53 protein-coding genes, 1 tRNA gene and 1 pseudogene (1 of these 55 running past the window's edge) are annotated in these 57,671 nt (G+C 34.9%); 35 read left to right on the plus strand and 20 right to left on the minus strand.

Annotated elements, in window-relative coordinates; translation table 11 throughout:
- Positions 1–582: 582 nt before the first annotated feature.
- The 3 genes from J3U24_RS02280 to J3U24_RS02290 form a co-directional block, all read right to left on the minus strand.
- Positions 583–1,941 carry a hypothetical protein gene (locus tag J3U24_RS02280; protein ID WP_267346967.1) on the minus strand — a complete coding sequence of 453 codons (1,359 nt, stop codon included), beginning with the start codon at positions 1,939–1,941 and terminating at the stop codon, positions 583–585.
- A gap of 904 nt (positions 1,942–2,845) precedes the next feature.
- Positions 2,846–3,919, minus strand: coding sequence for a lytic murein transglycosylase B (gene mltB, locus J3U24_RS02285; RefSeq protein WP_267336805.1), 1,074 nt, complete (start codon positions 3,917–3,919; stop codon positions 2,846–2,848).
- 54 nt (positions 3,920–3,973) lie between these two features.
- Complete coding sequence (locus tag J3U24_RS02290) at positions 3,974–4,975, minus strand: 2-hydroxyacid dehydrogenase (protein ID WP_065562123.1); 1,002 nt, start codon at positions 4,973–4,975, stop codon at positions 3,974–3,976.
- 236 nt (positions 4,976–5,211) lie between these two features.
- Here J3U24_RS02290 and J3U24_RS02295 point away from each other — a divergent pair, with 236 nt between their 5' ends.
- The 14 genes from J3U24_RS02295 (at position 5,212) to J3U24_RS02360 (ending at position 19,241) form a co-directional block, all read left to right on the plus strand.
- Complete coding sequence (locus J3U24_RS02295) at positions 5,212–6,477, plus strand: AmpG family muropeptide MFS transporter (protein WP_220224995.1); 1,266 nt, start codon at positions 5,212–5,214, stop codon at positions 6,475–6,477.
- Between the two features lie 8 nt (positions 6,478–6,485).
- On the plus strand, positions 6,486–7,139 hold the full coding sequence (locus J3U24_RS02300; protein ID WP_065734349.1) for an NAD(P)H-dependent oxidoreductase: 654 nt from the start codon (positions 6,486–6,488) through the stop codon (positions 7,137–7,139).
- Positions 7,140–7,662: 523 nt separating this feature from the next.
- Complete coding sequence (gene trxB / locus J3U24_RS02305; RefSeq protein WP_267336804.1) at positions 7,663–8,616, plus strand: thioredoxin-disulfide reductase; 954 nt, start codon at positions 7,663–7,665, stop codon at positions 8,614–8,616.
- On the plus strand, positions 8,613–10,346 hold the full coding sequence (gene cydD / locus J3U24_RS02310) for a heme ABC transporter permease/ATP-binding protein CydD (RefSeq protein WP_267336803.1): 1,734 nt from the start codon (positions 8,613–8,615) through the stop codon (positions 10,344–10,346). The genes trxB and cydD overlap by 4 nt, the downstream gene beginning before the upstream one ends.
- Complete coding sequence (gene cydC / locus J3U24_RS02315; RefSeq protein ID WP_267336802.1) at positions 10,340–11,965, plus strand: heme ABC transporter ATP-binding protein/permease CydC; 1,626 nt, start codon at positions 10,340–10,342, stop codon at positions 11,963–11,965. The genes cydD and cydC overlap by 7 nt, the downstream gene beginning before the upstream one ends.
- 157 nt (positions 11,966–12,122) lie before the next feature.
- On the plus strand, positions 12,123–12,440 hold the full coding sequence (gene rsfS / locus J3U24_RS02320; protein WP_065734345.1) for a ribosome silencing factor: 318 nt from the start codon (positions 12,123–12,125) through the stop codon (positions 12,438–12,440).
- A gap of 4 nt (positions 12,441–12,444) precedes the next feature.
- The gene (gene rlmH, locus J3U24_RS02325; RefSeq protein ID WP_220225000.1) at positions 12,445–12,915 is read left to right on the plus strand and encodes a 23S rRNA (pseudouridine(1915)-N(3))-methyltransferase RlmH; all 471 of its coding nucleotides are present in this window, start codon (positions 12,445–12,447) and stop codon (positions 12,913–12,915) included.
- Positions 12,916–12,928: 13 nt separating this feature from the next.
- On the plus strand, positions 12,929–13,387 hold the full coding sequence (ybeY, locus tag J3U24_RS02330) for an rRNA maturation RNase YbeY (protein WP_267336801.1): 459 nt from the start codon (positions 12,929–12,931) through the stop codon (positions 13,385–13,387).
- 77 nt (positions 13,388–13,464) lie between these two features.
- Entirely contained in the window at positions 13,465–14,331 is an 867-nt protein-coding gene (corC, locus tag J3U24_RS02335) for a CNNM family magnesium/cobalt transport protein CorC (RefSeq protein WP_065734343.1), read from the plus strand.
- A gap of 10 nt (positions 14,332–14,341) precedes the next feature.
- Positions 14,342–15,865, plus strand: coding sequence for an apolipoprotein N-acyltransferase (gene lnt, locus J3U24_RS02340; protein WP_267346968.1), 1,524 nt, complete (start codon positions 14,342–14,344; stop codon positions 15,863–15,865).
- A gap of 226 nt (positions 15,866–16,091) precedes the next feature.
- Positions 16,092–17,000, plus strand: coding sequence for a glutamate/aspartate ABC transporter substrate-binding protein (locus J3U24_RS02345; protein WP_065562134.1), 909 nt, complete (start codon positions 16,092–16,094; stop codon positions 16,998–17,000).
- 81 nt (positions 17,001–17,081) lie between these two features.
- The gene (locus J3U24_RS02350; protein ID WP_065734340.1) at positions 17,082–17,816 is read left to right on the plus strand and encodes an amino acid ABC transporter permease; all 735 of its coding nucleotides are present in this window, start codon (positions 17,082–17,084) and stop codon (positions 17,814–17,816) included.
- 1 nt (position 17,817) lies between these two features.
- Entirely contained in the window at positions 17,818–18,519 is a 702-nt protein-coding gene (locus tag J3U24_RS02355; RefSeq protein ID WP_065562136.1) for an ABC transporter permease subunit, read from the plus strand.
- A complete protein-coding gene (locus J3U24_RS02360) occupies positions 18,516–19,241 on the plus strand; it encodes an amino acid ABC transporter ATP-binding protein (protein WP_065562137.1) in 726 nt (241 codons plus the stop codon). The genes J3U24_RS02355 and J3U24_RS02360 overlap by 4 nt, the downstream gene beginning before the upstream one ends.
- Positions 19,242–19,291: 50 nt before the next feature.
- Here the strand turns inward: J3U24_RS02360 and recD are convergent, their stop codons facing one another.
- Positions 19,292–21,142 carry an exodeoxyribonuclease V subunit alpha gene (gene recD, locus J3U24_RS02365; protein WP_267336799.1) on the minus strand — a complete coding sequence of 617 codons (1,851 nt, stop codon included), beginning with the start codon at positions 21,140–21,142 and terminating at the stop codon, positions 19,292–19,294.
- Between the two features lie 24 nt (positions 21,143–21,166).
- Positions 21,167–22,744, minus strand: a complete 1,578-nt coding sequence (locus tag J3U24_RS02370; protein WP_267336798.1) for a DUF4139 domain-containing protein — start codon at positions 22,742–22,744, stop codon at positions 21,167–21,169.
- 228 nt (positions 22,745–22,972) lie between these two features.
- On the opposite strand from J3U24_RS02370, the gene nadR reads away from it, so the two are divergent.
- Positions 22,973–24,217: a multifunctional transcriptional regulator/nicotinamide-nucleotide adenylyltransferase/ribosylnicotinamide kinase NadR gene (gene nadR, locus J3U24_RS02375; protein WP_065562140.1), complete on the plus strand. Its 1,245-nt coding sequence runs from the start codon at positions 22,973–22,975 to the stop codon at positions 24,215–24,217.
- Entirely contained in the window at positions 24,210–24,914 is a 705-nt protein-coding gene (gene pnuC / locus J3U24_RS02380; RefSeq protein ID WP_267336797.1) for a nicotinamide riboside transporter PnuC, read from the plus strand. Before nadR ends, pnuC begins: the two co-directional genes overlap by 8 nt.
- A gap of 54 nt (positions 24,915–24,968) precedes the next feature.
- On the opposite strand, the gene J3U24_RS02385 is transcribed toward pnuC, so the two are convergent.
- The 6 genes from J3U24_RS02385 to J3U24_RS02410 are packed head-to-tail and all read right to left on the minus strand — an operon-like array spanning position 24,969 to position 28,456.
- Positions 24,969–25,595, minus strand: coding sequence for a protein-L-isoaspartate(D-aspartate) O-methyltransferase (locus J3U24_RS02385; protein ID WP_065562142.1), 627 nt, complete (start codon positions 25,593–25,595; stop codon positions 24,969–24,971).
- A complete protein-coding gene (truD, locus tag J3U24_RS02390; RefSeq protein ID WP_267336796.1) occupies positions 25,595–26,611 on the minus strand; it encodes a tRNA pseudouridine(13) synthase TruD in 1,017 nt (338 codons plus the stop codon). The genes J3U24_RS02385 and truD overlap by 1 nt, the downstream gene beginning before the upstream one ends.
- Before the next feature lie 16 nt (positions 26,612–26,627).
- Entirely contained in the window at positions 26,628–27,113 is a 486-nt protein-coding gene (gene ispF, locus J3U24_RS02395; RefSeq protein ID WP_065734336.1) for a 2-C-methyl-D-erythritol 2,4-cyclodiphosphate synthase, read from the minus strand.
- A gap of 12 nt (positions 27,114–27,125) precedes the next feature.
- Positions 27,126–27,827 (minus strand): 2-C-methyl-D-erythritol 4-phosphate cytidylyltransferase, encoded by a 702-nt coding sequence (ispD, locus tag J3U24_RS02400; protein WP_416380050.1) that lies wholly within the window; start codon positions 27,825–27,827, stop codon positions 27,126–27,128.
- Positions 27,824–28,117: a cell division protein FtsB gene (gene ftsB, locus J3U24_RS02405; protein ID WP_065562145.1), complete on the minus strand. Its 294-nt coding sequence runs from the start codon at positions 28,115–28,117 to the stop codon at positions 27,824–27,826. Before ftsB ends, ispD begins: the two co-directional genes overlap by 4 nt.
- A 21-nt stretch (positions 28,118–28,138) precedes the next feature.
- Positions 28,139–28,456 carry a TusE/DsrC/DsvC family sulfur relay protein gene (locus tag J3U24_RS02410; RefSeq protein WP_065562146.1) on the minus strand — a complete coding sequence of 106 codons (318 nt, stop codon included), beginning with the start codon at positions 28,454–28,456 and terminating at the stop codon, positions 28,139–28,141.
- Positions 28,457–28,649: 193 nt separating this feature from the next.
- Here J3U24_RS02410 and J3U24_RS02415 point away from each other — a divergent pair.
- Positions 28,650–28,737, plus strand: a tRNA-Ser gene (locus J3U24_RS02415).
- A gap of 333 nt (positions 28,738–29,070) precedes the next feature.
- Here the strand turns inward: J3U24_RS02415 and J3U24_RS02420 are convergent.
- From J3U24_RS02420 to J3U24_RS02445, 6 genes are all read right to left on the minus strand, one after another.
- Complete coding sequence (locus tag J3U24_RS02420) at positions 29,071–29,796, minus strand: hypothetical protein (RefSeq protein ID WP_267346969.1); 726 nt, start codon at positions 29,794–29,796, stop codon at positions 29,071–29,073.
- Between the two features lie 1,028 nt (positions 29,797–30,824).
- The gene (locus J3U24_RS02425) at positions 30,825–31,991 is read right to left on the minus strand and encodes a serine hydrolase domain-containing protein (protein ID WP_267336793.1); all 1,167 of its coding nucleotides are present in this window, start codon (positions 31,989–31,991) and stop codon (positions 30,825–30,827) included.
- 232 nt (positions 31,992–32,223) lie between these two features.
- Positions 32,224–33,825, minus strand: a complete 1,602-nt coding sequence (locus J3U24_RS02430; RefSeq protein WP_065562154.1) for a bifunctional aspartate transaminase/aspartate 4-decarboxylase — start codon at positions 33,823–33,825, stop codon at positions 32,224–32,226.
- Positions 33,826–33,854: 29 nt separating this feature from the next.
- The gene (gene aspT, locus J3U24_RS02435; RefSeq protein WP_065562155.1) at positions 33,855–35,555 is read right to left on the minus strand and encodes an aspartate-alanine antiporter; all 1,701 of its coding nucleotides are present in this window, start codon (positions 35,553–35,555) and stop codon (positions 33,855–33,857) included.
- 298 nt (positions 35,556–35,853) lie between these two features.
- Entirely contained in the window at positions 35,854–36,252 is a 399-nt protein-coding gene (locus J3U24_RS02440) for a hypothetical protein (protein ID WP_065562156.1), read from the minus strand.
- Positions 36,253–36,278: 26 nt separating this feature from the next.
- Positions 36,279–37,346, minus strand: a complete 1,068-nt coding sequence (locus tag J3U24_RS02445; RefSeq protein ID WP_416380471.1) for a class I SAM-dependent methyltransferase — start codon at positions 37,344–37,346, stop codon at positions 36,279–36,281.
- A 136-nt stretch (positions 37,347–37,482) separates the two neighbouring features.
- Between J3U24_RS02445 and J3U24_RS02450 the strand changes: the two genes are divergently transcribed.
- Genes J3U24_RS02450 through J3U24_RS02525 form a run of 16 tightly spaced genes read left to right on the plus strand, consistent with a single transcriptional unit; the run spans position 37,483 to position 51,005 of the window.
- Positions 37,483–38,202 carry a beta-ketoacyl synthase chain length factor gene (locus J3U24_RS02450; protein WP_220225017.1) on the plus strand — a complete coding sequence of 240 codons (720 nt, stop codon included), beginning with the start codon at positions 37,483–37,485 and terminating at the stop codon, positions 38,200–38,202.
- On the plus strand, positions 38,184–38,972 hold the full coding sequence (locus J3U24_RS02455) for a lysophospholipid acyltransferase family protein (RefSeq protein ID WP_267330136.1): 789 nt from the start codon (positions 38,184–38,186) through the stop codon (positions 38,970–38,972). The genes J3U24_RS02450 and J3U24_RS02455 overlap by 19 nt, the downstream gene beginning before the upstream one ends.
- A gap of 29 nt (positions 38,973–39,001) precedes the next feature.
- Positions 39,002–39,256, plus strand: a complete 255-nt coding sequence (locus tag J3U24_RS02460) for a phosphopantetheine-binding protein (protein WP_065562159.1) — start codon at positions 39,002–39,004, stop codon at positions 39,254–39,256.
- Between the two features lie 15 nt (positions 39,257–39,271).
- On the plus strand, positions 39,272–39,520 hold the full coding sequence (locus J3U24_RS02465) for an acyl carrier protein (RefSeq protein ID WP_267336791.1): 249 nt from the start codon (positions 39,272–39,274) through the stop codon (positions 39,518–39,520).
- 34 nt (positions 39,521–39,554) lie between these two features.
- Positions 39,555–40,088 carry a hypothetical protein gene (locus J3U24_RS02470; RefSeq protein WP_220225020.1) on the plus strand — a complete coding sequence of 178 codons (534 nt, stop codon included), beginning with the start codon at positions 39,555–39,557 and terminating at the stop codon, positions 40,086–40,088.
- Positions 40,058–41,434, plus strand: coding sequence for an AMP-binding protein (locus tag J3U24_RS02475; protein ID WP_267336790.1), 1,377 nt, complete (start codon positions 40,058–40,060; stop codon positions 41,432–41,434). Before J3U24_RS02470 ends, J3U24_RS02475 begins: the two co-directional genes overlap by 31 nt.
- Positions 41,431–41,781, plus strand: coding sequence for a hypothetical protein (locus tag J3U24_RS02480; protein WP_065562163.1), 351 nt, complete (start codon positions 41,431–41,433; stop codon positions 41,779–41,781). The genes J3U24_RS02475 and J3U24_RS02480 overlap by 4 nt, the downstream gene beginning before the upstream one ends.
- Positions 41,772–43,505 (plus strand): glycosyltransferase family 2 protein, encoded by a 1,734-nt coding sequence (locus tag J3U24_RS02485; RefSeq protein ID WP_267336789.1) that lies wholly within the window; start codon positions 41,772–41,774, stop codon positions 43,503–43,505. Before J3U24_RS02480 ends, J3U24_RS02485 begins: the two co-directional genes overlap by 10 nt.
- Complete coding sequence (locus J3U24_RS02490) at positions 43,498–43,920, plus strand: acyl-CoA thioesterase (RefSeq protein WP_267336788.1); 423 nt, start codon at positions 43,498–43,500, stop codon at positions 43,918–43,920. The genes J3U24_RS02485 and J3U24_RS02490 overlap by 8 nt, the downstream gene beginning before the upstream one ends.
- Positions 43,917–44,522, plus strand: a complete 606-nt coding sequence (locus J3U24_RS02495) for an outer membrane lipoprotein carrier protein LolA (RefSeq protein ID WP_065562166.1) — start codon at positions 43,917–43,919, stop codon at positions 44,520–44,522. Before J3U24_RS02490 ends, J3U24_RS02495 begins: the two co-directional genes overlap by 4 nt.
- Positions 44,500–46,827, plus strand: coding sequence for an MMPL family transporter (locus J3U24_RS02500; RefSeq protein WP_267336787.1), 2,328 nt, complete (start codon positions 44,500–44,502; stop codon positions 46,825–46,827). Before J3U24_RS02495 ends, J3U24_RS02500 begins: the two co-directional genes overlap by 23 nt.
- A complete protein-coding gene (locus J3U24_RS02505) occupies positions 46,824–47,390 on the plus strand; it encodes a DUF3261 domain-containing protein (RefSeq protein ID WP_220225025.1) in 567 nt (188 codons plus the stop codon). Before J3U24_RS02500 ends, J3U24_RS02505 begins: the two co-directional genes overlap by 4 nt.
- On the plus strand, positions 47,391–48,572 hold the full coding sequence (locus J3U24_RS02510) for a beta-ketoacyl-[acyl-carrier-protein] synthase family protein (RefSeq protein WP_267330131.1): 1,182 nt from the start codon (positions 47,391–47,393) through the stop codon (positions 48,570–48,572).
- On the plus strand, positions 48,572–49,045 hold the full coding sequence (locus J3U24_RS02515) for a 3-hydroxy-fatty acyl-ACP dehydratase (protein ID WP_267330130.1): 474 nt from the start codon (positions 48,572–48,574) through the stop codon (positions 49,043–49,045). Before J3U24_RS02510 ends, J3U24_RS02515 begins: the two co-directional genes overlap by 1 nt.
- A gap of 5 nt (positions 49,046–49,050) precedes the next feature.
- A complete protein-coding gene (locus J3U24_RS02520) occupies positions 49,051–49,782 on the plus strand; it encodes a 3-ketoacyl-ACP reductase FabG2 (protein ID WP_220225027.1) in 732 nt (243 codons plus the stop codon).
- The gene (locus tag J3U24_RS02525; protein WP_220225028.1) at positions 49,779–51,005 is read left to right on the plus strand and encodes a beta-ketoacyl-ACP synthase; all 1,227 of its coding nucleotides are present in this window, start codon (positions 49,779–49,781) and stop codon (positions 51,003–51,005) included. The genes J3U24_RS02520 and J3U24_RS02525 overlap by 4 nt, the downstream gene beginning before the upstream one ends.
- A gap of 170 nt (positions 51,006–51,175) precedes the next feature.
- On the opposite strand, the gene purD is transcribed toward J3U24_RS02525, so the two are convergent.
- From purD to araC, 3 genes and pseudogenes are all read right to left on the minus strand, one after another.
- Positions 51,176–52,465, minus strand: coding sequence for a phosphoribosylamine--glycine ligase (purD, locus tag J3U24_RS02530; RefSeq protein ID WP_267336786.1), 1,290 nt, complete (start codon positions 52,463–52,465; stop codon positions 51,176–51,178).
- A 26-nt stretch (positions 52,466–52,491) separates the two neighbouring features.
- Positions 52,492–54,084 carry a bifunctional phosphoribosylaminoimidazolecarboxamide formyltransferase/IMP cyclohydrolase gene (gene purH, locus J3U24_RS02535; RefSeq protein WP_267336785.1) on the minus strand — a complete coding sequence of 531 codons (1,593 nt, stop codon included), beginning with the start codon at positions 54,082–54,084 and terminating at the stop codon, positions 52,492–52,494.
- Positions 54,085–54,279: 195 nt separating this feature from the next.
- Positions 54,280–55,125 (minus strand): annotated as a pseudogene (araC, locus tag J3U24_RS02540) (arabinose operon transcriptional regulator AraC); the annotation flags it as partial.
- A gap of 203 nt (positions 55,126–55,328) precedes the next feature.
- Here araC and J3U24_RS02545 point away from each other — a divergent pair.
- Positions 55,329–56,990: a ribulokinase gene (locus J3U24_RS02545; RefSeq protein WP_267336784.1), complete on the plus strand. Its 1,662-nt coding sequence runs from the start codon at positions 55,329–55,331 to the stop codon at positions 56,988–56,990.
- A gap of 41 nt (positions 56,991–57,031) precedes the next feature.
- Positions 57,032–57,671 carry the beginning of an L-arabinose isomerase gene (gene araA / locus J3U24_RS02550; protein WP_267330127.1) on the plus strand. 869 nt of this gene lie beyond the right edge of the window, so 640 of the gene's 1,509 nt are visible here — the first part of the coding sequence; it begins with the start codon at positions 57,032–57,034; its stop codon lies off the right edge, out of view.

Below are 57,671 nucleotides of genomic sequence, written 5' to 3' on the forward strand. Positions count from 1 at the left end.
TAGCTAAAACCGTGTAAAAAGTATAGTGATTGGAAAAACACGATGCAACACTTTTTTTCGCTCATTTACGTTAACTTTTGTAAATCGGATCTAAAAAGGATCTAAATTATAATTATTTAACTATTGTTTTAATTGAATATATCAAAGTTACAAATCTTTAAAATTAGAGCGATTGATCCTCAAAAATTTTATTTTAGGGCTTTGGATTAGAAATTTAGTGATTTTGATCATTTAATAATTTTTAAGTGACATTTAAAACTTCAAAAACCTCACTCCTCAACTTTTTTGGTGGGAAAAAGGGTTTCTAAAAAGCGTCATAGTTTAAAGCGGAATTACTTATTTGAGACAATATTTCAAAAAAAAATTTTGAACCCCAAAAACCCCGCTCCTCAACTTTTTTTGCGATAAAACACCTCAAAAATAAACCCGCCTAGGCGGGTAATTCAAACGTCGCTTAGCCGAAAAATCGCTTTTTATGGCTAAACGACGTTGTCTCCTTGAGTCAGCTTACTTTTAATCACTTAATACTATTTTTTATCACTCCAACCCCCACCCTAAGGATTAAGGACGAAGGAATAAAAACTAAGGATAGGCACAAAGCACGTAGTAGATGGTATTGTCGTACCGATCTATGCTACCGGCGAATGTGTCCACGACAAACTGGCGCCTACCATCATACGGATCACTAGTCCAGTACCAATCGGAGTAGAAGCCAACGCCAGAGTAATCATACATACGACCCCACTCCGTGAAAAAACCTGAACCTATATGGCGCATGTAATGATCATCAGGCGAGGAAGGGAGGGCACCGACTGAACCATGACATACATAATCTGGATTAGAATTACGACAAGATGCATTGGATAAATCTCTTGCGCGAGGCAGACGATAACCAAGACTATTACACCAAGATAAGGTTTGAGGATACATCTCCGTCTTAGAACCACGGTTGACGAACCACTGCTTCAAAGTAAAACCATATTTAATAACTGGATTACCATTATTGTCTCGACCGACCAACTCGAAGGTCTGAGGCAAAGAAATAGTGGAAAGAGGACCAGGATTGGCTGAACTAATCTGGGATGGAGTAGCGTAAGGACCAGTTAAAGTAACACGAACGCTTGTAGCAGTAGGATTAGACATAGTAGCAGTGATACCACCCAGAGAAACTGGAGACCAAGACAAAGGTTGATTTACACCACCAATGAGTAAATCAAAGTACAATCCATTAGCACCAGTTGTAGGAAAGTTTAAACCGTAAGAGGATGGGCCATTTGACTGAGGGATAAAGCCATTAGCAGGATCCCACATTGAAGCAGGACCAGCAAAATCCCATGTAGTAGATATATCATCACCTAGCTTACCATTCTTTAAATTAGGCCGAGCAAAACAAACCGCAGCCTTAGGATTGACGTAATAAGTCACATTACGGGCACTGAAAGTACTACGATTAGGAAAACCGTAACGAGTAGATAATGTACCGTCAGTACTAGATAACGTAACACGATAAGGTGCAGAATCAGTACATGTCGTTAACACTGTATCACGTGATACAGGCCGATTGTTTTTATCAACGATAGATAAACTTAAACGACCAGTAGCAGTAACGCCAGAATCACCATCATCATCTCCCCAATAATTATTAGGTGGACCGATAAGAGAACTCAAAGCGACTGAATTAGTATCAGTAGGAACGAACATACTTATATCAGCAAAACTCTGACCCGCAACCGGCAAGACGATAGGTCTTGAATCAGATGAAGTATTGGTTAAAGGCGTATATTGTGTACCATCAGATAGTGTAATCCCAAGCAGACCGTTAACATCAACCGCACGTGTACGACCACCGTCGAAAGTCAGATAAGGCGGAGTACCCTGTATCTGATTTGCTGTTGTCTGTGATGTCAATGCGTGACCCGAAAAAGGAAGAAAAAAAGCCACAAAAAAAACAATCTGCCGGGATAATTGGAAAAAGGATCGAAAACAGGATCTGAAAGAGGATCCGGAAAACGATCGGAAAAAAGATCGAGAAGAGGATCGCGGGAGCGATCGCGCGAAAATTCGCAGAATTTCACTTGATTGCGTGGAAAAATAAGTTTTAGTGAAAAATTTAAACTGGGTGTTGGACTTAGACGAATTTAAAAGATAGGTTGGCCAGGTTGCCTGTTGCCTGTTGCCTGTTGAAAATTATAATGCATTTTAGACTACCTTGTCAAGTAATTTTTTGATTTATTTGTAATTTTATACTTTTATATCAAATTTTAGCCTTGTAGCTAAAACCGTGTAAAAAGTATAGTGATTGGAAAAACACGATGCAACACTTTTTTTCGCTCATTTACGTTAACTTTTGTAAATAAGATCTAAAATGGATCTAAATTATAATTGGTAACTATTGTTTTAATTGAATATATTTCAATTACAAATCTTTAAAATTAGAGCAATTGATCCTCAGAAATTTTATTTTAGGGCTTTGGATTAGAAATTTAGTGATTTGGATCATTTAATAATTTTTAAGTGACATTTAAAACCTCAAAAAACCCACTCCTCAACTTTTTTGGTGGGAAAAAGGGTTTCTAAAAAGCGTCATAGTTTAAAGCGGAATTACTTATTTGAGACAATATTTCAAAAAAAATTTTTTAACCCCAAAAACCCCGCTCCTCAACTTTTTTTGATGGAAAAACAGGGTTACTAAAAAGCGCCACAGTTAAAGCGGAATTATTTATTTGGGACAATATTTCAAAACAAAATTTAGAACCCCAAAAACCCCACTCCTCAACTTTTTAGAGAGTTTATTAGGATTAATAAAAAAGGTCGCAACTGCGACCTTTTGCTTTTAAGGTTAATTTTATCTAGCTTGTTTAACGGCTAATCCCAATTGCCATACTGCCATTGCATAATGTGTGCTATGGTTGTAGCGGGTGATGACGTAGAAGTTAGGTAGTCCATACCAAAATTGGTAATTATCACCCATGTCTAAACGTAATAAGCTGACTTCTTTATGACCGTCGATTGAGCTTTTGGGTTTTAATCCTGCTTTAGCTAGATGTTCAATTGTATATTTGGTGCTAAAGCCTGTATCGAGGTCGAGTGCTTGGCCATCAGCAACCACTGCAACTTTTTTGTTTCGTTGCCAGCCGTGAGCTTTGAAATAGTTTGCTACACTGCCGATTGCATCAACTGGATCCCATAAGTCGGTATGACCGTCATGGTTGAAGTCGATAGCATGATTTCTAAAGGCTGATGGCATAAATTGTCCGTAGCCCATTGCGCCAGCAAATGATCCATTTAAATCAAACGGATCAACACCTTCATCACGACACATAATTAAGAAGTCTTCAAGTTCCTTAGCAAAGTATTGTGATCGTCTTGGGTAATAAAATGCTAGGGTTGATAATGCGTCGATAATTTTGGTTTTGCCCATTACTCTTCCCCACCCGGTTTCAACGCCTATAATTCCGACGATAATTTCAGGTGGTACACCGTACTCTTTGTAAGCACGTTGTAGATCTTTGTCATATTTATTCCAAAATTCGACACCTTTAGGTAAGTTACCTGGGGTGATGAATTTATTTTTATAACGAATCCATGCGCCATTAGGTACGTTTGACGTTCCTGATTTTGGTGCTTGTTTGTCCATTAAACCAATAACCCAATCAAGTTTGTTGGTTTGTTCTAAAACATTGCGAAGTTGTTGGCGATTAAAGCCATGTTTATTTACCATCATTGTGATGAATTTTTCTTTATCGACCGATAAAGGGGCACTATTGGCTTTTGGTTCTTCGTGTTGTTTTTCTAGATAAACGCCACCCTTTACATTCGAATGTCCTCGATGCTGCTGCATTGGCGATTTCGATGATCCCCCACTCGAACAAGCAGTGAGCCATAAAACCATCATGACACAAATAACGATACGTTGCATAAATCATCCATATTCATTTAGTTAAAAAACGGCGACATATTAAATTATTTATTGTTATTTAACAATATTTTGACACTCTTTCCCTGCTGCTATTTGCGCTATATTATTTAAGGTTGTGTCAGAGATATTTAATAGTGCTTCTTGGGTTAAAAACGCTTGATGACCAGTAAAAATCACGTTATGGCAGGCTGATAATCGACGGAAAACGTCATCTAATATGACATCATTAGATTTATCTTCAAAAAATAGGTCTCGTTCGTTTTCATAAACATCCATACCTAGTGCACCGATTTTGGTCTGTTTTAACGCTTCGATTGCAGCGGTTGCATCCAATAAACCACCTCGGCTTGTGTTGATAATCATCACACCATTTTTCATTTTGTTGAATGACTCTTTATTTAGTAGATGATAATTTTCAGGAGACATTGGGCAATGTAAGGTGATAACATCTGATTTGGCATAGAGTTCGTCTAATTGAACATATTGCGCACCTAATTCAACAGCAATATCATTTGGATAAGGATCATAAGCAAGGATATTCATGCCAAATCCTTTTAAGATGCGGATCACTGCTTGACCAATTTTACCCGTTCCAATCACACCTGCTGTACGATTATGCATGTTAAAACCAGTTAAGCCGTCTAACGAGAAGTTAGCGTCGCGAGTACGTTGGTAAGCTTTGTGGGTTCTGCGGTTTAGTGTCATCATCAATGCAACTGCATGTTCAGCCACCGCTTCAGGAGAATAAGCTGGCACACGAACAACGGTGATCCCTAATTTTTTTGCTTCATCGAGATCAACATTATCAAAACCCGCACAGCGTAATGCTAAGATTTTAATACCATAATGGGCTAATTTTTGTAGAACTAATTTATCAACTTCGTCGTTAACAAATACACAAACAGCATCATAACCTTGTGCGGTGACAACCGTTTTATGGCTTAATTTATGCTCATAATATTCGATATCAAAACCAAAGTGTTTGTTGGCGATTTCGAGATGTTCTTTGTCGTAATGCTTACTGCTAAAAACAGCGACTTTGACTGTTTCTTTCATACTGCAATCCCCCTTATAGGCGTTTAACTAATGCATCTTTTAAGTTTTAGTGATGATTGAAACGCATTGTTTACTTGATATTTTTTTGGCGAATGTTGATTAAATGCTTACTTTTGAAAGTTGAGTTAAAAATTAACCTGTATAGTAAAACGCTTTATGTTAGCTTTAGCAATTATTTTTTTTATTAATATGCTATGATAGCACTTTGCTATATAACTGACCGATAATGTTAACTAATGAATAAAAAACAAGTTTCTCTTCTTAGGACTATCTTTTCCACTAAAATGCTTATTTGTATTTTTACTGGTTTGGCTTCCGGTCTTCCTTTTTATTTGTTAATTCAACTTTTACCTGCTTGGTTAACCAGTGAAGGGCTGAATATAAAAGCTATTGGTGCATTTTCATTAACTCAACTGCCCTATATTTTTAAATTTGTTTGGGCGCCATTTATGGACAATATTTCACTGTTTGGGATGGGGCGTCGACGGGGATGGATGTTTCTGTCGCAAATAATATTGCTCTTTTTTATTGCTATATTGGGGTGTTTTTCACCGACTCTGAATATTTGGATTATTGCTACACTCTGTTTCATTATTGCGCTGTTTTCAGCCACGCAAGATATCGCTTTAGATGCATTTCGCCAAGAAATTCTTTCTGATACTGAACTTGGATTAGGGAACAGTATTCATATTAACGTTTATCGTCTTGCCAGTTTGGTGCCCGGTTCATTATCGCTAATCTTATCTCATTTTTTACCTTGGAGTAGCGTTTTTATGGTCACGGCGCTATTTATGTTGCCCGTGATAATTATTACCTTGTTGATAAAAGAGCCAATTAATAAACCAATACCAAAATCCCATAATTTTGAAGATATTATTATCAATCCTTTTTTAGAATTTATTAAAAGAAAAGGCGTTAAATCCGCGATGATCATTTTGGCCTTTATATTTTTATATAAGTTAGGCGATAGCATGGCGACATCGTTAGCGACTACTTTTTATATGAAAATGGGATTCAGCCTACCTGACATTGGTTTGATCGCTAAAAATGCGCAATTATGGCCAGGGATATTAGGCGGGATTATGGGCGGCATTTTGATGATAAAAATAGGGATTAATCGGGCTTTATGGTACTTTGGTTTTGTTCAAGTCTTTTCTATTTTAGGTTTTGCCTGGTTATCAATTGAAGGCCCTTTTAATGATATTGGTGTCAGTGAAAAAATAATGTTAGCGATAGTGATCAGTGTTGAATCCTTGGGGGTTGGTCTTGGTTCGGCAGCTTTTGTTGCTTTTATAGCCAAAACCACGAATCCATTATATACTGCAACACAGTTTGCGTTATTTAGCAGCATCGCTTCTATTCCTCGAACATTGATTAATTCAACAACAGGAATTATGGTTGAATATTTAGGATGGACCAACTTTTTTGGTTTATGTACGCTATTAGCAATACCCGGCATGGTGTTACTATTGAAAGTGGCACCATGGAATAAGAAATCTTAGGAGACATTATGGACAAACTATCGTTAGCTTTGGAGTTTAGACATGCTTGTAAACGGTTTGATGAATCAAAAAAGATTAGTCATAGCGATGTTGAAATTATTTTAGACGCGGGTCGTTTATCGCCTTCTTCGTTTGGTTTTGAGCCTTGGCATTTTGTCGTTGTCGATAATGCAGATATCAAAGCTGAATTGCGTGCTGCTTGTTATGACCAAGAACAAGTTACTAGCTGTTCACATTTTGTGATTTTACTTTACCGTAAAGCGAATAATTTTACTTTGCAAAGTCCATATTTACGTCAAGCTATAGGAAGAACATTGCCAGATCAGAACGATCAAACGGCAATTGATAAAGCTAGCCAAGATTTTCTTAACTATATTGCTTATGGTTTACGGGAAGGTTTAAATGCTGATAGCTGGTCAGAAATGCAAGGTTATATTGCTGCTGCAAATATGATGACTACAGCGGCTTATCATGGCATAGATTCTTGTGCGCTTGGCGGATTCCAATATGATAAGGTGATTAATATTTTAGAAAAACATATTCCAACATTTAGTCGTGAGGTATTTGGTGTTGGGCTGTGTTTAGCGTTTGGTTATCGTATTGATGAGCAACCACCTCATATTCGTTGGTCACTTGAAGATGTCACCACTTTCTTATCTTAATTGCTATTAGTCTTATGTCGCCAACTGGCGGCATTAACTCTTTTTTTAACAATTATTCAAACGTGTTATTAAGCGTTTGCGCATCTGCTAATAGTGAATCTAAAATAAATTCAACACCCAATAATATATTTGCGATTTTTGGATCGTTAATATTCTGCTGAGTTGAGTTTAAAATTTCTTTTACCCACGTAATTTTAGCTGATTACATTTCCATTTTTTTTGAATGGTGGCTTGTCGTATTTCGAGTGAAGGCGTTATCGTCTAGTTATTAAAACAGTAATAGTTATTTATTTAAAACTTATAAAAACTTTAAATAAATAAAATCAATTTGTTAAAAACATAAGTTAATTTAACAATTTGAAAATATAAGGAAAAGTAACGTTACCCCGTGTTATTTATCACCTTCACCTATTGCTGTAATAAACATTTTTTTTACAAGAAAATAGTTGATAATGTTAGACTTATCATCTATAAATTGCGCTAATCATATTTTATTTAGCCAGAATAATAGGAAGGATACAAAATGAAAACCAAACATGCCCGTTTATTAATTTTAGGGTCAGGCCCTGCTGGCTATACCGCAGCGGTTTATGCCGCGCGAGCAAATCTCTCTCCAGTATTAATAACTGGCACTCAACAAGGTGGACAACTTACCACCACGACCGAGATCGAAAACTGGCCAGCAGCAAATCCAGAATTAACAGGTCCTGAACTTATGGTGAAAATGCAACAACATGCCGAACGATTTGATACCGAAATTATTATCGATCATATCGATAGCGTTGATTTTAGCCAAAAGCCCTTCAAACTATTTGGTAGCGATACGGAATATAGTTGTGATGCGTTAATCATTGCAACTGGTGCCTCCGCACAATATCTCGGGTTGCCTTCTGAAGAAGCCTTTAAAAGCAAAGGTGTGTCAGCCTGTGCTACATGTGACGGTTTCTTTTATCGTAATCAGAAAGTGGCTGTTGTTGGTGGCGGTAATACTGCGATTGAAGAGACCCTTTACTTGGCTAATATTGCCAATGAAGTCCATTTAATCCACCGTCGCGATAGTTTTAGGGCTGAAAAAATCTTAATGAATCGTTTAGCTGAAAAAGTGCAAGAAGGTAAAGTCATTTTGCATACTCATCAAATCGTCGATGAAATTCTTGGCGATAATATGGGCGTAACGGGTATAAGATTACGAAGTACTATCGATTCTGCTCTAACCGAAGAGTTATCAGTAATGGGGGTATTTATTGCTATTGGTCATAAACCCAATACCGCAATTTTTGAAGGCCAACTTGAACTTGATAATGGTTATATCAAGGTGAAATCAGGTACTGAAGGTAATGCAACACAAACTAGCGTAGAAGGAATTTTTGCTGCGGGCGATGTTATGGATCATATTTATCGACAAGCCATTACCTCGGCAGGAACAGGCTGTATGGCTGCGTTAGATGCTGAACATTATTTAGATAAATTAAAATGACACTAGATAAAAAACGTCAAAATTATTTACTTAGCTGGTTAAAACAGCACACAAAAATGCATAAACCAGATTTGCGTGCTTCAGTTTTATTCGGTTTTTTGTTGAGTCTATTAATGATCGGCCAAGCTGCTTTATTGGCGATTATTTTGCAGAAGTTGATCATCGATCAGACTCCTTTTACCACCGTTTTCCCTTATTTTTTATCTTTAGTTGTCATCCTATTGGCGCGTGGCTTGCTTATTTACTTCCGTGAAAAGATTAATTTTGCTTTAGGCCAAAAAATCCGCCAACAAATTCGGCAAAAAATTATCGATCAGTTTGAATTGTTCGGCCCTGCATATTTAAGTCAAATTACTACAGGAGCTTGGAGTACCTTAGTTATTGAGCAGGTCGATAATTTGCATGATTTTTTTGCTCGCTATTTACCGCAAATGCGCCTGGCAAGTATGGTGCCAATATTAATTTGTATTGCTATTTTCCCTTTTAACTGGGCCGCGGCCGTTATTTTGCTTTGTACTGCTCCGCTAATTCCTATTTTTATGATTTTAGTGGGAATGGGAGCCGCGGATATTAATCGCCGTCATTTTAAAGCACTCTCTTATTTAAGTGGGCACTTTTTAGATCGCCTTAAAGGACTGAGTACTATTCGCTTATTTAATCAAGGCAAACAGCAAACCGAGCAAATTGCCAAGGCGTCTGAAGATTTTCGAATTAAAACGATGCAAGTATTAAAGATGGCGTTTTTGTCATCAGCAGTTTTGGAATTTTTTACGTCGATTTCGATTGCAATTGTAGCGGTCTATTTTGGTTTTTCGTATTTAGGGGAGTTTGATTTTGGTGCTTATAATGGCACAGTCACGTTATTTGCTGGTTTTTTTGCCTTGATTTTAGCACCTGAATATTTTCAACCGCTACGTGATTTGGGCGTCTATTATCATGCCAAAGCAGAAGCCATTGCCGCAGCTGATAATATTGAAACTTTTTTAAATAAAAAATTGCCACTTGATAGCGTTGAGAAAAAAAACGAGTCTAATCAATCATCATCAACCATTCCTTCTGAAATAAATGTTTTAAAAACAATTGAAGCGAAAGATCTTATCGTGTTATCTAACGAAGGTTTGCCTATTGTTGGCCCACTTAGCTTTTCATTACAAGCGCCATTTAAATTAGCGCTAATTGGTACTAGTGGTGAAGGTAAAAGTTCTATTATGCAAGTATTGCTTGGCTTTTTACCTTATCAGGGTTCGCTAAAAATTAATGGGATTGAATTTAATCAGCTTGATTTAGTAAGTTGGCAACATCAAATCAGTTGGATTGGGCAAAATCCTTATTTGATTAATGGTTCGATTCGTGAAAATATTCTACTGGGTAAACCCATGGCGAGCGCCAATGAAATTGACGAGGTTATTGCAAAAGCGCAATTATCTGATGTTATCGATCAATTACCAGAAGGCGTCGATACCCAAGTTGGTGAAGATGCGGTTAGATTATCAGTTGGACAAGCTCAGCGCATCGCCCTTGCTAGAGCAATGCTGAAACCTTGCCAATTACTGATACTTGATGAACCGACCGCAAGTTTAGATAAGCAGACAGTTCAGCAGTTGGCACCCTATGATATTGCGACAAATAGTATCACTATCACTCATCAACATGATGATATGCATGAATTTGACCAAGTATGGAAATTGTCGAAAGGACAACTTAACGCCATCAAGGAGAGCTTATGCTAGCGCTATTACGTCCCTATATTGCACTTTATAAGCACTACTTTTGGCAAATTGTTATTGGATTAGGTTTAGCTATTCTTACATTATTTGCCAGTGTTTTTTTACTTTCTTTATCTGGATGGTTTTTAGCTTCTACCGCGGTAGTCGGTGTGGCGGGTTTATATACGTTTAATTATATGTTACCTGCCGCGGGCGTAAGGGCTGCTGCCATTATGCGAACGGCATCCCGTTATGCTGAGCGTTTGGTTGATCACAATACCACCTTTAAAATATTAGCGTATTTAAGAACATTAGCATTTAAAAAAATCCTTCCTTTAAGCGCTAACCAGTTATCCCAATATCAAAAAGCCGATCTTCTTAATCGTTTTATTGTGGATATTGATGCCCTTGATCATCTCTATCTAAAACTCTTTTCACCTATTGTAACGGCACTGGTAATTATTGTGCTCTTGTTTGTCGGATTAAGTTATATCAACTTTCCTATTGCATTAATTATCAGCATGGTACTAACTACTACTCTACTTGCTATACCGGTGATCTTTTATTATGCAGGTAAACAATTGGGTGAAATACTGGCTAAACAGCAAAGTGAGTATCGCGCATTGTTGGTTAATTATCTACAAGGCCAAGCTGAACTGACTTTATTTAATGCGCAAGATCGTTATCGCTCAAAACTCGACAAACTTGAATCAGATTGGCTTTATCATCAACAAAAGCAGTCTACTTTAATGGCGCTCTCGAGTGCTCTTGTGGTATTAATTGCTGGCTTTTTGACTTTGTTAGTGCTTTGGCTTATCACTCAATATACATTATCGCCTTTAGTTGCCCTATTTGTGTTTGTCTGCCTTGCTAGTAGTGAAATTTTAGCACCAATCCCTACTGCATTTATCTTTTTAGGGCAAGTATTAGCGTCAGCCAAACGAACAACCGCTTTATTTGATCAAACACCAGATATCCAGTTTGTCGAGCAAGGCAGATCGATAGATTTGACTACCGCAAAACTGCGGTTTGAAGATGTTTGCTTTAGCTACCCAAATCAACCTTTTGCAGTTTTAAGCCATTTTTCATTGACAGTTGAAGCCGGCAAACATATTGGCTTAATTGGTAAAACCGGTTGTGGCAAATCCACATTACTTAATTTAGTCACACGCGCGTGGGAACCCACTTCAGGTAATATCTTTATCAACGATATACCGATTAATCAACTTGACGAGCCAACTTTACGTCAGGCGATTGCTGTGGTTCCTCAAGTGATTACTATTTTTAGTGACTCGCTTAGACAAAATTTGTTAATCGGTAATCCAAACGCTTCTGATCAACAGTTAATGGATATTTTACATCAAGTTGGGCTTTCCAAATTGATCTCAACCGATCAGGGTTTAGATTTGCCATTAGGGCAAGGAGGACGATCATTATCAGGTGGTGAAACTCGACGTATCGGTATTGCTCGGGCATTACTACATAATTCACCATTAATGTTGATGGATGAGCCTACCGAAAGTCTTGACCAACAAACTGAACTGCAGATAATTGAACTTATCAAAAACTACGATAAAACTTTGCTGATGGTTACACATAGATTAACGGATAATCCATTGTTTGATCAGGTGGTTGAGTTGTAAGATTTGGGGTGTCAAAAACCCCGTTCCTCAACTTTATTTATTTTAAAAAGTGCGCTCCTCACATTTTTTGATTTGTACTGATTGAGATGTGCTATTTTCAAGGCGATTTTGAAAAAATATGCTATACTAGCGCTTTATGTATATTAGTAGAGAGTATATTTTGCAACAATCATTACAAGACTTTATTATTGATAAAATTGATGATTTAAAAGGCAAGGATATTGTTACCCTTGATGTGCGTGGTAAGTCAAGTATCACCGACTATATGATTATTTGTACTGGAACTTCAAATCGTCATGTTTCGTCAATTGCAGGGCATCTACTTGATGAAGCTAAAAAGCAAGGACATGTGGTATTAGGCAGTGAAGGCCAAAATGATGCGGATTGGGTAGTCGTTGATATGGATTCGGTGATCGTTCATATAATGCAAGAAGAGAGCCGACAATTATACGAACTCGAGAAGCTTTGGAGTTAGTTACGTGAAACTACAGCTTATTGCTGTTGGCAACAAGATGCCAAATTGGGTAACCACCGCTTTTGATGATTACCAATCTCGATTCCCCAAAGATATGCCTTTAGAACTCATTGAAATCCCCGCAGGAAAACGGACTAAAAATGCCGATATTGCGCGTATTTTAGATAAAGAAGGTGAGCAGATGCTGGCTTCTTGTAGTAAAGGTAATCGCATCGTGACGCTAGATATTCCCGGTAAACCTTATACCACTCATGATTTAGCTAAGCAACTTGAACGTTGGAAAGCAGATGGGCGTGATGTTAGTTTGTTAATTGGTGGACCTGAGGGACTGTCTCCCGCTTGTAAAGCTGCTGCTGAGCAGAGTTGGTCGCTATCACCTTTAACGCTACCACATCCACTAGTTAGAGTGATTGTATCTGAAAGCCTTTACCGTGCTTGGAGTTTAACGGCTAATCATCCTTATCATCGTGAATAGGTTGGGTATTTGAATGAATATTTTAGATTTGCAAATTGCCACAGAGCAACGAGATAATCTGCCAAGTGAGCAACAAATTATGCAGTGGTTACAGGTAATTTTACCGCAGTTTGTGGAGAATGCTGAAATCACTATTCGGATTGTCGATAAGGAAGAGAGTCAACACCTTAATCATACTTATCGCAATAAAGATAAGCCAACCAATGTTTTGTCGTTTCCGTTTGAATCGCCGGTTGAAATTGATGTTCCATTACTTGGCGATTTGGTGATTTGTAAGCAAGTGGTTGAAGCTGAAGCAATTGAGCAACATAAGTCGTTAACATCACATTGGGCGCATATGATTGTTCATGGCTGTTTGCATTTATTAGGATATGATCATATCCTTGACGAAGAAGCCGAAGAAATGGAAAATATCGAAATCGATATAATGGCACAGTTAGGATTTGATAATCCTTATTTATTAATTGATTAGATGACTAATTTTTAATAGTCTGTTTAATATAAAATTATAACTCAAAACACATTTGATATATGAAAGGAAGAGAGCAAATGAGTGATGATAATCACCGGAGACCCAAAAAAGGGTTTACATTATGGTTAAGTCAATTATTCAATTCAGAACCAAAAGATAAAGATGAACTTATTGAAGTGATTCGTGAAGCTGAAGAAAACGAACTTATTGATCCAGATACCCTTGATATGATAGAAGGTGTAATGGATATAGCTGATCAGCGCGTTCGCGATATCATGATCCCCCGCTCTCAAATTGTAACAATCAAAGATAATTTTTCCCTTGATGAATGTTTAGATATTATTTCTGAACACGGTCATTCACGCTACCCGGTTATTAGTGAAGATAGAGACCATATTGAGGGAGTACTTTTAGCTAAGGATTTACTTATTTATATTCGACAAGGTGTTAATGATTTTGACTTGAAGAAGATCCTTAGACCGACTGTTGTTGTTCCTGAAAGTAAACGCGTTGATCATATGTTAAAAGAGTTTCGTATGCAGCGCTACCATATGGCGATGGCCATTGATGAGTTTGGTGGCGTTTCAGGTTTAGTGACTATCGAGGATATTTTAGAACTTATTGTTGGCGATATTGAGGATGAATACGATGAGGTTGAAGATCGAGATATTCGTCGTTTATCACCAACTATGTACTCCGTTCGTGCGCTTACGCCAGTTGAAGATTTTAATGAGATCTTTGGCACCTCTTTTAGTGATGAGGAGATGGATACTATCGGCGGTTTGGTGATGCAACATTTTGGGCGTTTACCAATTCGTGGCGAGACAATTACTATTGATGGCTATCAATTTAAGGTAACCATTGTTGACCGTAGACGAATTATTCAATTGCATGTCACAATTCCTGAAGATGCAGTAGTTCCTAATTTAGAGCAAAATGCTTAAGCATATTCTATTGAGCCTTTTTTTAGGCGCCATTGCCGTATTTAGTTACGCGCCCTTCCATTTTTGGCCAATTGCCTTTGTGTCTTTTGCTGGGCTTTTATGGCTAGTTGCTGATAAAACAAAAAAGCAAGCTGTACTAGTTGGCTTTAGTTGGGGTGTTGGCTACTTTTTAGCTGGTGTTCACTGGGTTTATATCAGTATTAAACAATATGGTGAAGTGCCAACGTCAGTTGCGATTATTATTTTGGGGCTGTTAGTTAGCTATTTAGCGCTCTATCCAATGCTATTTGCTTGGTTATTGAGAGCCTGTGACCGTTTTGCAACTAAGTGTTCAATGAAACAATTGGTTTTACTGGCACCAATTTTGTGGCAAGTTACCGAATTTTTACGAGGCTATATTTTAACAGGATTCGCTTGGTTAGAATTAGGTTATAGTCAACTTGATAGCCCTTTACGAAATTATTTCCCAATCGTTGGAATTAATGGGGTAACGTTACTCTTTACTATATGCTGTGGATTGGGTGTTTATTATTTGTACCATTTCAAGCAATCAGCCTTTATAAAGCACACATTTGGTGCAATTGTCGCACTATTTGCGATCATTTTTGCACCAGTTTCACTCAATTCAATTAATTGGACAACCATTGATCATTCCCGGACAGCTAATTTCAGCTTAATTCAAGGAAATATTTTACAATCACTACGTTGGAGCAGAGAGCAGTTAGATAACACTTTACAAACCTACGCTTCATTAACCGAAAAGAATTTCGGTAAAGATAAAATTATTATTTGGTCAGAGGCCAGTGTTACTGATTACGAGATAAATCAGCAACCTTATTTACAGTTTTTAGATAATGAAGCCAGAGCAAATGGCAGTGAAATTGCAGTTGGTATTATTGATTATCGTATTGGTAATAATGGTTATCAAGCAAATCCAGATATTTATAATACTTTACTCGTTTTAGGTGAACATACCCCATATCAATACCCTACCGCAAATCGATATCAAAAACATCATTTGGTACCTTTTGGCGAGTTTACACCACTCCAATCGTTGTTAGATCCTATTGCAGATATCCTTGATATCCCTATGTCGTCAATGCAAGCGGGAGCAGAAAAGCAACCTCAGCTTACAATGAAGGGATTTAAGTTTACTACTGCAATTTGTTATGAGGTAATTTTATCAAATTTGATGTGGAAGAATTTTGCACCTGATACAGATTTTTTATTGACCGTTTCAAATGATGCTTGGTTTGGTGATAGTATTGGGCCAAAACAACATTTGCAAATGGCACAAGCTAGAGCGTTAGAGTTTGGTCGACCAATGATTCGTAGTACCAATACCGGTATTACAGCAATTATTGACCATCATGGTTATATTATTGAGCAATTACCGCAATTTCAAACCAATGTTTTAAATTATACGTTATCTCCAACTGTTGGTTTGACTCCTTATGCTAGATTTGGCGATCTAGCTTATTATCTTATTCTTTCTTTGCTATTTATCTTGGTTTTTGTAAAAAAACGTCGATAATCAATTTTTTGGCATAAATATTGCTTGTATATTATTGAAATTCAAAAAATTGTCTGAGTTAAATTTTTGTGAAAATCTAGATAAACCTAGGTTGTAGCTTGTCCTTTTAATCGATAAATATACAGTAAAAAGTACTTTTATGATGAAAAATAAGTTATAATATACGCCCTTTGTAAAAATATTAAATTTATTTAATATGATACAAATTAAACAGTAGGAGATGAGTATGAACAAAAAGACAAAATTAACCAAATTAGTGTTATCATTAGCAATGCTTGGACTAATGAGTGGTGCCGCTGTTGCTGAAGAATTAAGTGGTACATTAGCCAAAATTAAAGATAGTGGTGTGATTGTTGTTGGTCATCGTGAATCTTCTATTCCATTTTCCTACTATGGTGAAAAACAAGAAGTTATTGGCTATTCACAAGATTATTCTAATTTAATTGTCGATGCAGTTAAAAAAGAGTTGAATATGCCAGATCTTAAAGTTAAATATTTACCGGTTACTTCTAAAACGCGTATTCAATTACTTAATAACTATACTTATGATTTTGAATGCGGTTCTACTACTAACAATCTTGAGCGCCAAAAGACAGTAAGCTTTTCTGATAGCATTTTTATTGTTGGTACTCGATTCTTAGTGAAAGCAGACAGCAATATTAATAGTATCGAAGATTTAAAAGGTAAAAATGTGGTAACTACTGCGGGTACTACCTCTGAAGTCCGATTAAATCAAATTAATAATAAAGATAATTTAGGTATTCGTATTATTACGCCTAAAGATCATGGTGATGCATTTAATGCCCTTGAAACAGGTCGTGCTGCTGCATTTTTAATGGATGATGCACTTTTAGCTGGTGAACGTTCACGCGCTATCAATCCAGCTGAATGGAAAATTGTTGGCGAGCCATTATCTTACGAATCCTATGGTTGTATGTTAAGAAAAGGCGATACCCAATTTAAACAATTGATGGATAAAGCTATTGCTGATGCACAAAAATCTGGTAAAGCATTAGAGTCTTATAACAAATGGTTTACTCAACCAGTTCCACCTAAAGGTGCGAATATGGCTCTTGAAATTTCACCTAAAATGGTTGAGCTTTTTGCAAATCCAAATGATAAAGCATTAGATTAATACTTTTCATATCTTTCTAATCCAATGTACTAAATGTTTTTGCATTTAGTACATAATCTAATTTAGTGAAATAAATATATTATGAGTTTCAATTGGACACTATTTTTTGAATCCACCCCTTATGGTGATGGAATTTACTTAAACTGGCTTTTTGACGGTATTATCGTTACCGTTTCATTAGCAGTAACAGCTTGGATTATTGCATTCATACTAGGATCACTAGTAGGGATTTGCAGAACTTTAGAAAATAAATTTCTAAATAGCTTTGCTGCCGGTTATATCCAGCTTTTCCGTAATATCCCATTACTTGTTCAGATGTTTTTATGGTATATGCTTTTTCCAGAAATTTTATCTGGTAGCTTAAAAACATGGTTTATTTCTGGCATTTCTCCTAATGTCAGCGCATTTATTACTGCGGCAATCGCTTTAGGTTTGTTTACTTCTGCACGTATTGCAGAACAAGTTAGAACAGGTATTCAAACTCTACCTAAAGGCCAACGTTATGCGGCAATTGCGCTTGGTTTAACCAATCGACAAGCTTATATGTATGTTTTATTACCTAATGCTTATCGTCGTATTATTCCACCATTAACATCTGAAATGACCAACATCATTAAAAACTCATCAGTGGCTTCGACCATTGGGCTTATTGATTTGATCGGTCAAATCGATCGTATTAATGATGCAACTAATAGTATTATTGAAATATTATGTGGCGTTACCATTGCGTTTATGTTGATAAACTATGCTGTGTTAACGATTATGCGTTTTGTTGAAAAACATACACGCTTACCTAATATGAGTCATGGAGGTTAATATGCAAATTTTAAGTTGGATTGCAGATATACCTTCATTGGTTTTAAACAATTATCATTTATTGTTATCTGGATTATGGCTAACAACTAAGATCACCTTTACCGCTGTTGTATTCGGTATTATTTGGGGAACTGTGCTAGCTTTAATGCGTTTATCAAACAATAAAATTTTAAATATTTTTGCTAAATGTTATGTCAATTTATTCCGTTCCATTCCATTACTATTAGTGTTGTTATGGTTCTATTTAGCATTACCACAAGTTATTAAGCATGTATTTAATTTGCCACCATATGCTGATGTTAGGGTTGTTTCAGCAATGATTGCGTTTGCTTTATTTGAAGCAGCCTATTATTCAGAAATCATTCGTGCTGGTATTAATGCCGTTGCTAAAGGTCAGTATCATGCCGCTTATGCGTTGGGTATGACTAAAGGCCAGGCAATGCGTTTGATAATATTACCGCAAGCATTTAGATCAATGGTACCATTGTTATTAACCCAAGGTATTATCTTGTTCCAAGATACATCTTTAGTTTATGTGATGAGTTTAATTGATTTATTTGGTGCAAGTGTGACACAAATTGGTGTCGTTCAAGGTGGCACAGTTAAGTATTCAATGATTATTTTTGCAGCAATAAGTTACTTTATAATTTGTTATACTGCTTCTCGTTTAGTTAATTATTTCAAGAAAGGGATAAGTAGATGATCTCCTTAGAAAATGTATCAAAATGGTACGGAAAATTTCAAGTATTAAAAAACTGTACTACTAAAGTAGGTAAAGGCGAAGTTGTTGTTGTCTGTGGACCATCAGGTTCTGGTAAATCAACATTAATTAAAACCGTTAATGGTTTAGAGCCTATTCAGAAAGGTAAAATTACGATTGATGGTACTGAGATTACTGATCCATCGACTAATTTAGCAAAACTACGTTCTAAAGTGGGTATGGTGTTTCAGCATTTTGAGCTTTTCCCACATCTGACAATTTTGAAGAATCTGACACTAGCTCAAGTTAAAGTGCTTGGCCGATCAAATGAAGAAGCACGTGAAAAAGCCCTTTCTCTTTTAGATCGTGTGGGTTTGTTAGCACATGCCGATAAATTCCCTGCTCAACTTTCTGGTGGGCAACAACAACGTGTTGCGATTGCTCGTGCACTTTGTATGGATCCGATTGTTATGTTATTTGATGAACCAACTTCAGCACTTGATCCAGAAATGGTTAACGAAGTGTTAGACGTTATGGTTGAATTAGCCTATGAAGGGATGACAATGATGGTTGTGACCCATGAAATGGGCTTTGCTCGCAAAGTTGCGCATCGCGTTATTTTTATGGATGCCGGTGAGATCATTGAAGATACTTCTAAAGAACAGTTCTTTACTAATCCACAATCTGATCGTGCTAAAGACTTTTTAGCGAAGATCATCCATTAATATATAAAAAGCACCAGCTATTATTAGTTGGTGCTTGCTTAATCTTTTCTTTAATTCTTTTGCGAATAATTTGCTATTTGCTCAACTAATCCACTTTCCCGATGTATTTGACTTTTAACCACGCGCTCTAATATTTTGGCATCAGCGTAAATGGATACGGACTTTTTCGCCCTAGTGATTGCCGTATAGAGTAGAGAGCGATTAAGTAACGGAGAGAATTCAGTGGGTAGTATTATATTTACATGATCAAATTCAGAACCTTGTGATTTGTGTATTGTCATTGCATAGGCTGTTTCATGTTCAGGTAGTCGATAAGGTGAAAAACCTTTAATGACTCCATCCGAAAATGGAAAATAGACTCGCAATTTTGAACTATCATGTTCAGCTGTTAGTGTAATTCCTATATCACCGTTGTATAAACCTAACGATGTGCTGTTACGTAAAATCATAACTGGTCGACCGATATACCATTGTTCACGTTGATTTAATTTGATCAATTTATGTTTGGCTAGTAGCAGTTCAATTTGTTTATTTAATCCTTCTACGCCAAATTTTCCTTCACGCACAGCACATAATAAACGGCATTGAGCGAATTTAGCTAAAACTGTAGCGATATCATTATTAGCGTGATGTCTAATGGCATTTAAGTAATCTTTATAGTGTTCAACACAGTCTTCTAAAAGCGCTTGGTATGTTTGATTTGATGAAAGTTCATAATAACTGACATCTTGTAATGTATTATCAGCAAGTAGCTTTTTAACATTATGATACTGCCCTTCTTTTACTGCATTTGCTAACAATCCAATACCGGATGATTCGTTAAATCGATAACTTTTTTTCAGTAAACAGATGCTATCAGCGATTGTTGTTACTGGTTGGTTCATGATTGGGATGGTATAGCCGGTTAACTTGCTTAGCTCATCAGCTCTTGATTGGCTATAACCATTTGAAATAAAGTGACATAAGTCTCCAAAGACCGCTCCAGCCTCAACCGATGAAAGTTGGTCTTTGTCACCTAATAAAATTAATCGGGCAGAAGTTGGTAAGGCTTCAATAATTCTCGCCATCATATTGAGATCAACCATTGAGGCTTCATCAATTACAAGAACATCGATATGTAATTGGTTGTTCTTGTTATAACTAAAAGAGCGATTATCAGTCTTTGCGCCCAATAGTCGATGAAGTGTTACCGCTTCGGTTTTAATATTTAATGATTCAAAAGATAGCTGTTCAATTGCTCGCCCTAATGATTCAGTTAATCGTGATGCAGCTTTGCCGGTTGGCGCAGCTGCTACGATTCGTGTTGCTGGGTTGTTTAATACGATTCCAGCTAGAATTTTAGCTACGGTAGTTGTTTTACCTGTTCCCGGCCCACCAGAGATGATGGCAACTTTCCGTGTTAATGCAACAGCAACAGCAATTTTTTGCCAGTCAATACTTGCGCTGTTGTGAGTAAAGAGTTGGTCGAGTATTTTTTTTAAGTCGATACTCGACGTAATATCCAATTGAGTTTGATTGAAATATTGCGCAACAAAACGTTCATCTAACCACATGCGTTGAAAATAGAGTTTGTTTTCAATAAAAACTAAAGGTGCGAGTTGTTCACCAAAACTGACAACATGTTTATTAGATGCTAACTTAAGTACATTAACCCAATCGTCATTCGTCGGTAAATTAAGTTCTGACCAGATTTGTGGCTCAATATTTTCTAATCGAGTAAGATCAAGGCACACGTGCCCTGCTCTTACTTCCATACTTAAGGATAAAACTAAAAAAGCAAAACGTTTAGCAATGACTTCATCTTCACAATCAATTTTATTAACCAAAAATTGAGCCAAATGAAGATCTAATAAACTGATCTGACTATTTTGCTTAAATTGTTCTAACCACGTAATTAACATACTTTATTCTTTGTTTTATTAGGTTTATAAACCATATATATCTCGTTCTTTACCATCTGGATAAGTGATTTTAAAACTTAGATTAAGGTTTTTAGTTTCACTTGGGTTTAAGTTGAATTGCCACGTTAATAATCCGGTTTGTTTGTCATATACTGCGCCATCATATTTGGCATCATCAAGTGTTACCGCTTTATTTAAGATAACAGGTAGTTGATCCTTCACAACAATATTTATTGGCAACGCTTTGGTATTTTTGACATCAATAGTATAAGCATATTTTTCTGAAACATCATTACCAAATAGTGTAGGAGTCGAGGTCTCTTTTATATTACGATTTCGAGAAACTAAGATATTTTTATCACGCCCTAATGAAAAATCCAATGAGCCTTTAGTATTTTTAGTTGAAATGATAGTTTCCCCCATAAAATCACCACTGAAAAAGATATTGGCTTTTCCTGATAATAAATTCAGCTTATCCCAATCATTTATTTGCGCTAGTAAGTATACGCTACTATCAAATTTTGGTATGGAAACATATTGGTAATTTGCTTTAACATCTTTAGTTTGTAATGTGATTATGTTACTTTTACTATCATTTTTGATTGTATAAGGTAATTTGATATCAAAATGGGTATTGATACCTAATGTATTAACATTGCCAATTTGACTAGGATTAACCAATTGCGATTTGGCATCGCGTTCATAATAATCTTCTTTATCAGATTTGGAAAAAAATAAACCGCTTTTTTCATTATAAACGTCAATATACCAGGGATTAAAATCTGGTGGAGTAATATCTATGCTCGGATTAGATGTCGATAAACTAAAATCAACATTTTGCCAATCTAAACCCGTGTTTTGGTGGATTTCTGCTTTATATGTTAATTGGAGTGGTGAATTGATATCCGCTACTCGCACATCATAAGCTGGTTCCCAACCTGCTTTAGTTGTGATATATGAAAGCGTGATAGGTAGCGTTATATCTTTGTCAGAAGCAACTTTGACTATAACGGCATTGTGTAATTTTCCATTGTTAGTCTGATTTTCATCTAGTTTTTTCTCATATTCGCTTATCTGCCTGTCTAACTCATCGATTTCTTTTTGTAATCGATTTTGTTCATTTAACGCAGTGGTCAAATTGGTTTTCACAAAATCTAATACATTTTTCATTGCTGTTAAGTCATCAGGTCCTTTTTTAGCTAAAGTATCTAAACGGTTACCTTGTAAAAGCATAATTTGTTCATTAACAGCTTTGAGTTCGATTTCTAATGTATCGCGATCTTCTTGTAACTTATTCATTTTTTTAACAGTTAATAGAGTATCTTCGCCGTTACGAATATTAGCCAGATAGTTATCACTAAATGATGTAGATAATACTCGGACGTCACTATTATTACCAAAACCTACATTGATTGTATTTGGTTTAACATCATTAGCAATACCAGTTAATACTATTTCACTTTCACCTTTAGTTAATGAAACAGTTGACTGACCTTGTAATTCTGCTCCCTGAATAAATAATGTCACTTTATTTAATTTAACGTTATTATCTGCCAAAGCACTACCTGAAATTAATGCTATTGCTAATGCAATTTTTTTCATTGAATTATTTCCTTATATCATTCTGATTTTAATTATTAAATTATAGATTTTACTTAAAATGAAGATTGCCTATTTTTAAGATTATAAAAGTATCTCCTATTTTATATTTAATTACTATTAGATTTAAATTGATTAGGTAAAATTATTTTCCTTGTTTAATATATTGAACATTTATTAAAAATGATGTAAATTTAGTTCCAGATAAAAAACAAAAGGTAAGGAGGCGATATGAATGGTTTTAGTTATTTAAAAACTGCCATAAAACGCAAAAATTTATCGTTACAGACAGTTGCTGATGCCTGCCAAATGACCAAAGGTTATTTGAGCCAATTAATTAATGATAAAATCAAAAATCCTAGTGCTCAAAAATTACAATCACTACACCGTTATTTGCAAATTGATCCCAACAGTAAACATAAAAAGGTAGGTGTCATTTTTGGTAAGTTTTATCCATTACATACCGGACATATTTATCTTATTCAAAGAGCGATTAGCCAAGTTGACGAACTTTATGTGATTCTTTGTTCAGATACGATGCGAGATATGGCACTATTTAAAGAAAGCGCAATGTCACGCCAACCAACAATTAACGATAGGATTCGTTGGTTATTACAAACGTTTAAATATCAAAAAAATATCCATATTGAACTTTTAGAAGAAGACGGTATTCCTTCATATCCAAATGGTTGGAATGAGTGGAGCGATCGCGTTAAAAAGTTATTCAAGGAAAAAGGCATCAATCCTAGTTGCGTTTATTCGAGTGAACCACAAGATGTAGCGATGTATAAAGATTTATTCGATTTAGATACTGTGCTTATTGATCCTACCCGCCGATTTATGCAAGTTAGTGGTACACAAATTCGTCAAGCGCCTTTAAAAAATTGGCAATATATTCCAACTGAAGTTAGACCGTTTTTTGTACGAACTGTTGCTATTCTTGGTGGTGAATCGAGTGGTAAATCAACATTAGTTAATAAGTTAGCCAATATGTTTAATACCACTAGCGCTTGGGAATATGGTCGTGATTATGTGTTTTCTCAACTTGGTGGCGATGAACGAGCATTGCAATATGCTGATTACGATAAAATTGCATTAGGACATGCACAATATATCGATTTTGCTATCAAACATGCGAATAAAGTGTCGTTCATTGATACTGATTTTATTACCACGCAAGCATTTTGCAAAAAGTACGAAGGCAAAGAGCATCCTTTTTTACAAGCCATGATCAATAACTATCGCTTTGATTTGGTTATTTTGTTAGGTAATAACACGCCTTGGGTTGCTGATGGCTTACGTAGTTTGGGAAGTCCAAAACAACGGAAAGATTTTCAACAACTACTAATCTCATTATTGAAAAAGAACCATATCAGCTATGTTCAAATCGACTCATCTGACTATGATGAACGTTATTTACGCTGTATTGAACTAGTCAATCAACTTATTAATGATAAGAGTATTAATTATGAATAATTTAAGAGATGTTATCATCGCTATTGGACGAAACAAGTTTTATCCACTATTTTGTATTATCTGCGTCACCCTTGCATTTTTGTATACTGATCCATTTAATAATTTCAATTTACGCTATGCCGTATCGTATGCTGGTGCATTTTTGGGATTATTGTGTGTCATTTTATTAGCTAAACGAAAAAACTTAGGAAATGTGCTGGGAATGCTTGCTGTAGTAGCTGAGTGTTGTGCCAATTTTCTTGGTGGCAATATTGGGGCTGGCTTACCTACTTTTTACTATTTTGGTTCACATATTTATGGATTATTTACTTGGCAAAAAAATCTCGATCAGAATAAAAATGTTAAAGTTCGTTCCTTAAATGAAAGTGCATTTTTATATGCGTTGATATTTTTAATTGTTGCAGCATTTTTTAATATCTATTTAACTAACGAAATCGGTGCGAGCAATACTTCATATCAACTCATTACAAATTGCTTTATATTTGGCTTAGGTGTAGTTGCGCAACTATTATTAATGATGAGATACGCCTTCAATTGGTATTTGTGGGTGTTGTTAAATGTATTAGTGATCGGTTTGAATATTTATACTGACAATATTGTTATTGCAACTCAATATTTAATTTACCTATTTAATGCATTATACGGTATTTGTGAATGGAAGCTTTCAGAAGAAAAAGCAAAAGAAAATAAATTATAGAGAACATTCAATCAAAAAATAGAAAATAATTGATTATTTTCTATTTTTTGCGATTTATTCAACATCCCCATCAACAAGCGGTACAAATTTTACTTCCCCAATATTTGTAGTTATAAAATTGTCTCCATCACGCTCAATTAATTGTAACGTTTGTTTGTTTTTACCAACAGGTAAAACTAAGCGCCCTTTGTCAGCAAGCTGTTCTAGAAGGCTTTGAGGAACTTCTGATGCTGCGGCAGTAACGATTATGCCGTCAAATGGACCTCGTTCAGGCCAACCTTGCCAACCATTACCATGACGAGTTGAGATGTTATGAATATCAAGTTGCTTTAATCGCCGTTTTGTATTCCATTGTAAACTTTTTATTCTTTCTACTGAGCAGACATGATCAACCAGCTTGGCTAGTACTGCGGTTTGATATCCTGAACCTGTACCAATTTCAAGCACTTTGGCTGTCGGAGTTAACCTTAGTAATTCAGTCATTTTGGCAACGATATATGGCTGAGAAATGGTTTGACCGCTACCTATTGGTAATGATCGGTCATCATAAGCTTGATGAGAAAGCGCTTCATCAACAAAATTTTCACGCGGTATTGAAGCTATAGCATCTAAAACACGATCATCTTTTATTCCCTGCTGGCGCAATAAATTAATCATAGCCTGCATTTTTGAATTTTGCATTACTCATTTCCAATTATCAATTCGCGTAAAACACTTGTAGCATAGCAACCAGAAGGTAAGTAGAAATTGATTTCAATATCATTTTCGCCTATCCATTGCCATTCAAGTTGCTCGGGGCGCAATAATATTGAGCGCCTGATTGTTTCCATTCGTTCTTTCTTGAATAATTCCTCAAAGCAAGACCAATGTTTTAAACAATTTGTTTCAAATTCTAATGCAACTGATGTTGTGCCCAATGGCGAATCACCAACCATTGGTGCAGTAATATTAATTTCGCCATTTTGCAAACGTTGTTGTAAAAGTGATAATTCATCAGTTTTAGACAAAAACCAACTATTACTTTTAGATAGTTGTAATATATCACCATCGAGCACCGTTTGCTGAATATTTTGTTTAATTCTTTGACTGACAATATCATTGAAAATAGCACTACGAGCAGCAGAAAGATAAAAACCTCTTTTTTTACGATCTTTAACTGAAATTTCGCCAGTTGCCCATTTTATTGCTTGGGTTATGTTATTTTGATCTCGTCCAAATCTTTGCTCACCAAAATAATTAGGGATACCATATTGTTTAATTGTGTTTAATTTAGGCTCAATATTATCGGTTAAGTTTCTTAAAATAATTTTAAAGCGATTACCTTTTAAAGCCCCTATTTTTAATTTTTTATTATGACGAGTAATCTGCAATATTCGACAGCCCGTTAAATCAAATTTTGAAAAATCAGGTGTTTCTTTACCTGGCATATGTAAGCTAAACCATTGCTGGGTAACTGCTTGACGGTCTTTAAGGCCAGCATAACTGACATTTTTAGCTGAAATACCGACATATTTAGCTAATTGTTCGGCGACAAAGACCGTATTGCAATCTTTCTTTTCAAGATAAACTAAAACATGTTCACCTTCACCAGTAAGCTCAAAACCAAGCTCTTCAATAACGATGAAATCTTCAAATTGCTGTTTATATAAACCATGAGTTGTCGGTTTACCATAAAAATAATTAAGTTCTGCTAACACTTATTTTGCCTATCGTTTATTTTGTATTTGTTTTTTTTGCTAATAATACTACTGCCTCACAAGCTATCCCTTCTTTACGGCCTGTAAAACCTAGTTGTTCGGTGGTGGTTGCTTTAACACTAATTTGATCAAAATGTACATTCAAATCTTCAGCAATATTAACGCGCATTTGATCTACATGAGGTCTCATTTTAGGTTCTTGGGCAATAATAGTTGTATCTAAATTAACTAATTCATAACCTTTAGATTGAATAATTTGGTAAACTTCTTGTAATAACAATCGGCTGTTTATATTTTTGTATTTGGGATCATTATCAGGAAATAGTTTACCAATATCGCCCAAAGCTAATGCGCCAATTAAAGCGTCAGTGATAGCATGTAAAACTACATCGCCATCAGAATGAGCAATAAGTCCATATTGATAAGGAATTGTTACTCCACCTAGGATAATTGGTCCTTCCCCACCAAACTTGTGTACATCAAATCCATGACCTATTCGCATAATCTACCTATATTAAATTTGATTAGTTAAATAAAACGTAGCCAAGCTTAAATCTTCTGGGCGAGTGATTTTTATATTATCTCGACGACACTCAATTAATAATGGATGACCACCACAATACTCTATCGCTGATGCTTCATCAGTGATGGCGACATGATTATTTAAAGCCTTACTCAAACATGCTTTAAGTTCACCAGCATTAAACAACTGAGGTGTAGCAGCACCCCATAAATATGTACGATCCACAGAGTGGCTAATGATATTGGCATCATCTGTATAAGCTTGCTTGATCGTATCACTGAGTGGGGTTGCCAATATTCCACCTTTGTTTTCATGTAAAACTCGATTTATTAATTTAGTGATATCTTCATGAGTAACACAAGGCCTTGCGGCATCATGGACTAATGCCCATTGATTTTCAGCAACTAAGTTTAAGCCTGCTAAAACAGAGTCAGCACGAGTTTCACCACCATAAGTCACTTTAACTTTTGATGCGACATCAAGTGTTTTAAAAAGCTTATCTTCTTGGTTTATCACAACTACTACTTGACTGATTTTAGGGTGGGTTAATAATTTTTGTAGGGTGTGTTCTAAAATGGTCATTTGACCAATTTTTAAATATTGTTTAGGTAATTGACTATCCATGCGACAACCAATTCCTGCGGCAGGAACGATTGCGATAATATCACTATTATTTGCCACGTAATACCTTATTGTTGTGAGTTGGAATCAATAATTATTCGATAAAAATACTCATTAGGTTTAACCATACCCAAATGACTTCGAGCTCGTTCTTCTATTGCTTCATAACCTTTTTGTAAATCTTCAACTTCAGCAAACATCTGTTCGTTGCGAGCTTTTAACTTATCATTCTCTTGATGTAGGTTTTCAAGCATTTGCACATTTTCTTGGTAATCATAAAAATTATTTTTACCATACCATAATGAGTACTGCAAATACCCTAATACAAGAAGTAATATAAATGGGAGTTTCCATCTAATCATGAGTATAATTGTTCTCTTAACTTAAATACATTTCACAGGTTTAGGTAAGCCTGCAAGTTTAGTTGCTTGTTTAGCTGGTCCGTCAGGAAATAATTTATATAAATAGCGACTATTACCTTTTTCTGGACCAAATTTTTTCTCCATTGCTTTAACTAACGCACGGATTGCTGGTGATGTTTTATATTCTAAATAAAAATCACGAACGAATAAAATGACTTCCCAGTGAGCATCAGTTAATTCAATAGACTCTTTAATAGCTAATTCAGGCACCAAATCAACAGACCAATCCTGCCAATTCTTTAAATAGCCTTTTTCATCGGTTTCTATTTGATTTAACATTTTTCAAAACATGGTTTGATATTTGCGGTGTATTATACTCAAATAATAAGATTCCAACACTAATTTTGGTAAGTAAACCATATCAATTTACCTAAATTGACCCGAATTTGGCGAAAATTAGAGCAGTTGATGAAAAATATTAAATTAGCTATTTACAAATAAGTCCGTCTCCTTTAATATTCACAGCCATTGCGGAAGTGTGGCTGAGCGGTTGAAAGCACCGGTCTTGAAAACCGGCGAGGGGCGACCCTCCCAGAGTTCGAATCTCTGCGCTTCCGCCATCTTTCCTAGAGATTAATCAAATAGTTACAATTCAAAACTCAATAAATAACTCTCTTCCAAAATATATCACTTAGAATTAACTTAGAATATATCTATTTTCCCTAAAATACCTGTTTTACGTACAGTGAAAATCATCATCAATTTTTTTGCTGGGGTAAAACTCATACCATTTTTAGCAAATTTCTGCGATCCGCTTTCCAACTTTTCACTTCAATTCACACTCCAGAAAAATATTAGTTATGATGAATAAAACTAACTAATCTTTCATAACATGATCACAATAAACTACACAAAACAATTTACATACTAACCGACCCAGACACCGATTCAATTTACGATTGCGAAAATGATTCGTATTTGATTTTTCCTCTCTCTCGATATACACAATGACTGGTAGTGCTTTTATCGGAATAACGGATTAAACAAAATCGGAATTTTTGAATCGTATCAAGATGTTTTTGAAATTCAATAATACGATCACTAATATAGGATTTTAGTTCATTTTCATTCTTATCTAACATTGGTAGAACATATAGTTGGTCATAATATTTGCCATATCTAGTTCCATCAACAGGATCTTTATAGATAATAGTATAATCATTATCATCGAGTAAATTGATATAAGGATATTCTGAAACTAAATATTCTTCATAGTGATCTAGTCTTCCACCATTCCAAGGATTAACAAATGAGGAATTACCTTTTTGAGTAGCTAGCGCATAACTTAACATGCTGTTATCCGGATTTTGACAACTTAAAATAATGTACATTTGGTCATCGGTAACAAAAGAGTGTTTAAATTTATGACAAATTGGTTTGTCATAATTAGCACTACCATAATAAAATTTACCACCGTTTGTTGCATAACCTTTAGCGAAATTCTCTCTTAGATTTTGAATCCGTCTTTCATCTAATGTTCCTTTATCTTTATAAAAAGGTTTTAAAGTATCGCCAAGTAATTTCTCTTCAAGTGCTTTTTTTTGCTGTCTATAATTTTGCTTTTTATTTTCTATGATCAAGTTATTTATCGGGATAAAAAAGATAATTGTAAATAACATTGTAATTGTTATGTAGTCACTTGTCTTTTTATTGGATTTGATTAGTAAGTAACATAACCCGATAATAGCATTAAAAATAAATAAAATGATAATTAAACCTGTAGTTACATTTTGATCGCTAAGTATAAGGTTTCTATTTTGACCAAGTCGAAAAAAAATTAAAAGGTATTCAATTGAGAGCAAAATTGTAATAAAAATTCGCATATTTTATATATTTTCAGCTATTTTATATTTTCATATTATTATGACAATAATAGTGAATGGCAAATTATTTATATGTTTATAATCAAGTTTTAAATTGATCGATACTATCAAGTTAACTCATCTTGTCGTTATCAACAACGAGAAAATACTAATGCTAAATTAACAAATTAATTGCACTACCTTATTTGTCTGATAATTGGGTATCGATTTTCATTGATTTTTGTATAAATAATTCTCAACAAGGGAAAATCAATTCACCTGTATCTCTTTCAATAGTTGATGTAATTTATCCAATCAGTATTAATCAGTTGGTACCAATTGTAAAAATATAACTAAATTGTTTAGGCAAGTCGTAGCATTGCTTGTTTTAAATCAATGGCTACTGAAAGTCGAAGTGTTTAGGAATATTCGTCGTGTAACGCCATATGACATTAATGCTGTGGTGACTGTTAGGTTTAATATTTATACCATTAACCAAACTTAAAAATTATTAAGCAGATCGTCGGATAGGCAAAATCACTTTCACTTTGTACATTTGAAACAGGTGAAGGAAATAGTTTCAGTAACATCATGCTCTGTTACATTCTAAAATTGATATGAGACATCGATTTTAGTGTCGATGATAATCAGATCTTCTGTTTCCAAAGAATATAACTCACCATTAACAACGTACACGTGCTTTTGTTAGCTAATGTTAGAAACGATACTATAGCTAATCTCAATAAGAACAATTTATTAATCAATTCATTACGATAGAACAGAACTTTTAATATTATATTAACTTAAAATAATAAATGTAGTTATCGATTTTGTTAGCTATTACTTTAAATACAACGATATATCGCCTCTTTGATTTTTTTGGGGTATAGGCCTGACATTCCTTCTATCGCTGTATTAGTAAAAATAACAACTGCTAAATCTTGTTGAGGGTCGTAAAACCAATCATGTCCGTACACACCAACCCACTCTATTGTGCCTTCACCTTGAGATGTTTGAGCTATAGCTGGATTATCAAGTACCGCACCGCCATAACCAAATCCCCAACCTGGACCTTGAGTAGCAAAGTCACTACTAATATAGCATTTAGCCATTTTATCCATTAATTTTTGTTCGCTTATTGGGTTATTTTTTGCGGTTAATGCTAACAAAAATTGTATAAACTCACACGCATTGCCAACCATACCTGCGCCACCAGATTGGTAAGCATTATTATTGTATATCCGTTTAGGATCATAAGATAAAATTCCATTATTCCATTCCGCACCTAAATGCATAAAATATGGACTTGGCATTGGTAAGGGCTCTGGAGCGGCATCATAATAATGAGTTACCAATTGACTGCTTTCAGATATAGTAAAACCAGTGTGTGGCATGTTTAAAGGTTCGGTTATTAGAGTTTTGATGACACTTGCTAATGATTGCTTTGTGGCCGCTTCTATTACTGCTCCTAATACATCTAGTGCTAATGAATAACACCAACTCGTCCCTGGTTGGTAAATAAGTGTAGTTTGAGATAAGCGCTTAAGATTCTCTTCCAAGCTGATAGCAATTTGATCAAAACCATCAGAAATCTGCAAAGAATTATAATTACCTTTACCATTAGGTTCATCAAATCGATACTTCAACCCAGCACTATGAGTCAGTAAATGATGTAAAGTTATAATCGGTTGCTCACCACTGTCAAGCTTAGGAGTGAAGCTAGGAAGATAATCGGTAACCGGCGATTGTAAATTAAGTAATCCTTTTTCTACTAAACATAATGCAGCAGCTGTCACTATTGGCTTCGTAACAGATGACAATAAAAATAGCGAGTCAGTATGCATAGGTATTTTTTGTTCACGATTAGCATAACCACAAGCTTGCTGATAGATAATTTCTCCATTTTTAGCCACTATAACAACAGAACCAACGATTCTTTTGTTTTCTATAGCTTCTTGATTGACGTGATTGATACTTTTAGACATTGCTGCTGATAGATGGTTAGTATTCATAATACATCCTTATACATTATTGATAACTTAAACTAACGATAGTTTCTATTTTTATTAACCTTAGATCATAAATTTATCCAGAAAATTCCTTAAGCTTTTTATTGTGTTACTAGCATAAATTAATAATAAAAACCAATACACTATTCTTAAATTATTAAATAAAACCACAATAAAAAACCCTAGATAAACTAGGGTTTGATAGTAAAGTTGATAAGTTAATCAGTATGATTATCTATTTTTTATTAGCTTTACCTTGATACTCTGCATAATACTCTTGTGCAAGTTTACGCATAGATAAACCAATCGCTGCATATTGATATTCATTTAAGTTAGCTAATGAAGCCCGAGCAGATGGATGTTGCACTGCAAACCCTTTACCTGGTAATAAAACTACACCAGCTTCATCAGCAATTCTAAATAACATTTCAGATGGATTTTTATTTTTTAAGATCCATTTAGCAAACTTATCATCATAAAGTTCACGACAAATATGTTCTAGATCAATTAAGGTATAATAATCGACACTATTTTCATCAGTATGATGTTCAAGTCCTAAATGTTGATACAATGATGCTGCTCGACGACGAATTAATGATTTTAATGCGGCTTTATAACTTTGATCAGTATCCATCATTTCACACAATGCAAATAACACCATTTGAACCTGTTGTGGCGTAGATAGACCAGCAGTGTGATTTAACGCAACCGCACGGCTATCTGCTACTAAACGATCGATAAATTTAAGATTTTCAGGATCGGTCACAATTGAGCTGTAACGTTTATCTAAAATCTGTCTAGCCTTGCTTGGTAATGCTTTAATTTTGTTATCTAAAATATTATCGTGTGCTATTGCAATCACACCTAAACGCCAACCTGTTGCACCAAAATACTTAGAGAATGAATAAACTAAAATCGTATTTTTAGGGCAAATAGCAAATAAGGATTGGAAATCATCAGCAAATGTACCGTAAACATCATCAGTTAAAATAATTAAATCTGGACGTTTTTTCACAATATCAGCAATGATTTTCAAACTTTTATCATCAATTTTTACTGATGGCGGATTAGATGGGTTAACTAAATAAAATGCTTTGATGGAAGGATCTTCTAATTTGCGCAATTCGGCTTCAGGATATTGCCAATTTTTATCAGGATCAGAATTAACTAACACTTCAACCAATTGATAATCATTAAGCTCTGGAATTTCCAAATACGGCGTAAAAATAGGTGCACCAATTGCAATTTTATCACCTTTTTGGATTAAGTTATTTTCTTTCATTGAATTGAAAATATAAGCCATTGCAGCTGTACCACCTTCAACAGCAAATAGATCAAGATCATCTCGTCTTAAATATTGCGCACCCATTTGAGAAAGAACATAGGCTTTAACCACCTCTTCACTAAAATGCAGCATTCTATCAGGTACTGGATAGTTACAGCCCAAAATACCTTCTACCATCTCTTGTAAGAAGGCATTTTCATCTAGACCTAGTTGATCGCGAATATATGAAAACGCTTTACCTAAAAATGACACGCCAGGAGTTTGATAATTTTGACGGACAAAATGTTCAAAACGACCTGTTAAACCAGCCTTAATTGGCATTCCTCCTATGCCTTCATTCATATATGAAAAAGACATTTCAGACTCTTGCAAAGCAAAAACACCAAGTTGGAAAAAAGCTTGTCGTGGCCATGTTGCCAAGAAATTAGGATTACCACGCCCCGCATTTAACATTACACGGTCAGTATGGCTTTGTGCTAGTTTAATTAAATTATCTTTCAATTCAAAAGGACTTAAATTCGCATATTTTGCATATTCATTATTACTTTTCATAACCATGTATCCTTAATTTGAGATGTCAATTAAACAAAAGCAACAACTAATGGCCCTAATAAAGTTAGGAAAACATTAGCTAAAGCATAGGTAATAGCAAAAGAGTTAGTAGGTGTTGAGTTACCCGCTTTATTTAGTACTTCACCAAAAGCTGGATTTGCACTACGAGAACCCGCCAAAGCACCAGCGAATACTGCAGAATTTTTATAACCCAGCACATACTTACCAAAGTAAATACCAAGCAACATAGGCAATAAAGTAACTACAACGCCAATTAGAAATAAAGAAATACCTTGATCTTTAATGGTATCAATAGCTTGCAATCCAGAGCTTAAACCAACTACGGCTACGAAGCCAGCTAGACCAAAATCTTTAAGTAATTGCACCGCACCCGTTGGGATGTTTCCAACAGTTTGATGTAAAGATCGATACCATCCAAATAATAAGCCTGATAACAAAGCACCACCACCAGCACCTAAGGTAATTGGAATACCACTAACACGAATTACAATAAGACCAATAATAAGGCCAACGACAAGACCTAAACCATGGAATATCCAGTCAGTTTTTTCGCTCTTTGTTATCGGAGCACCAATTTTATCAACTACTCGCCTTAAGTCACCATCAGTACCATAAACCGTAATAATGTCACCTAATTTGAACACCATATCATTATTTAATGGCAATGGTTGCCCATCGCGATGGACAGCAATTAAATAAATACCATGTTTTAGTTTCATTACTTCATCAGATGAAAGTACTTGCGTTAAGTTTTGACCAACATAACGTGTATTACGCATTTCGACATCTTGAGTATTCATAACCACATCCATACCCTGTGCCGAATTCACCTCTTCACCTAATAAATCAGTGGCTTTAATCATGGCATCACGATGGCCGACAACTAAAATAATATCTTTGGCCTTTAATAAAGTTTCTGGTCCAGCTTCAATAATACGATTACCACGTTTGATTCGTTCAATGCTTATACCGTTAATCACCTTTTCTAAACTTTCAACGGTCTGATTAACTTTATTGGTAATACGATATAAACGACCAGTTACATCTGATAAGGCAAAGTTCTGACCACTACCTAATAAAAGTGAACCATGTAATTGTTCTGCTTCTGCCTGAATTGCATCATCGTTAATTTCGCGACCCATAATTTTAGGTAAAATATTAACACAGACAATTATGGCTCCGAGTGAACCAAAAATATAAGTTACGGCATATCCAATAGTCACATTACCTTGTAATCGGCTTAACTCTTCAGGGCTTAAACCTAACTGAGTAAGAGCATCTGATGCCGTCCCCATTATTGCTGATTGGGTTAATCCTCCTGCAGCTAAACCAGCAGCAAGACCTTTATCTAAATGGAATAATTTGGCTAAAACGAGCACCGTAACAAAGCCAGCAACGGCAATAAATAGTGCTAAAAAGATTTCACGAAGGGTTTTAACCCCCAATGAACGAAAGAATTGTGGTCCACTTTCGAACCCTACTGCATAAATAAATAAAGCAAAAAGTACAGCTTTGACACCAGCATCAACCGTAACACCAAACACGCTTAATGCGACAGCAACTAGTAGGGAACCAGCCACTCCACCTAATTGAAATTTACCAATTCGAATACCACCAATCAAATACCCTAAGCTCAGTGAGAGAAATAAAAGTATTTCTGGTGAATGTTTAAGTCCATCTAAAATCCAATTTGAAAGCCATTGAAACATAATAATTGTCCTCAAGTGCTAAAATTTATGAAATAGAAAAAGATAGAAAAGAAAAGATTGGAACTTGAACTTTAATATTCATCACATTTTATGAATACTGTTATATATTAAACTTCAATGCAAAGAATAGATAGTTAATTTTAACGATTAATACTATTGTTAGGAGATAACAGATTATTAAAAAAGTAACATATTGTCATATTACAATATCTATAAATTGTTCTTAAAAAGAAGCCCAAACAATTTTTGGGCTTAAAGGTGGTTTAATTAAAAAATAAATTTCATTAAGTTCAAAGCGTTATTTTGCTCTGAAAATATTTTCTCTAATTTTAGCATCAAGATTGTTTATCCAACGATTGTAGTTGCGATGAACTTTTCCATTACTACCTTGTAAGTTTGAACTAACTGAAACATACTTAATTGAATACCCTGTTGCAGAGTAAGGGATATCAACAACAACTTCAAATTTACGATTGAATAATTGACCTCGGATAGTATCATTATTTAATGCTTGCATTTTCCAAGTACCAAATGCTGCTCTACCTTTAGTACCACTATCTAAAATAGCTTGTTTAACTTGTGCTTTAGTCAAACCATTAACTGGGGTACTAATACTATTTGGCGCTTGATATTTACTTGCACAACCGAATAATATTGAAACTAAAAAGAATGCTGCAATATATTTAAAAAATCTCATTGTTTACTCCTTAAGGATAATTTTAATTAACGTTTTTTACATATTAATAAAGTGTGTCCAAATCCAATCCCATCAATATCTTCCTCAACGTGAAACCCTGCTTCATTTAGACATTGATAAAATACTTTTGAATGGTAAAAACGGCTATTACCATTTGCTAAACAAGTAAAATAGAGAGAAGAAGCATTTAAACTTAATGCTCCTGCCTCAAAGTTTTGGCGATCCCAAAAAAGATCCATAATACAAACAGAAGCATCATCATTCATACTACGGTGTATTGTTTTCAAAATATGGACAATTTGATCTGAACTAAAACAATCTAAAAACTGGCTCATCCACCAGATATCAGCTTGGTTAGGGAAAATATCAGTTTCCAGTACATTTACACCAATACCATCGATACGATCTTCAAAGCCCGATTTTTTAATATTTTCTTTTGCAACTGAGATTTGTTCAGGTAAATCTAAGATTGTCACTTGAGTTTCAGGCAAATGTTTAGCTAAAAAAATTGCCCATTTACCTGTATTACCACCTATATCATAAACATGTTTAGGGTTCAATTTCATGATGTGAGGTAAAACAGCAGGAAAAGCGTGATCTGAATAAAAATGGTCGAAATCAAACCAACTTTTTTTTGCTTGTTCAGGCAGAGACTGCAACATGGGGTAAATCGTTTTACCATCACCAAAAACTTTGAGGCCACTCGGTTCGCCTTTTTCAAGTGCTTCTTGAAGAAAAAACATACTTTGGTAGCAGATATCTTGGGAAAAATTAAGGTTAACTTCTGTCATTTTATCATGCAATAAAAAATGACCAATTTTACCTAAAATATAGTTGGAGTCTTGCTGATAAATAACACGCATACTAAGTGCAACATCCAGCAGAAGTTCAAGTGCATAAGGTGATAAAGAAACTTTTTTAGTTAAATCCTCTAAATTAATACCAATTTTACCAGATTGATCAATAGAAGATAAAATTCCTTTGTTTTTCATGCACATTATGGCTTGGAATAATATAGGAGCAAAGGCAATTTTTTGAGCTTCAGTAATTGCTTCTAATGCTGTATAAATTTCCTTATTGAATCCATACTTGATGTTTTCTTGTCCAGTCAATGTATTGCCTTTTTATTGTTTTACTGTATTGTATAAATAAATCAGATTTTTTCAGTATTATCGAATTAATAATATTACAAAAAGTTGCTAAGTAAAGAATTAATTAAAAAATATTAATATGAGACTTTCTTTTTCAATCGAAAATTGGTTTGCTTTATCTGCTGGTTTATCCTCCAAATCTGACTGGCAATTATGGTCAAAACAGATTAATCACAATTGGGATTTACACATACCCAAACTCAATAAACTGCCTATGATGCAAGCAAGAAGAATGAGCATTTCTTCACGCCTTGCTGTTGAAGTTGCTTTAGAGCTCATAGAAAATAATAATGTGGATTTAGCGATTTTTTCAAGCCAACATGGTGAACTTGAAAAAACATATAAAATACTAGTTTCACTTAATCAAGCTAATGACATTTCACCAACCGATTTTGCATTATCGGTCCATAATACTGCTTCAGGTTTATTCACAATTATTGCCAAGCAAGCTATCCCTATCACATCGCTTAGTGCAAATAATGATGGTTTTCAACAAAGTTTGATTGAGGCTCTACCAACACTACAACAAAAAGATAAAAAAGTACTATTGATTGATTTTGATGGAATGGTTCCTGAATCTTACCAAACAGAAATTCATCAAATAATTCCATATTATGCGGTAGGTTATATCTTAACAAATGGCAATCAGTTAACATGCCAAAGTATTAATAAAACATCACAGAAAAATCCAATCAATTATCCTCAATCATTGGCTTTTTTACATGCTTATCTAAATAAAAAACAAAATTTCATCATACAAGGATTATCTCAAGACTGGCAATGGACGATAAATACATAAATAAACAAAAATTCTATACTATAAACCAGTGGTGGCGATTATTTGCGACCGCACTGGGTTTTATTATATTTGGTCTTTTTGGATTATTCGTTTTATCGTTGATATGGTTTAGTTTATTGAGATTATTTGTTTGGAAGAAACAAAAAAGAATTATTATTGCTCAATACAGCATAAGTATTAGCTTTAAAGTGTTTTTATGGATAGTAAAATCATTATGTATTTTCAACTATCAATTTAATGAAGTTGAAAAATTAAAGCAAGATGACGGATGTTTAATTGTTGCTAACCACCCATCTTTGCTAGATGTAGTTCTTCTCGTTTCAGTTATGCGTCGATGTGATTGCTTAGTTAAGGGTGCGTTACTCAATAACCTTTTTATTAGCCGCATTATAAAAACAGCAGGTTATATACTAAACGGTGAATCAGGCCAAATACTACCACAATGTAATGAAATCTTATCAAACAAAGGAAGAATTTTGATATTTCCCGAAGGAACTAGAAGCATACCTAATCATCCTATAACATTACAAAGAGGAGCTGCTAACATAGCATTAAGGTGTCATGCTGATATCCGAATAATACATATTCAATGTAATCCACCATGGTTGATAAAAAAACAAAAATGGTATGACATCCCTGAAAAAAAGGCATTGTTTAATATTACAGTAGGTGAAAAAATCAAAATAGATGACTTTCTAGAAGAAAATACAACTGTTGCAGCGAGAAAACTTACCAGACATCTCACAACATTATTAACGCTGGAACCATAAAAAAGAATAATAGATAAAAGGGAAATTAAATGGAAAAATTACATCATGATATAAAATCATTAATAATCGAAGTGCTTAATTTAGAAGATATCACATCTGAAGATATCGATACCCAAGCTCCATTATTTGGTGATGGTTTAGGTTTAGACTCAATAGATGCATTAGAACTAGGTCTTGCTATCAAAAATCAATATGGTATTGTTTTATCGTCAGAAAGTGAAGAAACCAAAAAAGCATTTTACTCAGTTAAAACGCTAGCTGATTTTATTAATTCTCAACAGTAATAAGGAAGATTTTTAATGGATAAGCAACAAATTTTTCAACAAGTACAATCAGCACTAGTTCAGCTTTTTGAATTATCTGCCGATGAGATTAAGCCAGAATCTAAACTTTTTGAAGAATTAGACTTAGATAGTATTGATGCAGTAGATTTAGTTGTACATTTACAAAAAAAGATAGGCAAAAAAGTTGATCCTGAAACGTTTAAAGCAGTAAGAACTGTTCAAGACGTGGTTGATGCAGTGTACAATTTGCTAAATACTAAATAGCATAATGAATAAATTTAAGTTAATAATAAAAGCAATGACAGGAATAATCCTGTTTTGCTATCCGATAGTTATTTACTTATCTTTAAAATATCAAATTATTAATATCGCTGTTTTATGCATTGCTGCATTATTAGTGTTAAGGCTAATCGCCTTACCTAATTTATTTTCAAATATTGGTTGGTTAGCAAAAGTAACAACTTGCTTTGGTTTGCTTTTAGCATTAACCAGCTGGATATTTAACAAATTTCAATTTTTGCTCTATTACCCCGTAGCAACAAATCTCCTATTCTTAATATTTTTTGGATATTCATTGTATCAACCACAAAATATTATCGAAAGATTCGCCAGATTAAAACATGATAATTTACCAGCAAGTGCAATTAACTATACAAGAAAAGTAACTATATGTTGGTGTCTATTTTTCATACTAAATGGTTTAATCGCATTAATAACTTGTCTTATTAATGATATTTATTGGTGGACAATGTATAACGGATTAATAAGTTATATTCTTATCGGATTATTAATGGGGGGAGAATGGATTGTTCGTCAAAAAGCAAAACATTAGTTTTATTATCCGAGCAATTATTACGACCAGATAATGAAATAATTGCATTTAGAAAGCAACTAGCTTTAACTGTTGGAGATCTAAAACAACAAATTAGCATAATTGTTAATGAATTAGACAATCATACTGAAGAAAATTGGGTTTTATTCATGGATGATAGTTTTAATTTTGTTGCAGGATTTCTCGCTCTCTTATATTCAGGAAAGCATCCACTTTTACTAAATCCTAGGCATGTCGAATTATTACACTATTATCAAGCTGTATTAACCGATACACATCTTACAAATATTAATTTGCCAACTAATTTGCCAATTATCAACATCAGCAATATTAATCAACATCAATCAGTTAAATCAGTAAAAAATAATCCGGATTTTAAACAAACATCATTTACATTATTCACCTCTGGCTCAACAGGTTTGCCAAAACCAATTAAAAAATCTATTTCTCAACTTGAGCGAGAAATTAATATATTAATAGATAATTTAAAAGTTTCACCTTGTGACTTACTTATTGCTTCTGTGTCACATGAGCACATGTATGGATTAACCTTTAAAATAATGCTTTCTTTAAGCTCCAAAATACCTTTTGTTTGTGAAACAATACTCTATCAAGAACAATTAGCAACTTATCAATCTAAAAACATTACTTACATCACAACGCCATCAATTATCAAAAATTTAGATCATAGTTTATCTACTATTAACTGTACTTGTGTATTTTCATCTGGTGGAGAGCTTAGTTTTGAAAATGCCCAATTTTGTTTACAGAATTTCAATGTTTTACCTTATGAAATTTACGGTTCAAGCGAGACTGGTATTATAGCCAAAAGACAACAAAAATCGCTTAATACACCTTGGGAACTCTTTTACCCATTACAATTAAAATATACCCCCAATCAACAACCATTATTAATATCACCTTTATTACCACAAGCTGAATTACTAAATGATAAATTACAAAAAATAGATGACATTAAATTTTATTTAAAAGGCCGGATGGATAAAATAGTCAAAATTGCAGAACAACGCCTATCTTTAACCTATATAGAGAACCAGATCAATAAAATTACAGCCGTTGAAAAAGCAATTGTTATTCCCTTAGAAAAAAACAATAGAACAATATTGGCCGCCATCATTAAAATAAAACCATCTCATAGTAAGGAAATAGATAACTTTAATTATTTCAAACTTACACAATATTTTCGACATTTACTTAAAGATACATTATCATTAGTTGAAATACCTAAGAAATGGCGTTTTATTGAAAGTTTTCCGGAAAATTTGCAAGGAAAATGCACATATACTGACTTAAAAGCATTATTCGATACTCCAAATAAGATATGAAAAAAGAGTTTCCCAACGAAATAAGCATTAGTAAAACTGAAACAGAAGCTAATATTGAAATCACAATACCGCCAGATCTTTTTTGGTTTAAAGGACATTTTCCTACACAACCAGTGTTACCAGGTGTGACTCAGGTTAATTGGGTAATTGGTTATGCCCAAAAATTAATTAATCCAAACTTATCAATATCGTCCATCGAGGTGGTAAAATTTCAATCGCCAATATTACCTAATGATCGCCTAAAACTAACGCTACTCTGGAATGAAAATAAGCTAAAATTCACTTATAGTTTTATTACACAGCATGGCAACATAGCAAGTACAGGAAAGCTTACACTATGTCAGTAATTGAGCCTTCGCTATCAAAAAACTATTGCTTTATTATACCTTGTTACAATCATAGTGATGCTTTACCGCGTGTTTTACAAAATATTGAACATTATCAATTGACTTGTTTTCTAATTGATGATGGTAGCTCGTATGAACATGCACAAAAACTGACAGAAATAGCAAAACAATATGCATGGGTCAATTTAGTGCGTTTAACTAAAAATGAAGGTAAAGGTGCGGCAGTAATGTGTGGTTTTAGTCACGCATTAGATCATGGTTTTGCTTATGCCATTCAGATAGATGCTGATGGCCAACATGATAGCCAAATTGTCAAACAGCTTATTGAACAATCACAATTAAATCCCAACACTTTAATATCTGGTTGTCCTATCTATGATGATTCAGTTCCTAAACACCGACTTATTGCGCGATATATTACCCATTTTTGGGTATGGATTGAAACCTTAAGTTTTAATATTAAGGACAGCATGTGTGGGTTTCGTGTCTATCCATTAAAACAGACTTGTCACCTCATCAGTCAACAACAAATTGGTAAAAAAATGGATTTTGACACCGACATAATGGTTCGATTATATTGGCAAGGTACTGATTCTATTTTTGTACCAACACATGTCACTTATCCCGCTGATGGTGTTTCTCACTTTAACGCATTCAAAGATAACCTATTAATTACTTGGATGCATACTCGACTATTTTTTGGCATGTTGCCACGAATTCCAGCATTAATAAAACAAAACCGACTTAAGAAAAATAAAGATAGTCACTGGTCTCAAACTGACGAACGCAAAGGTTTAATGGGGATCAAATTAATTTTAATGCTTTATCGCCTTCTAGGAAGACGTGTTGCTCAAATGTTCATGTTCCCAGTTATCAGTTATTTCTGGTTAACAGGGAAAAAACAACGACAAGCATCCAAAGCATATTTAGAAAAAATCCTTAAACAATATCCTAATGTGCCATTGATTGAAAAGAAAAAATTAACCTCTTTCCGACACTTTCAACAATTTGGTGAGTCACTGTTAGATAAACTAGCCAGTTGGCAAGGCGATATTAAGCTTGATGATATCTATTCACCAAACAAAGGCGAATATTTAAGACTAATTTCTGAAAAAAAGGGGATTATCTTAATTTGTTCACATTTAGGTGATATTGAAATGTGTCGAGCACTAGCAGAATTATCCCATAATGTGACAATAAATGCTTTAGTGCATAAAGGTAATGCTGTACGATTTAACAAAGTATTAAAACAGGTTAATCAAAATTCAATAATCAATCTAATAGAAGTTGCTACATTAGGAGCGGATACTGCCATAATACTGCAACAAAAGCTTGAAGCTGGTGAATGGGTAGCTATCATTGCTGACAGAACATCAATTAATCCTTACCAAAGAGTGCCAGAAAATGCTATTGTTTGGGCCAATTTCCTTGGTAAACCTGCACCTTTTCCTAAAGGGCCATTTATACTATCTTCTGCATTAAAGTTCCCCGTTTACTTTTGTTGGGGATTAAAACCCAATGGTCGATTCCAAATATATCTAGAACATTTTACTGATGAGCTAAAGTTATCTAGAAAAAATAGACAAGCGGAACTAGAACAAACAATTGAGTATTATGCCAATCGATTAGAATATTATTGTTTACAATCACCACTTGATTGGTTCAATTTTTTCGATTTTTGGCAATTTAATCCACCTGAAATAACGAATAATAAAAATGAATAATTTTAATCACTGTCATATCACCATCGACTATAAACCATCTTTCCATGACACAGACGCCATGGGCGTGGTTTGGCATGGTAATTATCTTAAATTTTTTGAAAAAGCTCGCGAAGCATTATTTCGAAAATTTAATTATGGTTATAAAGAAATGGTTGATTCGGGTTATATTTGGCCTATTGTCGATGCAAGAATAAAATATACAGCACCCGCCCTTGCAGAACAAACTTTAGAAATCTTTGCCAAACTAGAAGAATATGAGCATCGCATAAAAATTAGCTACCTAATAAAAGATAAAAAAACTGGTAAAAAAACAACTTCTGGCTACACAACTCAAGTTGCGGTCTCTACAGATACTCAGGAAATGTGTTTTGTTACACCTGATATATTTTTGAATTGCTTTGGATTAATTAAATGAACAAATGCCTAGTTGCTTTCGCAACAACACTATTATTAACTTTCTCAACAATAACGAGTGCAATCACGCTAAGTGATATACAACTGCTATTTAGCAAAAACCAAGTTGTTCGAGCTGATTTTACCCAAGATCGCTATATTAATGGTTTAACCTCACCCATCCATTCAACGGGAAAGATGATAATATCTAAGGAATTAGGTCTATGGTGGCAACAAAATACACCATTTGCTATGACATTGAAAATGAATCAACAGCGAATGGAACAACGCATAGAAGACCAAACTCCAGAAATAATAACTGCAGAAAAACAACCTCAGCTATTTCAGTTTAATCATTTATTAACGGCAATTTTCACTGCAGATAAAGAGATGCTTGAAAATAATTTTGATATAACAGTCACCGAACAAAATAATATTTGGACATTAACGCTAAAACCTAAATTAGCACCGCTAAATAAAATTTTTAAACAAATTATTCTTAGTGGAAAATCCTATTTAGAAAAAGTCACTATTAATGATATGCAAAATGACAAAACAGAGCTTACATTCAAAAATCATAAAACGACAAAATTAAATCAAGATGAACAATTGCTATTCAGATAATCAATTAACATTAAAAAGAAGAGCAATCTTATGGTTGATGATGGTCGCTTGTCTGATTCTTGCTGCTTATTACCTTTTAGCTAATAGTAAAATCAACAGTAGTGTTTTATCTCTATTACCTAAAGAGCAAACCAACAATGTTCCTACTGAACTTATTGATGGTTTTCAAAATCGATTAGATAGGCAACTTGTCTGGTTGATTAAGCCCACTAATGGCGAATTAGAACCAGTTAATTGGTGGTATCAAACCCTAAAAAAACAATCTTTTATTAGCCAAGTAAACGGTTATTTTGATGAAACATTTCAAAAAAATTGGGGAAAATTTGCTTTTCAATATCGTTATCAGCTACTGGACTCAAAAACTAGTGAAAGATTAAAAAATGGCACTCAGCTGAATTGGATAAAAAGCCAGCTATATTCTCCTTTTAGCGGAATAAGTGCAACTGAATTGGAAAATGATCCATTATTATTAACTCGTTCATCTCAATTAAATCAACTGACTAACTCAGGTGGGTTGACCATTCAAAATAATTGGTTATTAGGACAAGATGACCAAGGCAATCAATGGTACATGATTTTTGCAGAGTTAAATGATTCATCATTTAACATGAGCCAATCTCACCAAATTACCACACAATTAAATGAACTTACCAAACAATTACATGAAAAGTGGCCAAATGTTGAAATTTTAAAACGAGGCGTGCTTTTTTATAGTGATTACGCAAGCAGTGAAGCTATAGATGATATAACAACCATCGGTAGCTTATCAATTATAGGCATTATCATATTGATAATTAGTGTATTTCGATCGATAAGACCAATTATTTTATCGATACTATCAATTTTTGTTGGAATTATTTGTGGTTTAGTGGCTGTTTTAAGCCTATTTGGTGAAATTCACATAATGACAATTGTTATGAGTACTAGTGTAATAGGAATAACTGTCGACTATTCACTGCACTACTTAACTGAACGACTGCTACATGGTAATCAAGAATCACCTTATGCAAGTTTAAAAAAACTCATTTCAACTTTGACGTTAGCGTTATGCACAAGTTTTATTGCTTATCTAATCTTATTAATTGCGCCGTTCCCGGGCTTAAAGCAATTATCAATATTTGCAGTTTTTGGTCTACTCGGTGCTTTTTTAACTGTAATATGCTGGTATCCTCTGCTCGTTAACAAATTACCAGTACGTGAAGATGTTGGTTATAAGTTACTAAGTAGCTGGCTAAATTTATGGAAAAATAAACAGATGCAATTGATAATGGTATCAATCGCTCTATTATTTATCGGTTATGGGTTTATTAATTTAAAAGTTGATGACGATATTGCCAAACTACAAGCATTGCCAGAACAATTACAACTACAAGAACAAAAAATTATCAGTATTACCCGTCAAACAACAGATCAAAAATGGTTTGTTGTTTTTGGTGATACAGCTGAACAAACCTTACAACGACTTGAACAATTTTTACCTAAACTTGAACTTGCAAAATCAGAAGGTTATTTTGAACAATATCAGAGCATAAACTTACCTTCATTCCAAAAACAGCAAGAAAATATCGAATTTGTTAAACAATATAGTCCTGAAATTATATCCTCTTTAACACAAATGGGAATTAAGGCTAACTTACCTACTTTTGAACAACCAATTATTACACCAGAACTATGGCAACAAAGTGAACTTAGCCAAGGTCGAAAACTACTTTGGTTAACCTTACCAACGGGAAAAAGCGCGACTTTAATTCCAATAAATGGAATTAAAAATATCATTGAAATAAAAAAATTATCGGAAGTAGATAAAGGAATCTATTGGCTTGATCGCCGTGAAGAATTTAACACTATGTTTGCCCATTACCGAATACAATTATCCCAGCTGATTGCTGGTGCTGTGATTCTTATTTGCTCTTGCTTTATCTTCTATCATCGCAAATATGGTTTAAAAGCTGCATTAAAAAGCACATTACCTACATTATTATCAACAGGTATAGCATTAGCTATTAATGGCATAACCAATCAAACTCTTAATTTATTCTCAATGTTAGCACTAATTCTTGTTATTGGTATTGGTATCGACTATAGTCTATTTTTGAGCAACAATAAAAGCCAAAACCAAAGTGCATTATTAGCAGTAAGCATGGCGGCATTGACTACTATATTATCTTTTGGGTTATTAATAATAAGCCATACCGTTGCCATAAAAGGATTTGGATTAGTATTAACTGGCGGTATTTTTACAGCATTTTTATTTGCACCACTAGTCATCAATAATAGACAAGAAATATCAGGGATAAAAGGATGAAGAAATATTTATATTTAACTTTTTTATTATTAAGTATGTTGATTTCAGCCTGCTCGTCCCAACCTAAATCAGAAGCTTGGTTAACCAAAGAAACCAAAGTTAACTTGCCTAAGATAAATCTAACTCAAGACTATCACGATCAACAACTATTAACCTTTAAATATAACAATCAAGAAAACTCGGTAATAGTAATCGTTGATATCAAAGATAACCAATTGAAAGTAATTGGGTTATCCACTATAGGTATTCGTTTGTTTGAAATTGAATACGACGGTAGTAAAGTTAAAGCAAAACAACATATATTTGTTAAGCAACTTCCCCCTCCTGAGCAAGTATTATCAGACATAATGCTAAGCATATTACCAACAATTTCATGGCAAAACGTATTACCGGCGAATTGGCAACTCATTGATAACGACTTATTTAGGACCCTTGTCAATGATAAAAAACAAACAATCATTAAGATAACTTATAACCAAAAATCTTCAACAGACATTAGAAAACCAATTAAAATTCAACATGCTATATTTGGTTATCAAATTACAATTAAGAGTATGGAATAGATGATTTATGTTGCTGCGCTTGGCGCGATAAACACATTAGGACACGACAAACAACAGATAATCGATAATTTATCCCAAAATTATTGTGCAAAGCACTACTTGACTCAAGAAAAGGGTTGGTTATTAAATGGCCAAAATACTTGGTTAGGTAAAGTAACGGGGGAGCTTCCCTCCATTCCTCACAATTTGACGCAATATGCGACAAGAAATAATCAATTACTTTATGCTGCATATTTACAAATTAAACAGCAGATACAACAAGTTATCGAAAAATATGGACCAAAAAGAATTGCGGTTATAATGGGGACTAGTACTTCTGGAATACACGAAGGCGACGTTAACATTGAGCACTATTTAAAGACACATCATTGTCAACCCCATTTCTATTATCACCAACAAGAACTTGGTAATCCATCGTGTTTTTTAACAGAATTACTCAATTTACAAGGTCCTAGCTATACCATTTCCACTGCTTGTACATCTAGTGCAAAAGCCGTAATAAGTGGCCAACGACTGATTGAATCAGGATTGGTTGATGCTGCCATTGTCGGTGGTGCTGACAGTTTAAGCAGAATGCCAATAAATGGTTTTAATGCGCTTGAAGCACTATCGAATAATCCCTGTATGCCATTTGCACAAGACCGTAACGGCATAAACATTGGTGAAGCCAGTGGATTAATGTTAATAACTAAAGAAGAATCAAGTGATATTGCATTATTAGGTGTAGGTGAATCATCCGATGCTTATCATATTTCCTCCCCTCATCCAGAAGGAATAGGAGCACAAGTTGCGATGGAAATGGCATTAGAAAATGCAAACTTAAAACCAAATCAGATTGGCTATCTTAATTTACATGGCACGGCAACGGTGCTTAACGACCAAGCTGAAAGTAGAGCTGTTTATCGATTATTTGAGCAAAACTTACCTTATTGTAGTTCAACAAAACATTTAACAGGACATACATTAGGTAGCGCAGCTATTACTGAATTGGCAATTAGTTACTTATTACTTAAACAAAATATTAATTTACCCCAGCAAGATTTTTCAGTATCACCTTATGATAAAAATCTAGATAAAATTAATATTGTTACAGAAAAAATGATGCTACAAACACCAATCATTATGTCAAACTCTTTTGCTTTTGGTGGCAATAATGCATCTCTAATTATTGGAAAAGTATAATGCAATATCAATCAGCAAGTTACTATTTGCCACACAGAACTCCCATGATCATGATTGAGAAAGTTCATTTAGTCGATGAAAAACAATGCATTTGCAGTGTTCAAGTTACCAAAGATGGCATACTTTCTCCATTTTTAACTGATAATTATCAGCTACCCAATTTTTATGCTATCGAATTAATGGCACAAACTATTGGTGTTTGGAATGGATATCATGATTCCAAAAAAAATCACTCACCACAATTAGGCATGTTACTTGGAGGGCGAGCAATAAAAACCAATTTACCTTCATTTGAGCTTAATAGTGAATTAATTATAACCGCCAATTTAGTTCTTTTTGATTCTAAACTAGCTAACTTTGATTGTGATATCAGTATAAATCAACAATGTGTTGCATCAGGTAAATTAAATGTTTATGAACCTGATCCTAGTGAATTAGACCAACTTTTTGGTTCCCAGCGATTAAAAGGATAACAATTATGAGTCGAACAGTACTTGTAACTGGAGCAAGCAAAGGAATTGGTAAAGCAATTGCCTGTAAACTAGCGTCCGATGGTTTTGATATCGTCATACATTATCATAGTGACAAAAAAGGGGCGATTGAAACTCAAAAAATTATCGAACAAACCACCCAAAAAGCTAGACTAATTCAATTTGATGTAAGCAACACTGAGCAATGTCAGCAAATGATAGAAGCAGATACTGAACAATATGGAGCTTATTACGGTGTTGTTAATAATGCAGGTATTATCCGTGATGGTGCTTTCCCTGCTTTAACACAAGATGATTGGAAAGCTGTAATTCATACCGATCTTGATAGTTTTTACAATGTATTACATCCTTGTATTATGCCCATGATTGGACTACGTAATGGTGGAAGAATTATAGTTATATCATCAGTTTCTGGCATCGTTGGAAATCGTGGTCAAGTCAATTACAGCGCGGCCAAAGCAGGCGTAATTGGTGCAACCAAAGCGTTGGCACTTGAATTAGCTAAACGAAAAATTACCGTCAATTGCATTGCCCCGGGTCTAATAGACACGGGTATTTTAGATATGGAACCAATCGCTTTAAAAGAAGCAATGAACATGATCCCTCTTAAACGAATGGGACACGTTGACGAAGTCGCAGGACTTGCAAGTTATTTAATGTCAGATAATGCGGGATATATAACAAGACAAGTCATTTCTATTAATGGAGGAATGGTATGACAAAACGAGTAGTCATAACTGGCGCAGGTGGCGTCACCGCATTTGGTAATGAATGGGATGATGTTGAGCTCAAACTAAAACAACTTCAAAATGCAGTTCGATATATGCCAGAATGGGAAATTTACGATGGATTGCATACCAAACTTGGTGCCCCAATTGATGATTTTGTTTTACCAGATCACTATACACGGAAGAAGATTCGCTCAATGGGAAGAGTATCATTACTCTCAACTAAAGCAACTGAAATCGCATTAGAAAAGGCAGGATTACTAGATGAACCTGAACTAACTAATGGAGATACAGGTATTGCATTTGGGTCATCAACAGGTAGTACTCAACCCGTTGCATCATTTGCAACCATGTTAAATGAAAAGCATACTAACAACATCACCGCAACGACCTATATTCAAATGATGCCACATACAACTGCAGTTAATACAGGTTTATTTTTTGGTTTAAAAGGTCGATTAATTACCACATCAAGTGCTTGTACATCTGGAAGTCAAGCTATAGGTTATGCATATGAAGCTATAAAATACGGTATGCAAAAAATCATGGTAGCAGGTGGAGCCGAAGAGTTATGCCCTTCGGAAGCAGCTGTTTTCGATACCTTATTTGCTACAAGCCAACTTAATGACACACCAAAGTTATCACCAAGACCATACGATCGGGATCGCGATGGGTTAGTTATTGGTGAAGGAGCCGGTGCATTAATTTTAGAGGAATATGAACACGCCATGGCTCGAGGAGCAAAAATTTATGGTGAGATTATAGGCTTTAAAACTAACTGTGATGCGAGTCATATTACCCAACCAAGGCAAGAAACAATCCAATATTGCATTGAACAATCACTCAAAGATGCAGGTTTAGATCCAAGCCAAATTGGTTACATCAGTGCTCACGGTACCGCAACTGCTCGTGGAGATATTGCTGAAAGTAATGCTGTTGCCAATATCTACGGTAATAAAACCCCAATATCATCTTTAAAAAGCTATTTTGGTCATACTCTTGGTGCATGTGGCGCGATAGAGGCATGGTTAACATTAGAAATGATGCATACTGGCTGGTTTAATCCAACTATCAACTTAAATAATGTCGATCCTCAATGTGGTGATTTGGATTATATCGTTGGTTCAGGACGAAATTTAGATATTGAATATTTTCAAACTAATAACTTTGCTTTTGGCGGAATTAACACCTCAATTGTGATTAAAAGAATATAATTTGTAATTTCTTGTCATTAAAACAAGGCAAAAAAAGTTGAGGAGAGGGGTTTTTGAGGTTATTTTCAAACCACAAAAAACTTTTAGGGTTTAAAAACCCCGTTCCTCAACTTTTTTTGGCTTAATGGTAGATAAAAAAATAGCGCTATATAGCGCTATTTATTTGAAATTTATTTATTTTTTTCGCGTTCAATAGCTCGATAGCCAATATCATGACGATAGTAACAACCATGCCAATAGATACTTTTAATTTGTTCATACGCACGTTTTTGAGCGTCTGAAACACTATCGCCTAAAGCTGTAACACATAGAACTCTCCCACCATTGGTATAGACTTGACCGTTTTCTAAACAGGTGCCGGCATGGAAGATTTTGCAATTATTATCTGTTTCAGTAGGTAGACCTAATATAACATCTTTGGTGTTGTAATCGCCTGGATATCCGCCAGCAGCAAGAACTACACCTAAAGCAGGCCTTATATCCCATTTTGATTTTACTGTATTTAGTTCGCCCTTTGTGGCAGCCAAGCAGAGCTCAACTAGGTCTGATTGCATTCGCATCATGATTGGTTGAGTTTCAGGATCGCCAAATCGACAATTGAATTCGATTACTTTAGGATTTCCTTGTTTATCAATCATTAATCCGGCATAAAGAAAACCAACATATACATTGCCTTCTTTTGCCATGCCATTGACGGTTGGGTAAATGATTTCTTCCATAACTTTATTGAAGACGTCATCGGTTACTACTGGCGCTGGAGAGTAAGCGCCCATTCCACCAGTATTCAAACCAGTATCACCATCACCAACACGTTTATGATCTTGGCTGGTTGCCATTGGTTCGACATGTTTACCATCGACCATTACGATAAAACTGGCTTCTTCGCCATCAAGGAACTCTTCAATTACGACTCGATGACCGGCATCACCAAAGGCATTTCCCGCTAACATATCGTGTACTGCCTCTTCGGCTTCCTTTTGTGTCATGGCAACAATCACGCCCTTTCCTGCCGCTAAACCATCAGCTTTTATCACAATTGGTGCGCCTTTTTGACGAATATAAGCAATGGCTGGCTCTATTTCTGTGAAGTTTTGGTATTCAGCAGTTGGGATGTTATGTCGAGCTAAAAAATCTTTAGTGAAAGCTTTTGATCCTTCTAGCTGAGCAGCCGCTTTTGAAGGACCAAAGATAGTTAATCCAGCTTTTTGAAAACTATCGACAATACCAATCACTAATGGCGCTTCTGGTCCAACAATAGTTAAGTCTATTTGTTGCTCTTGAGCAAAGTTGAGTAGACCAGCAATATCTGTTGCTTTAATGTTGATATTTTCTAAATTTGGCTCAAGTGCGGTACCTGCATTACCTGGTGCAACAAACACTTTAGAAACTAATGGCGATTGTGCTGCTTTCCAAGCTAAAGCATGTTCGCGCCCACCATTACCAATTACTAATACTTTCATACAAGGTCCTTTCAATACTTTTATAATTAATGCCTAAAATGACGCATATTGGTGAAGATCATGGCAATATTATGCTCATTAGCGGCTTGAATTACTTCGTCATCACGGATTGAACCACCCGGCTGAATAACACAGGTGACACCAACCGCAGCCGCGGCATCAACACCATCTCTAAACGGGAAGAATGCATCAGAAGCCACCACTGAACCAGCAACTTCTAGATTCTCATCTTGTGCTTTTATTCCAGCAATTTTGGCCGAATAAACACGACTCATTTGCCCTGCACCAATGCCAATAGTCATCTTATCTTTAGCGTAAACAATAGCATTAGATTTCACAAATTTTGCCACTTTCCAACAAAATAGTGCATCAGATAACTCTTTTTCAGTCGGTTGTCGTTTGGTAACTACCGTTAATTGGTCTTTGGTTACCATACCTAAATCACGATCTTGTACAAGCAATCCGCCATTAACGCGTTTTAAATCTAAACTGGCTTTTGTGCTCGCTGGCCATTCGCCACATTCTAATACTCGAACATTTTTTTTCGTTTGTGTAATGGCCAAAGCGTTTTGATCAACCGATGGTGCAATAATTACTTCAACAAATTGTTTATCAACAATAGTTTGGGCTGTTTTAGCATCTAATGGACGATTAAAAGCAATAATGCCCCCAAAGGCAGAAGTTGGGTCGGTTTTAAAAGCATTAAGATAGGCATTTAAGATGTTATCACTCACCGCAACACCACATGGGTTAGCGTGTTTAACTATTACACAAGCTGGTTCATCAAATGATTTTACACATTCTAATGCCGCATCGGTATCGGCAATATTGTTATAAGATAGCTCTTTACCTTGTATTTGTTTGGCAGTAGCAATAGAACCTGGCTCAAGATGTTCTTCCACATAAAAAGCTGCATGTTGATGTGAGTTTTCGCCATATCGCATATCTTGTTTTTTAACAAATTGTAGATTTAAAGTGCGAGGGAATTCACCAGCAGGCTTTTCAGTATCGCCATAATATGGAGGTACAAGTTTACCAAAATAGTTAGCGATCATACCGTCATATTGAGCAGTATGTTCAAATGCTTTTATTGCTAAGCTAAATCGATACTTGAAAGAGAGGCAATTTTGCTGTTTATCTAACATATCAATGATTGTGCTATAGTCCTGACAATCAACAACAATGGCGACATCTTTATTATTTTTAGCTGCAGATCGCACCATAGTTGGTCCGCCAATATCAATATTTTCTATCGCATCTTCTAAACTACAATTTGGGTCAGCTACCGTTTTCGCGAAAGGATATAAGTTGACAACCACCATATCAATCGGTGCGATCTGATGTTGTTGCATCACTTCGTCATCAATCCCTCGACGCCCTAAAATGCCACCGTGTATTTTAGGATGTAACGTTTTGACTCGACCATCCATCATTTCAGGGAATCCCGTATAATTCGATACTTCGGTAACAGGAATGTGGTTGTCGATTAAAAGTTTGGCGGTGCCACCAGTAGAAAGGAGTTCAATATTACGTTCAGATAAAGCTTTAGCAAATTCAATGATTCCTGTTTTATCAGAAACACTGAGTAAAGCACGACGGATAGGACGAAACTGCTGCATGAAAAAGCTCCGAAATTGATATTCTAAATCCAAGTCTGTGAGCGGCTATTATATATAAAACGAGGAGCGATGTTTAGTATTAACTTTCTGAAAAAATAATTACCTAATAATTTGTATTTATTCAATGATATGGTCATTTTGCTTATCATAAAAGTAAAGCGAGTTTACACTTTGGATTTTTCTTTCATTTTGTTCTCGAGTGCTATTGCGATATTTTTGAGGACATAGACCAATTCTTTTTTTGAAGATTCGCGAAAAATAAAGTTGATCATCAAATCCGATTGAACGGCTAATTTCTGCGATACTCATATTAGTGGTTTGCAATAACAGTTTTGCACGATTTACCCGTTGCTCTTGTCGCCATTCTCCAATAGACATACCAATCTGGTCTTTAAATATATGAGCAATTCGCGATGTCGACAAACACACTTTCTGCGATACGATATCAAGCGTAAAATTATTTTCATCCAGAGTATCAATTAAATAGTTGCAAACTTGTAGTACTCGGGTATCTATTTTAGGAGGATTAGTGCAAGAAGTCTCTTGTGCGCAACGTATCAAGAATTGCTCTAACATGCTCATAGCTAAATTTTCAGAATATATCGTGTTTGATTGCCCTACCTCGACAATTTTTATAAATAGCTGTTCTAGTTCATCTTTTACTTGGGTATTAGGGCGATAAAATCCCGTTTCTTTTAATCGGTTTTCCCAACTTAATAAATATTTCCATGTTGATTTTGGTCTGAAATATACCCAAAAATGAAACCAATTATTCTCATCTTCTTTACGTCCGTATAAATGGGGTTCTTTGGGAGGAAAAAGAACAAAGTCACCGGGATAACAATTAAATGATTCATCATCACGATAAATAGTACCTTGGCCTGCATAAGTGAGGTTAATAATATAACCATTTAATCCATTAGGACGATCAATGAAAAAATCAAATTTTCCTTCTTTTTCGATCGGTGTTAAACCAGATACAAGATGGACATTAAATGAATAACCAGGTAACAAAGGGTTATTTTGTTGTTTATTGCTCATTTGTCATCACCAATTTTTTGAAACTATTTTATTTTTACATAAAAATTTTTTTTGAATAGTGATAATTGTGAGATCTACATCACAAAACAAATTAGGTGTGCAGAATCGTCTATATTTATAGCAACAACATACCTACTTGTTTTATCGATAATTATTTATTCTTCCAAAAAACTCCATTTAATTAGTCTTTGAGGTGTTAGCGGATGAATAAAAAAATAACCATTGGATTGGATTTTGGTAGTGATTCTGTCAGAGCTTTAGCGGTCGACTGTCAAAATGGGAAAGAGTTAGCTACAGCAGTAGTTTATTACCCACGCTGGTCTAAGGGCCAGTTTTGTGATCCGCAAAAAAATCAGTTCAGGCATCATCCCCTTGATTACATTGAGTCAATGACTCAATCAATACAATCTGTTGTCAATCAACTTAAATCTGATGCACAAAATATAGTTGCTATTGGTGTGGACTCAACAGGTTCTACCCCAGCACCTATTGATGAAAATGGCGATGTGTTAGCTTTAAAACCAGAATTTATGAACAATCCTAATGCAATGTTTATTTTATGGAAAGATCATACCTCGGTACACGAAGCTGAAGAAATTAATAGAGTGTGCAAAACTGAACCATACTCTAAATATTTGGAATATTGTGGTGGAGTTTATTCTTCAGAATGGTTTTGGGCGAAGATTATGCATATTTTTCGTCAAGACAGTGCTGTAAAAAATGCTTCTGCATCTTGGATTGAACTCTGTGATTGGGTACCCGCTTTACTTTCTGGAACGACAGCGCCAAATGCAATAAAGCGTGGTCGATGCGCTGCCGGTCACAAATGTTTTTGGAGCGAAGAATGGAATGGTTTACCCCCTTATGAGTTTTTTGAAAAACTCGACCCAAGTTTAGTTAATAACTTACCTTATCCTCTATTTGAAAAGACTTATACCGCTAATCATAAAGTGGGCACTATTACCCAAGAGTGGGCAGAAAAATTAGGATTACCAACATCGACCGTAATTTCTGGTGGTGCATTTGATTGTCACATGGGTGCCGTTGGTGCGGGTGCAAAACCTTATACATTAGTTAAAGTAATTGGCACCTCTACCTGCGATATTTTATTGGCCGAACAAAACGTTATAAATAATCGTTCAATTAAAGGCATTTGTGGTCAGGTGGATGGTAGTGTGATACCAAACTATATAGGTCTTGAAGCTGGGCAATCAGCTTTTGGAGACATCTATGCATGGTATAAAAAACTCTTGTGTTGGCCTCTTGAAAAGTTAGTTTCAATCTCACCAGAATCTCAACCAATAGTGAAGGAGTTAAAGCATAAATTATTAAATGATATTGCTCAAGCTTGGGCAGAAAATCCAAATCTAGACACAATCCCTATAACGCTTGATTGGTTTAATGGTAGACGAACCCCTTATGCCAATCAACGAATCAAAGGTGTTATAACCAATTTAACGATTTCAACGGATGCTGCAACATTATTTGGAAGCTTGGTTTTATCAACAGCCTTTGGCGCTAGAGCAATTATGGAATGCTTTATTAATCAAGATGTGCCTGTTAATGAAATTGTCGCTTTAGGAGGAATAGCTAAAAAATCCCCGGTTATTATGCAAGCTTGTGCAGATGTAATGAATAAACCGCTGACCGTTGTGAGTTCAGAACAATGTTGTGCATTAGGTGCAGCAATCTTTGCGGCTGTAGCGGCCAATGTTTACGCCGATATTTCCACCGCTCAAAGTAGCATGTCTAGTAAGCTAGAAACCACCTTTACCCCTGATGAAAACAGGGTCCCTAAATATGAAGAATTATATAGAAAGTATTTAGTTTGGTCAGCATCTAGTGAGCCCAACTATAACGCTTAATTTAATTTAAAAAATATGAATAAATTATAAAGGAGTCCATTATGTTTGTTTATTCAGAAGCTGAAATTTGGTTTGTTGCAGGTAGTCAACACCTTTATGGGCCAGAATCACTTGAACAAATTAAAAGAAATATTCAAGAAGTAACAGATTACTTTAATCATGAAGCAAATCTACCCGTTAAAATTGTTCTCAAACCACTCGCAACAAAACCTGAGGATATATATAACCTTTGTCAGGAAGTAAATTATTCTTCAAAATGTGTTGGATTAATCACATGGTTACATACATTTTCGCCAGCTAAGATGTGGATTAATGGATTAACTCATCTGCAAAAACCTCTTCTACAACTTCATACTCAATTTAATAAAGTCGTTCCGTGGGATTCAATGGATATGGATTTTATGAATCTTAACCAAACTGCACATGGAGGACGTGAATTTGGTTTTATCGGTTCTCGTATGCGCCAACCTCATTCTCTGGTAACTGGTTACTGGAAAGATAAAGATGTTCATGAGCAAATTGGGAAATGGATGCGAGTTTGTGTGGCAATTAATGCAGAAAAAACCATGAAAATCGTTAGATTTGGTGACAATATGCGCGAAGTTGCTGTAACAGAAGGAAATAAAGTTTCTGCACAAATTAAATTTGGTTACTCAGTCAACACTCATGCAGTTGGTGATT

It is taken from the genome of Gilliamella sp. B2785, from assembly GCF_026537005.1.
GTDB classification, from domain to species: domain Bacteria; phylum Pseudomonadota; class Gammaproteobacteria; order Enterobacterales; family Orbaceae; genus Gilliamella; species Gilliamella apicola_E.

Bases quoted from the DNA above. Each gene is read 5' to 3' on its own strand.
- J3U24_RS02475 (WP_267336790.1), top strand. From the start codon at position 40,058: ATGGATTGTTCGTCAAAAAGCAAAACATTAGTTTTATTATCCGAGCAA.
- J3U24_RS02385 (WP_065562142.1), bottom strand. From the start codon at position 25,595: ATGCAAAATTCAAAAATGCAGGCTATGATTAATTTATTGCGCCAGCAG.
- J3U24_RS02430 (WP_065562154.1), bottom strand. From the start codon at position 33,825: ATGAAAAGTAATAATGAATATGCAAAATATGCGAATTTAAGTCCTTTT.
- J3U24_RS02440 (WP_065562156.1), bottom strand. From the start codon at position 36,252: ATGAGATTTTTTAAATATATTGCAGCATTCTTTTTAGTTTCAATATTA.
- J3U24_RS02420 (WP_267346969.1), bottom strand. From the start codon at position 29,796: ATGTTATTTACAATTATCTTTTTTATCCCGATAAATAACTTGATCATA.
- J3U24_RS02545 (WP_267336784.1), top strand. From the start codon at position 55,329: ATGAATAAAAAAATAACCATTGGATTGGATTTTGGTAGTGATTCTGTC.
- ftsB (WP_065562145.1), bottom strand. From the start codon at position 28,117: ATGATTAGATGGAAACTCCCATTTATATTACTTCTTGTATTAGGGTAT.
- J3U24_RS02485 (WP_267336789.1), top strand. From the start codon at position 41,772: ATGTCAGTAATTGAGCCTTCGCTATCAAAAAACTATTGCTTTATTATA.
- J3U24_RS02350 (WP_065734340.1), top strand. From the start codon at position 17,082: ATGAGTTTCAATTGGACACTATTTTTTGAATCCACCCCTTATGGTGAT.
- purD (WP_267336786.1), bottom strand. From the start codon at position 52,465: ATGAAAGTATTAGTAATTGGTAATGGTGGGCGCGAACATGCTTTAGCT.
- J3U24_RS02510 (WP_267330131.1), top strand. From the start codon at position 47,391: ATGATTTATGTTGCTGCGCTTGGCGCGATAAACACATTAGGACACGAC.
- ispF (WP_065734336.1), bottom strand. From the start codon at position 27,113: ATGCGAATAGGTCATGGATTTGATGTACACAAGTTTGGTGGGGAAGGA.
- J3U24_RS02520 (WP_220225027.1), top strand. From the start codon at position 49,051: ATGAGTCGAACAGTACTTGTAACTGGAGCAAGCAAAGGAATTGGTAAA.
- J3U24_RS02360 (WP_065562137.1), top strand. From the start codon at position 18,516: ATGATCTCCTTAGAAAATGTATCAAAATGGTACGGAAAATTTCAAGTA.
- trxB (WP_267336804.1), top strand. From the start codon at position 7,663: ATGAAAACCAAACATGCCCGTTTATTAATTTTAGGGTCAGGCCCTGCT.
- J3U24_RS02490 (WP_267336788.1), top strand. From the start codon at position 43,498: ATGAATAATTTTAATCACTGTCATATCACCATCGACTATAAACCATCT.
- J3U24_RS02515 (WP_267330130.1), top strand. From the start codon at position 48,572: ATGCAATATCAATCAGCAAGTTACTATTTGCCACACAGAACTCCCATG.
- J3U24_RS02465 (WP_267336791.1), top strand. From the start codon at position 39,272: ATGGATAAGCAACAAATTTTTCAACAAGTACAATCAGCACTAGTTCAG.
- J3U24_RS02370 (WP_267336798.1), bottom strand. From the start codon at position 22,744: ATGAAAAAAATTGCATTAGCAATAGCATTAATTTCAGGTAGTGCTTTG.
- J3U24_RS02410 (WP_065562146.1), bottom strand. From the start codon at position 28,456: ATGTTAAATCAAATAGAAACCGATGAAAAAGGCTATTTAAAGAATTGG.
- J3U24_RS02290 (WP_065562123.1), bottom strand. From the start codon at position 4,975: ATGAAAGAAACAGTCAAAGTCGCTGTTTTTAGCAGTAAGCATTACGAC.
- J3U24_RS02425 (WP_267336793.1), bottom strand. From the start codon at position 31,991: ATGAATACTAACCATCTATCAGCAGCAATGTCTAAAAGTATCAATCAC.
- nadR (WP_065562140.1), top strand. From the start codon at position 22,973: ATGAATGGTTTTAGTTATTTAAAAACTGCCATAAAACGCAAAAATTTA.
- J3U24_RS02525 (WP_220225028.1), top strand. From the start codon at position 49,779: ATGACAAAACGAGTAGTCATAACTGGCGCAGGTGGCGTCACCGCATTT.
- J3U24_RS02470 (WP_220225020.1), top strand. From the start codon at position 39,555: ATGACAGGAATAATCCTGTTTTGCTATCCGATAGTTATTTACTTATCT.
- mltB (WP_267336805.1), bottom strand. From the start codon at position 3,919: ATGCAACGTATCGTTATTTGTGTCATGATGGTTTTATGGCTCACTGCT.
- recD (WP_267336799.1), bottom strand. From the start codon at position 21,142: ATGTTAATTACGTGGTTAGAACAATTTAAGCAAAATAGTCAGATCAGT.
- J3U24_RS02460 (WP_065562159.1), top strand. From the start codon at position 39,002: ATGGAAAAATTACATCATGATATAAAATCATTAATAATCGAAGTGCTT.
- purH (WP_267336785.1), bottom strand. From the start codon at position 54,084: ATGCAGCAGTTTCGTCCTATCCGTCGTGCTTTACTCAGTGTTTCTGAT.
- corC (WP_065734343.1), top strand. From the start codon at position 13,465: ATGAGTGATGATAATCACCGGAGACCCAAAAAAGGGTTTACATTATGG.
- cydC (WP_267336802.1), top strand. From the start codon at position 10,340: ATGCTAGCGCTATTACGTCCCTATATTGCACTTTATAAGCACTACTTT.
- J3U24_RS02480 (WP_065562163.1), top strand. From the start codon at position 41,431: ATGAAAAAAGAGTTTCCCAACGAAATAAGCATTAGTAAAACTGAAACA.
- J3U24_RS02495 (WP_065562166.1), top strand. From the start codon at position 43,917: ATGAACAAATGCCTAGTTGCTTTCGCAACAACACTATTATTAACTTTC.
- J3U24_RS02295 (WP_220224995.1), top strand. From the start codon at position 5,212: ATGAATAAAAAACAAGTTTCTCTTCTTAGGACTATCTTTTCCACTAAA.
- cydD (WP_267336803.1), top strand. From the start codon at position 8,613: ATGACACTAGATAAAAAACGTCAAAATTATTTACTTAGCTGGTTAAAA.
- J3U24_RS02345 (WP_065562134.1), top strand. From the start codon at position 16,092: ATGAACAAAAAGACAAAATTAACCAAATTAGTGTTATCATTAGCAATG.
- aspT (WP_065562155.1), bottom strand. From the start codon at position 35,555: ATGTTTCAATGGCTTTCAAATTGGATTTTAGATGGACTTAAACATTCA.
- J3U24_RS02500 (WP_267336787.1), top strand. From the start codon at position 44,500: ATGAACAATTGCTATTCAGATAATCAATTAACATTAAAAAGAAGAGCA.
- J3U24_RS02355 (WP_065562136.1), top strand. From the start codon at position 17,818: ATGCAAATTTTAAGTTGGATTGCAGATATACCTTCATTGGTTTTAAAC.
- pnuC (WP_267336797.1), top strand. From the start codon at position 24,210: ATGAATAATTTAAGAGATGTTATCATCGCTATTGGACGAAACAAGTTT.
- ybeY (WP_267336801.1), top strand. From the start codon at position 12,929: ATGAATATTTTAGATTTGCAAATTGCCACAGAGCAACGAGATAATCTG.
- J3U24_RS02505 (WP_220225025.1), top strand. From the start codon at position 46,824: ATGAAGAAATATTTATATTTAACTTTTTTATTATTAAGTATGTTGATT.
- J3U24_RS02455 (WP_267330136.1), top strand. From the start codon at position 38,184: ATGGACGATAAATACATAAATAAACAAAAATTCTATACTATAAACCAG.
- J3U24_RS02300 (WP_065734349.1), top strand. From the start codon at position 6,486: ATGGACAAACTATCGTTAGCTTTGGAGTTTAGACATGCTTGTAAACGG.
- J3U24_RS02450 (WP_220225017.1), top strand. From the start codon at position 37,483: ATGAGACTTTCTTTTTCAATCGAAAATTGGTTTGCTTTATCTGCTGGT.